The sequence below is a fragment of the Streptomyces sp. NPDC017936 genome, from assembly GCF_044328485.1.
Classification (GTDB): domain Bacteria; phylum Actinomycetota; class Actinomycetes; order Streptomycetales; family Streptomycetaceae; genus Streptomyces.
In genome coordinates, this window is sequence record NZ_JBIRHK010000008.1 from 315,310 (window position 1) to 371,049 (window position 55,740).

The 55,740-nt window shown below is 74.6% G+C and carries 50 protein-coding genes (2 of these 50 cut by a window edge); 25 read left to right on the forward strand and 25 right to left on the reverse strand.

Annotation, left to right across the window (positions count from 1 at the left end; genetic code table 11):
* Positions 1-3,296: the 5' portion of an AAA family ATPase gene (locus tag ACH4F6_RS19265; protein ID WP_397961406.1), read on the reverse strand. 391 nt of this gene lie to the left of the window's left edge; 3,296 of the gene's 3,687 nt are visible here — the first part of the coding sequence; the start codon lies at positions 3,294-3,296; the stop codon falls past the left edge of the window.
* A gap of 37 nt (positions 3,297-3,333) precedes the next feature.
* On the opposite strand from ACH4F6_RS19265, the gene ACH4F6_RS19270 reads away from it, so the two are divergent.
* Positions 3,334-3,744 carry a YchJ family protein gene (locus ACH4F6_RS19270; RefSeq protein ID WP_397961407.1) on the forward strand — a complete coding sequence of 137 codons (411 nt, stop codon included), beginning with the start codon at positions 3,334-3,336 and terminating at the stop codon, positions 3,742-3,744.
* A gap of 18 nt (positions 3,745-3,762) precedes the next feature.
* Here the strand turns inward: ACH4F6_RS19270 and ACH4F6_RS19275 are convergent, their stop codons facing one another.
* Positions 3,763-4,464: a FadR/GntR family transcriptional regulator gene (locus ACH4F6_RS19275; RefSeq protein ID WP_397961408.1), complete on the reverse strand. Its 702-nt coding sequence runs from the start codon at positions 4,462-4,464 to the stop codon at positions 3,763-3,765.
* Positions 4,465-4,594: 130 nt separating this feature from the next.
* Between ACH4F6_RS19275 and ACH4F6_RS19280 the strand changes: the two genes are divergently transcribed.
* The 3 genes from ACH4F6_RS19280 to ACH4F6_RS19290 all read left to right on the forward strand — a co-directional run bounded on the left by ACH4F6_RS19280 (position 4,595) and on the right by ACH4F6_RS19290 (position 8,060).
* Positions 4,595-5,113, forward strand: a complete 519-nt coding sequence (locus ACH4F6_RS19280; protein ID WP_397961409.1) for a gluconokinase — start codon at positions 4,595-4,597, stop codon at positions 5,111-5,113.
* Positions 5,114-5,173: 60 nt separating this feature from the next.
* The gene (locus ACH4F6_RS19285) at positions 5,174-6,571 is read left to right on the forward strand and encodes a GntP family permease (RefSeq protein WP_397961410.1); all 1,398 of its coding nucleotides are present in this window, start codon (positions 5,174-5,176) and stop codon (positions 6,569-6,571) included.
* A gap of 235 nt (positions 6,572-6,806) precedes the next feature.
* Entirely contained in the window at positions 6,807-8,060 is a 1,254-nt protein-coding gene (locus tag ACH4F6_RS19290) for a hypothetical protein (RefSeq protein WP_397961411.1), read from the forward strand.
* A 32-nt stretch (positions 8,061-8,092) separates the two neighbouring features.
* On the opposite strand, the gene ACH4F6_RS19295 is transcribed toward ACH4F6_RS19290, so the two are convergent.
* The 3 genes from ACH4F6_RS19295 to ACH4F6_RS19305 all read right to left on the reverse strand — a co-directional run bounded on the left by ACH4F6_RS19295 (position 8,093) and on the right by ACH4F6_RS19305 (position 10,513).
* Positions 8,093-8,713 carry a cytochrome b/b6 domain-containing protein gene (locus tag ACH4F6_RS19295; RefSeq protein ID WP_397961412.1) on the reverse strand — a complete coding sequence of 207 codons (621 nt, stop codon included), beginning with the start codon at positions 8,711-8,713 and terminating at the stop codon, positions 8,093-8,095.
* A complete protein-coding gene (locus tag ACH4F6_RS19300; RefSeq protein WP_397961413.1) occupies positions 8,697-9,422 on the reverse strand; it encodes a molybdopterin-dependent oxidoreductase in 726 nt (241 codons plus the stop codon). Before ACH4F6_RS19300 ends, ACH4F6_RS19295 begins: the two co-directional genes overlap by 17 nt.
* 119 nt (positions 9,423-9,541) lie before the next feature.
* Positions 9,542-10,513: a hypothetical protein gene (locus ACH4F6_RS19305; protein WP_397961414.1), complete on the reverse strand. Its 972-nt coding sequence runs from the start codon at positions 10,511-10,513 to the stop codon at positions 9,542-9,544.
* A gap of 424 nt (positions 10,514-10,937) precedes the next feature.
* Between ACH4F6_RS19305 and ACH4F6_RS19310 the strand changes: the two genes are divergently transcribed.
* The 4 genes from ACH4F6_RS19310 to ACH4F6_RS19325 are packed head-to-tail and all read left to right on the forward strand — an operon-like array spanning position 10,938 to position 13,173.
* The gene (locus ACH4F6_RS19310) at positions 10,938-11,831 is read left to right on the forward strand and encodes a DMT family transporter (RefSeq protein ID WP_397961415.1); all 894 of its coding nucleotides are present in this window, start codon (positions 10,938-10,940) and stop codon (positions 11,829-11,831) included.
* Positions 11,832-11,880: 49 nt separating this feature from the next.
* Complete coding sequence (locus ACH4F6_RS19315; protein WP_397961416.1) at positions 11,881-12,459, forward strand: NUDIX hydrolase; 579 nt, start codon at positions 11,881-11,883, stop codon at positions 12,457-12,459.
* 10 nt (positions 12,460-12,469) lie between these two features.
* Positions 12,470-12,862: a YidH family protein gene (locus ACH4F6_RS19320; protein WP_397961417.1), complete on the forward strand. Its 393-nt coding sequence runs from the start codon at positions 12,470-12,472 to the stop codon at positions 12,860-12,862.
* Complete coding sequence (locus ACH4F6_RS19325) at positions 12,859-13,173, forward strand: DUF202 domain-containing protein (protein WP_397961418.1); 315 nt, start codon at positions 12,859-12,861, stop codon at positions 13,171-13,173. The genes ACH4F6_RS19320 and ACH4F6_RS19325 overlap by 4 nt, the downstream gene beginning before the upstream one ends.
* Before the next feature lie 8 nt (positions 13,174-13,181).
* Here the strand turns inward: ACH4F6_RS19325 and ACH4F6_RS19330 are convergent, their stop codons facing one another.
* Positions 13,182-14,138, reverse strand: coding sequence for an NADP-dependent oxidoreductase (locus tag ACH4F6_RS19330; protein WP_397961419.1), 957 nt, complete (start codon positions 14,136-14,138; stop codon positions 13,182-13,184).
* A 279-nt stretch (positions 14,139-14,417) separates the two neighbouring features.
* Here ACH4F6_RS19330 and ACH4F6_RS19335 point away from each other — a divergent pair, with 279 nt between their 5' ends.
* Together ACH4F6_RS19335 and ACH4F6_RS19340 are read left to right on the forward strand one after the other, a co-directional pair.
* Positions 14,418-15,440, forward strand: coding sequence for a phosphotransferase family protein (locus tag ACH4F6_RS19335; RefSeq protein WP_397961420.1), 1,023 nt, complete (start codon positions 14,418-14,420; stop codon positions 15,438-15,440).
* A 4-nt stretch (positions 15,441-15,444) separates the two neighbouring features.
* A complete protein-coding gene (locus tag ACH4F6_RS19340; protein ID WP_397961421.1) occupies positions 15,445-16,659 on the forward strand; it encodes an acyl-CoA dehydrogenase family protein in 1,215 nt (404 codons plus the stop codon).
* A 104-nt stretch (positions 16,660-16,763) separates the two neighbouring features.
* Here ACH4F6_RS19340 and ACH4F6_RS19345 read toward each other — a convergent pair whose 3' ends face one another.
* The 4 genes from ACH4F6_RS19345 to ACH4F6_RS19360 form a co-directional block, all read right to left on the reverse strand.
* Positions 16,764-17,357, reverse strand: coding sequence for a TetR/AcrR family transcriptional regulator (locus ACH4F6_RS19345; RefSeq protein WP_397961422.1), 594 nt, complete (start codon positions 17,355-17,357; stop codon positions 16,764-16,766).
* Between the two features lie 40 nt (positions 17,358-17,397).
* Positions 17,398-19,065 (reverse strand): class I adenylate-forming enzyme family protein, encoded by a 1,668-nt coding sequence (locus ACH4F6_RS19350; RefSeq protein WP_397961423.1) that lies wholly within the window; start codon positions 19,063-19,065, stop codon positions 17,398-17,400.
* Positions 19,062-19,826: an SDR family oxidoreductase gene (locus ACH4F6_RS19355; RefSeq protein ID WP_397961533.1), complete on the reverse strand. Its 765-nt coding sequence runs from the start codon at positions 19,824-19,826 to the stop codon at positions 19,062-19,064. Before ACH4F6_RS19355 ends, ACH4F6_RS19350 begins: the two co-directional genes overlap by 4 nt.
* 942 nt (positions 19,827-20,768) lie before the next feature.
* Positions 20,769-23,582, reverse strand: coding sequence for a penicillin acylase family protein (locus ACH4F6_RS19360; RefSeq protein WP_397961424.1), 2,814 nt, complete (start codon positions 23,580-23,582; stop codon positions 20,769-20,771).
* A gap of 244 nt (positions 23,583-23,826) precedes the next feature.
* Between ACH4F6_RS19360 and ACH4F6_RS19365 the strand changes: the two genes are divergently transcribed.
* The 3 genes from ACH4F6_RS19365 to ACH4F6_RS19375 all read left to right on the forward strand — a co-directional run bounded on the left by ACH4F6_RS19365 (position 23,827) and on the right by ACH4F6_RS19375 (position 26,555).
* A complete protein-coding gene (locus ACH4F6_RS19365; protein WP_397961426.1) occupies positions 23,827-24,429 on the forward strand; it encodes a hypothetical protein in 603 nt (200 codons plus the stop codon).
* 96 nt (positions 24,430-24,525) lie between these two features.
* Entirely contained in the window at positions 24,526-25,254 is a 729-nt protein-coding gene (locus ACH4F6_RS19370; protein WP_397961427.1) for a 3-keto-5-aminohexanoate cleavage protein, read from the forward strand.
* Between the two features lie 233 nt (positions 25,255-25,487).
* Positions 25,488-26,555, forward strand: coding sequence for an RNA ligase (ATP) (locus ACH4F6_RS19375; protein ID WP_397961428.1), 1,068 nt, complete (start codon positions 25,488-25,490; stop codon positions 26,553-26,555).
* Positions 26,556-26,668: 113 nt separating this feature from the next.
* Here the strand turns inward: ACH4F6_RS19375 and soxR are convergent, their stop codons facing one another.
* Positions 26,669-27,169, reverse strand: a complete 501-nt coding sequence (gene soxR / locus ACH4F6_RS19380; RefSeq protein ID WP_397961429.1) for a redox-sensitive transcriptional activator SoxR — start codon at positions 27,167-27,169, stop codon at positions 26,669-26,671.
* A gap of 115 nt (positions 27,170-27,284) precedes the next feature.
* On the opposite strand from soxR, the gene ACH4F6_RS19385 reads away from it, so the two are divergent.
* Entirely contained in the window at positions 27,285-27,746 is a 462-nt protein-coding gene (locus ACH4F6_RS19385) for a MaoC family dehydratase (RefSeq protein ID WP_397961430.1), read from the forward strand.
* Positions 27,747-27,768: 22 nt separating this feature from the next.
* Here ACH4F6_RS19385 and ACH4F6_RS19390 read toward each other — a convergent pair whose 3' ends face one another.
* The 3 genes from ACH4F6_RS19390 to ACH4F6_RS19400 all read right to left on the reverse strand — a co-directional run bounded on the left by ACH4F6_RS19390 (position 27,769) and on the right by ACH4F6_RS19400 (position 29,996).
* On the reverse strand, positions 27,769-28,395 hold the full coding sequence (locus ACH4F6_RS19390; protein ID WP_397961431.1) for a TetR/AcrR family transcriptional regulator: 627 nt from the start codon (positions 28,393-28,395) through the stop codon (positions 27,769-27,771).
* A gap of 101 nt (positions 28,396-28,496) precedes the next feature.
* Positions 28,497-28,784 carry a YiaA/YiaB family inner membrane protein gene (locus tag ACH4F6_RS19395; protein ID WP_397961432.1) on the reverse strand — a complete coding sequence of 96 codons (288 nt, stop codon included), beginning with the start codon at positions 28,782-28,784 and terminating at the stop codon, positions 28,497-28,499.
* 60 nt (positions 28,785-28,844) lie between these two features.
* Positions 28,845-29,996: an acyl-CoA dehydrogenase family protein gene (locus ACH4F6_RS19400; RefSeq protein WP_397961534.1), complete on the reverse strand. Its 1,152-nt coding sequence runs from the start codon at positions 29,994-29,996 to the stop codon at positions 28,845-28,847.
* Positions 29,997-30,074: 78 nt separating this feature from the next.
* On the opposite strand from ACH4F6_RS19400, the gene ACH4F6_RS19405 reads away from it, so the two are divergent.
* Genes ACH4F6_RS19405 through ACH4F6_RS19415 form a run of 3 tightly spaced genes read left to right on the forward strand, consistent with a single transcriptional unit; the run spans position 30,075 to position 32,499 of the window.
* Positions 30,075-30,716 carry a TetR/AcrR family transcriptional regulator gene (locus ACH4F6_RS19405; protein WP_397961433.1) on the forward strand — a complete coding sequence of 214 codons (642 nt, stop codon included), beginning with the start codon at positions 30,075-30,077 and terminating at the stop codon, positions 30,714-30,716.
* Positions 30,717-30,774: 58 nt separating this feature from the next.
* The gene (locus ACH4F6_RS19410; protein ID WP_397961434.1) at positions 30,775-31,485 is read left to right on the forward strand and encodes an ArsR/SmtB family transcription factor; all 711 of its coding nucleotides are present in this window, start codon (positions 30,775-30,777) and stop codon (positions 31,483-31,485) included.
* 60 nt (positions 31,486-31,545) lie between these two features.
* Positions 31,546-32,499 carry a DMT family transporter gene (locus tag ACH4F6_RS19415; RefSeq protein WP_397961435.1) on the forward strand — a complete coding sequence of 318 codons (954 nt, stop codon included), beginning with the start codon at positions 31,546-31,548 and terminating at the stop codon, positions 32,497-32,499.
* Positions 32,500-32,590: 91 nt separating this feature from the next.
* Here the strand turns inward: ACH4F6_RS19415 and ACH4F6_RS19420 are convergent, their stop codons facing one another.
* The 8 genes from ACH4F6_RS19420 to ACH4F6_RS19455 all read right to left on the reverse strand — a co-directional run bounded on the left by ACH4F6_RS19420 (position 32,591) and on the right by ACH4F6_RS19455 (position 42,405).
* Positions 32,591-33,670, reverse strand: coding sequence for a Zn-dependent alcohol dehydrogenase (locus ACH4F6_RS19420; RefSeq protein WP_397961436.1), 1,080 nt, complete (start codon positions 33,668-33,670; stop codon positions 32,591-32,593).
* A 10-nt stretch (positions 33,671-33,680) separates the two neighbouring features.
* The gene (locus tag ACH4F6_RS19425; protein WP_397961437.1) at positions 33,681-35,069 is read right to left on the reverse strand and encodes an aldehyde dehydrogenase family protein; all 1,389 of its coding nucleotides are present in this window, start codon (positions 35,067-35,069) and stop codon (positions 33,681-33,683) included.
* Positions 35,070-35,250: 181 nt separating this feature from the next.
* A complete protein-coding gene (locus ACH4F6_RS19430; RefSeq protein WP_397961439.1) occupies positions 35,251-36,588 on the reverse strand; it encodes an ABC transporter ATP-binding protein in 1,338 nt (445 codons plus the stop codon).
* Between the two features lie 280 nt (positions 36,589-36,868).
* On the reverse strand, positions 36,869-37,879 hold the full coding sequence (locus ACH4F6_RS19435; RefSeq protein ID WP_397961440.1) for a class F sortase: 1,011 nt from the start codon (positions 37,877-37,879) through the stop codon (positions 36,869-36,871).
* Positions 37,866-38,438, reverse strand: a complete 573-nt coding sequence (locus ACH4F6_RS19440) for a hypothetical protein (RefSeq protein ID WP_397961441.1) — start codon at positions 38,436-38,438, stop codon at positions 37,866-37,868. The genes ACH4F6_RS19435 and ACH4F6_RS19440 overlap by 14 nt, the downstream gene beginning before the upstream one ends.
* Positions 38,439-38,722: 284 nt before the next feature.
* On the reverse strand, positions 38,723-40,984 hold the full coding sequence (locus ACH4F6_RS19445; RefSeq protein ID WP_397961442.1) for a molybdopterin oxidoreductase family protein: 2,262 nt from the start codon (positions 40,982-40,984) through the stop codon (positions 38,723-38,725).
* A gap of 129 nt (positions 40,985-41,113) precedes the next feature.
* On the reverse strand, positions 41,114-41,728 hold the full coding sequence (locus tag ACH4F6_RS19450; RefSeq protein WP_397961443.1) for a TetR family transcriptional regulator: 615 nt from the start codon (positions 41,726-41,728) through the stop codon (positions 41,114-41,116).
* Positions 41,725-42,405, reverse strand: coding sequence for a hypothetical protein (locus ACH4F6_RS19455; RefSeq protein ID WP_397961444.1), 681 nt, complete (start codon positions 42,403-42,405; stop codon positions 41,725-41,727). The genes ACH4F6_RS19450 and ACH4F6_RS19455 overlap by 4 nt, the downstream gene beginning before the upstream one ends.
* A gap of 163 nt (positions 42,406-42,568) precedes the next feature.
* Between ACH4F6_RS19455 and hmgA the strand changes: the two genes are divergently transcribed.
* The 4 genes from hmgA to ACH4F6_RS19475 all read left to right on the forward strand — a co-directional run bounded on the left by hmgA (position 42,569) and on the right by ACH4F6_RS19475 (position 47,376).
* Complete coding sequence (gene hmgA, locus ACH4F6_RS19460) at positions 42,569-43,888, forward strand: homogentisate 1,2-dioxygenase (protein ID WP_397961445.1); 1,320 nt, start codon at positions 42,569-42,571, stop codon at positions 43,886-43,888.
* A gap of 27 nt (positions 43,889-43,915) precedes the next feature.
* Positions 43,916-44,665, forward strand: a complete 750-nt coding sequence (locus tag ACH4F6_RS19465) for a GntR family transcriptional regulator (protein WP_397961446.1) — start codon at positions 43,916-43,918, stop codon at positions 44,663-44,665.
* A gap of 26 nt (positions 44,666-44,691) precedes the next feature.
* Complete coding sequence (locus tag ACH4F6_RS19470; RefSeq protein ID WP_397961447.1) at positions 44,692-45,852, forward strand: type ISP restriction/modification enzyme; 1,161 nt, start codon at positions 44,692-44,694, stop codon at positions 45,850-45,852.
* Between the two features lie 327 nt (positions 45,853-46,179).
* A complete protein-coding gene (locus tag ACH4F6_RS19475) occupies positions 46,180-47,376 on the forward strand; it encodes a CaiB/BaiF CoA transferase family protein (protein WP_397961448.1) in 1,197 nt (398 codons plus the stop codon).
* A gap of 10 nt (positions 47,377-47,386) precedes the next feature.
* Here the strand turns inward: ACH4F6_RS19475 and ACH4F6_RS19480 are convergent, their stop codons facing one another.
* The 3 genes from ACH4F6_RS19480 to ACH4F6_RS19490 all read right to left on the reverse strand — a co-directional run bounded on the left by ACH4F6_RS19480 (position 47,387) and on the right by ACH4F6_RS19490 (position 49,149).
* Positions 47,387-47,662, reverse strand: a complete 276-nt coding sequence (locus tag ACH4F6_RS19480; RefSeq protein ID WP_397961450.1) for a hypothetical protein — start codon at positions 47,660-47,662, stop codon at positions 47,387-47,389.
* Positions 47,663-47,788: 126 nt separating this feature from the next.
* Positions 47,789-48,610 carry an anti-sigma factor domain-containing protein gene (locus tag ACH4F6_RS19485; protein WP_397961451.1) on the reverse strand — a complete coding sequence of 274 codons (822 nt, stop codon included), beginning with the start codon at positions 48,608-48,610 and terminating at the stop codon, positions 47,789-47,791.
* Positions 48,607-49,149, reverse strand: coding sequence for a sigma-70 family RNA polymerase sigma factor (locus ACH4F6_RS19490; RefSeq protein WP_397961452.1), 543 nt, complete (start codon positions 49,147-49,149; stop codon positions 48,607-48,609). The genes ACH4F6_RS19485 and ACH4F6_RS19490 overlap by 4 nt, the downstream gene beginning before the upstream one ends.
* A 205-nt stretch (positions 49,150-49,354) precedes the next feature.
* Here ACH4F6_RS19490 and ACH4F6_RS19495 point away from each other — a divergent pair, with 205 nt between their 5' ends.
* From ACH4F6_RS19495 to ACH4F6_RS19510, 4 genes are all read left to right on the forward strand, one after another.
* Positions 49,355-50,878 (forward strand): DUF4331 domain-containing protein, encoded by a 1,524-nt coding sequence (locus ACH4F6_RS19495; protein WP_397961453.1) that lies wholly within the window; start codon positions 49,355-49,357, stop codon positions 50,876-50,878.
* 245 nt (positions 50,879-51,123) lie between these two features.
* Positions 51,124-52,845 (forward strand): tetratricopeptide repeat protein, encoded by a 1,722-nt coding sequence (locus ACH4F6_RS19500; protein ID WP_397961454.1) that lies wholly within the window; start codon positions 51,124-51,126, stop codon positions 52,843-52,845.
* A complete protein-coding gene (locus ACH4F6_RS19505; RefSeq protein WP_397961456.1) occupies positions 52,842-54,476 on the forward strand; it encodes a nickel transporter in 1,635 nt (544 codons plus the stop codon). The genes ACH4F6_RS19500 and ACH4F6_RS19505 overlap by 4 nt, the downstream gene beginning before the upstream one ends.
* 52 nt (positions 54,477-54,528) lie before the next feature.
* Positions 54,529-55,740 carry the 5' portion of a serine/threonine-protein kinase gene (locus ACH4F6_RS19510; protein WP_397961457.1) on the forward strand. The gene runs 423 nt beyond the window's last position, so only the first 1,212 of its 1,635 coding nucleotides appear in the window; it begins with the start codon at positions 54,529-54,531; its stop codon lies off the right edge, out of view.

Below are 55,740 nucleotides of genomic sequence, written 5' to 3' on the forward strand. Positions count from 1 at the left end.
GCGACACGTGTCGCGTTCTCCAGCCGCCCCGCGTCCTTTGCCGCACGGAACAGTGTGTTCACCGCGTCCAGGACGAAGTCGACCGGCAGGGACTCGCTCTCACCGGCGAGCCTGCCGCTGATCACACCGATGAAGCGGACACTGCCCGCTCCGCGGTACGCGCCGCACAGGTCCAGACACGTCCTGTAGCGATGCAGCAGTTCCTCGTGCGGTTCCCGGGGACACAGGAGGAGGGCGATCAGCGCGTGCGCCGCGGAGACGCGGCGCCCGAGACGGTCGCACACGAAGACGCTCGTGAAGTCCTCGAGCTCCTCGAAAACAGGGAGGGCCGGTTCCAGCAGGAACTCGGTGTCCGGGTCGTGCAGCGGCCGTGAGCGCCGCAGTGCCTCGCTGCCGGCGGCGGGACGGATCCGGAGTCCGGCCGGACCGGGCAGGTGCCACGACAGGTTCCCGGCCGCGGGCGGGGCGTCGTGGTGGTTCAGGGTCACGGCGACGTCCCGCACCGGGTGGGAGAGGGGCACGGTCCCCACCGCCAGGGTGAAGGCGTCCCAGGAACTCTGCGTGAACTGGGACTTCCAGAGCATCGCGTGGGTGCGCCAGGACTCCGCCGGGTCGGCTCCCTCGGCTGCCAGAGTCGCGAAACGGACGATGTCGTCGCGGGCCAGGGCGAGCAGCAGCAGGTTCGCGCTGTGGCAGGCATGGCGGTAGGTGACCGTGACCGGTCCCGTGGTGTACGCCGTGTCGCCGTCGGCGGGAAGGCCGTGCAGCGCCCGGCGGAAGAGGACGGCGACCGGTGCGGTGGCGGGCAGCAGGTCGCGGAGGTTCTCGATGATCTGGGCCCGGTCGGTCAGGGGGGCGAAGGACAGCAGGGCGAACAGCAGGCCTTCGTACGTCCCCCGGTCCGGGCAGTGCCGCAGCGTGCGGGCGATCTTGCGAGCGACCAGGTGCTCGCCGAAGGTGGCGTGCAGGAACTCGTACCAGCGCCGGTCGGCTCCGTTCCCGTAGGTGGCTCGGGCCTCGTGGATGAAGAAGAACCTGCCGAACACCAGACGGGCCACGGCGGTGGACGCCGCCCGGTTGGGGGCCCGCAGGTGACGGAGGTCGTGGTCGGCCTCCTCGGCGCTGACGCCCTGGCGCCCCCGGTTGAACATGGCGCAGGCGATCACCGAGAGGAGGTCGAGTTCCTCCTCGACCTTCTCCTCCAACTCCTCGGGGCGCAGTCTGGGCGCCAGCTTCCTGATCTGACGGCGAACGAACAGTCCGAGGAGCCGTTCGTACAGGGTGACCCGGCTCATGGGCTGTGCGTCGTCGGGCCCCGTGTCGTGTTCCACCGTGTAGTAGAGCGCGAGCATGAGCAGCAGGAGGGGCTGGGGAGCCAGTTCGGGGTGGAGGGTGCCGAGGTCGGGACGGAGCGGGCGGTTCACGCGTCGGTTGGTCGCGTTCCACGCGTCCGTCCAGTGGGTGATGCGGACGTCGTCGAACGGCTCCAGCCGGATCATCACGGTTCCGTCGGGGATCCGGGCCTGGTCGGCGACCACGGTCCGGCTGGTGACGACGACGACCACCGGGCGGCCGTTGTCGGCGGACGTCTGTTGGAAGGCCGCGATGTCCTCCAGATAGGACCAGTGGCTGGCGGCTCCCGCCTGCAGCAGTTCGTCGAAGCCGTCGAAGATCAGGACGGGCAGTGCGTCGGCGCTCGACTCGGTGACGGCCCACCAGGTGAGGTCCTTCTGGGTGGCCTGCTGCAGGGCCTGGGCGATCTGGTCGGCGATCTCCGCGTCGGCCGTCACGTTGCGCAGCTCGACACGGATGGGGAGGTAGTCGGTCGGCGGCAGGCGGGCGGCCAGCAGGCGGGTGAGCAGTGACTTGCCCGTGCCGGGGTCGCCGAGGACCAGGAGCGGGCGGTCGACGGTGGGGAAGCCGGTGAGGTGGCCGGCCAGGAATCCCTGGATCTCCTCGCGCAGGGGGCGTGTGTTCCACCAGGAGTCGATGTGGGGGGTGCTGTCGGCGCTGTGGACGGCGGTCCGGAAGGCAGGGTTGACGTATCCATGGGCGAGCTGCGGGATGCGGGGCCCCGGCGAGGCGTCGCCGGCCTCCCCCACCGGTGAGATGGGCCGGGCCAGTTCCCGACGGTAGACACCCGACAGACGGCCGGGCCACTCGCTCGGCGTGGTGTCGCGCGCGAGGGCACCCAACAGCGTCTCCACTCCGCCGAGTCCGCTCTTGCGGCCGTCCAGGCGGCGGTAGAGCGTCTCGAGGCGGTCGCGGGCCGGGCCCGGCGGGCAGGTGCGCAGCGCCTCCGCCGCGCGGGGGCCGTCCTGCAGGCTTGCCCAGACGTACGCTTCGGGGCACTCGGCGGCCAGTTCGAGCAGCCGCTCCTGGTAGACGATGGCGGACTCCCGCCGCACGTGCCGTGGCGGCGTCGTGCCCGTCACCTGCTCGGCGAACTCGGCGTAGTGCTCCTCGGCCCGCGTCCGGTGGTCCGTGTAGGGGGCGTCCGCCACGGGCAGGGGGGCGGCGGCGAAGGTTCCGTCGCCGAGGCTGTCCTGGAAGAACGCGGCCAGCTCGACCTCCCACCGCGCCGTGGCGTTCAGTTCCAGGCTCAGCTCCAGGACGGGGCCCCTGACGCCGCCTTCCACGATGACGACCGTATGGGCGGCGTGCAGGAGCCGTACCCGGTGACGGTGACAGGACCGCCGCACCCTGGCGCCGAGGCCGGACAACAACCGGCCGGTGATGTCGGTGAACTGGTCGCGGAAGGCGACGAGATCCCCCTCCGCCCGCAGCACCCCTCCGACCATCACCTGAACCTCGTTGCGCACGTCCCGGTTCCCGTCGGCGAGCACACGGACGGCGCCGAGAAGACTGCTCGGCTCCCATTCGTCGTCCCCCGTCCACGCGTACGCGTCGAAGCGGCCGCGGTCCTGCGCCTGCCGGCACGCGGCGCACCCGGGAGGTTCCGCGGCGGGCTCTCGGGGCTCGTCGGCGCGCGCCGGTGGCGCGGCGTGGGCGAGCTCGCTCTCCAGTTCCTCGTGGCGCCTCCGCCAGTAGGCGAGCGGTCCGCCGCAAGCGGACACGATGGTCCGCACCACGTCCCAGTCGGGGGCCTTCGCCCGACGCCCGTTCAGGAGTTCGGAAAGGGACGAGGCGCTCATGCGGAGGCGGTCGCACAGTTCTCGTCGGCTGACGCCGCTTCTGTCGACCTCAGCCTTCAGCGGTCGCCAGAAGGCGGCCACCGGGTCGCCGGACACGTGGTGCTCCCCCTCGTCGTGCTGCTCGTCCCTGCGACGGAGCATAGGGGCGCGGGCAGCGGCAGGGGTCGCCGTCTGCACAATGGTCACCATGTCCCGACGCACCGCCCAGCCCGCACGGCCCGCCTCCTGTCCCTGCGGACTGCCCGCGGCCTACGACGCGTGCTGCGGCCGGTACCACTCCGGCGCCCTCGCCGCGCCCACCGCCGAGGCGCTGATGCGGTCGCGGTACAGCGCCTTCGTGAAGGGCGACGCGTCGTATCTGCTGCGGACCTGGCACCCGCGGACCCGGCCCGGGCGGCTGGACCTCGATCCCGGGACGCGGTGGACCGGGCTGGAGATCCTCGGCACGGTCGACGGGTCCGCTTTCCACACCACCGGGGTCGTGGAGTTCCGGGCCTCCTACCGGGGCGGTGCGCTGCGGGAGCGGAGCCGGTTCGAGCGGGTGGACGGGGCCTGGGTGTACGTCGACGGGGAGTTCCCGGAGCAGTAGCGGGTCACCGGGGCCGGGTCACGGCGCCAGGATGTCGAGTTCCTGGAGCGCGCCCACCGTGATCTGCCGGGTCAGCTCCTCCGCGCGGTCCGCGTCGCCCTCGCGGACCGCCTCCGCGACCCGGACGTGCAGGGTGACGGCCGCCGGGTCGGGGTCCTCGAACATGACCTCGTGGTGGGTGCGGCCGGTGAGGACCTCCGCGACGACGTCGCCGAGGCGGGCGAACATCTCGTTGCCGGAGGCCGTGAGGATCACGCGGTGGAAGGCGACGTCGTGCACCAGGTAACCCGCCAGCTGGTGGCCGCGTGAGTGGGCCACCATGCCCAGCGCGCGCTCCGTCAGCTCCGCGCACTGCTCCGCCGTGGCGTGCCGTGCCGCCAGGCGCGCCGCGGCCGGCTCGATCGCCGAGCGCAGGACGGTGAGCGAACGCAGCTGGTGGGGGCGGTCGGCGCCGGCCAGGCGCCAGCGGATGACCTGCGGGTCGTAGACGTTCCACTCGGTCTTCGCGCGCACCGTCACGCCCACCCGGCGGCGGGACTCGACGAGGTGCATGGACTCCAGCACGCGGACCGCCTCGCGCATGACGGAACGGGAGACGTCGAAGCGCTGGGCCAGTTCGTCGGTGCGCAGGACACTGCCCGGCGGATACTCGCCGGCGGTGATCGCGGGGCCGAGGGCGTCCAGTACACGGCCGTGCAGACCTCGGCCCGGTGTGGTCATGCACTCAGCGTACGGGGTGTCTCACGGGATCAAAAAGTCAGACTTATATGTCACAGACTCTTGAATTAGTCGTACCTAATAGGTTTCAGTGTCGTCGACATCAGGTGTCGACGAAGACAGCGAGGCAGAGATGCGTACCCCCCACGTCGTCGTGGTGATGGGCGTCGCCGGCACGGGCAAGACCACCATCGGTCCGCTGCTCGCCGCCCGGCTGGGCGTCCCCTACGCCGAGGGCGACGACTTCCACCCGCAGGCCAACATCGACAAGATGTCGGCCGGCGTCCCGCTCGACGACGACGACAGGTGGCCGTGGCTGGACGCCATCGGCGCCTGGGCCGACGGGCGGGCCGGGCTGGGCGGGGTGGTCAGCTGCTCCGCGCTGAAGCGGTCGTACCGGGACCGGCTGCGGGCCGCCGCGCCGGACGTGGTCTTCGTGCACCTGGCGGGCGACCGCGCGCTCATCGAGGACCGGATGTCGCACCGGCAGGGGCACTTCATGCCGACGGCGCTGCTCGACTCCCAGTTCGCCACGCTCCAGCCGCTCGGGGCGGACGAGGCCGGAGTCGTCGTGGACGTCTCGGGCGGCCCCGAGGACATCACCCGGCGGGCGGTGTCCGCCCTGGCGGCGCTTCCCGGGCCGGCCGCCTGAGCGCCCGACCTCTGATCTCACCCTTCCCTCCCCCTCCCCCGTACCTGTAAAGGGACCCCCGTGACCAGACTCAGCGTCGAGATGCTGGCAGCGGACACCGTCGAGCCCATCACCTCGGCCGGCCACGCCCAGCTGGGCATCGCCGTGCTGGCGGGCATCGCCGTCATCGTCCTGCTCATCACCAAGTTCAAGCTCCACGCCTTCCTGGCGCTGACCATCGGCTCGCTCGCGCTGGGCGCGTTCGCCGGGGCGCCGCTGGACAAGGCCATCACCAGCTTCACCACCGGCCTCGGCTCCACGGTCGCCGGTGTGGGCGTGCTGATCGCGCTCGGCGCGATCCTCGGCAAGCTGCTCGCCGACTCCGGCGGCGCCGACCAGATCGTCGACACCATCCTCGCCAAGGCGGGCGGCCGTTCGATGCCGTGGGCGATGGTGCTGATCGCCTCCGTGATCGGTCTGCCGCTATTCTTCGAGGTCGGCGTCGTGCTGCTGATCCCGGTCGTGCTGATGGTCGCCAAGCGCGGCAACTACTCGCTCATGCGCATCGGCATCCCGGCGCTCGCCGGCCTGTCCGTGATGCACGGGCTCGTCCCGCCGCACCCGGGTCCCCTCGTCGCGATCGACGCCGTCCAGGCCAACCTCGGCGTCACGCTGGCGCTGGGCGTCCTGGTGGCCATACCGACGGTGGTCATCGCCGGTCCGGTGTTCTCACGGTTCGCCGCCCGCTGGGTGGACGTGCCCGCCCCGGAGCGGATGATCCCCCAGCGGCCCTCGGAGGAGCTGGAGCGGCGTCCCGGCTTCGGCGCGACGCTGGCGACCATCCTGCTGCCGGTCGTGCTGATGCTGGCCAAGGCGCTGGTCGACATCGTCGTGGACGACTCCGAGAACACCGTGCAGCGCGTCTTCGACGTCGTCGGCTCCCCGCTGATCGCCCTGCTCGCCGCGGTGATCGTCGGCTTCTTCACGCTGGGCAGGCCCGCCGGGTTCTCCAAGGAGCGGCTCTCGCAGCTGGTCGAGAAGGGTCTCGCGCCCATCGCGGGCATCCTGCTGATCGTCGGCGCCGGCGGCGGCTTCAAGCAGACGCTGATCGACTCCGGCGTCGGCCGGATGGTCCTGGAGATCTCCGAGGACTGGTCGATCCCGGCGCTGCTGCTGGCCTGGCTGATCGCGGTGGTGATCCGGCTGGCGACCGGTTCCGCGACGGTGGCGACGGTGTCGGCGGCCGGTCTGGTCGCGCCCCTCGCGGCCGACATGTCGACGACCCACGCGTCCCTGCTGGTGCTGGCCATCGGCGCCGGCTCGGTCTTCTTCAGCCATGTCAACGACGCCGGATTCTGGCTGGTGAAGGAGTACTTCGGCCTGAGCGTCGGCCAGACCGTCAAGACCTGGTCCGTCATGGAGACGATCATCTCGGTCGTCGCCGGCGGCCTGGTCCTGCTCCTCTCGCTGGTCGTCTAGGAGCACGGCGACGGTTCCTCCCCGGCTCAGCGCCCGGGGCCGTACGGCGCCGGTCACCGCTCCGGCCGGCCCGGACGGGCGGCCGTCGAGGCCCAGCGGCGTTCCTGCGAGGTGCCGCTGGGCCTCGACGGCTCCCGAGCACCGGTGCGGACCCCTCACCGACGGCCGTGCCCGGCGGGCTTCCGGGAGCCGGTGGGGCGGCCTCATCATGAGGAGGTCGACGACGGGGGGCGTCATGGGCTTGTCGCTGGGCACGCGTGTCTCCGCCCTGCTGGTCGCGGGCGCCGTGGCGATCGCGGTGGCGGCCGTGTCCGAGGGCGACGGGCGGGCCGGGGTCCCGCCGCGCGCCGGTGGGGACACCGGCGCGCCGGGCGGGGACCGCGGGGGTCCGGCCGAGGCGGAGGGGCGCGCACCGGGAAGCCCCACGCCGGCCGCGAGCGCGCCGGGGTCCGCGGAGCCGGACGAGGCCGTGACCTCGGGGCCGACCGGGCCGAGCGGGCCGACCGGCCCGACCGGTGACGGCGGTCCCGCGCCGGGTGCGAGCACCCCCGGTCCGGTGGCGGCCCTCGCCTGGCTGCCGCCCGGCCCCGCCTCCCCGGACGCCGACCACCGGACCGATCCCGCGGGCGTGTACGACCTGCTGCGGGCGCCCGGCCGGTGCGCGGGCGCCCTCCGCGCGGTCCCCGGCGCTCCGGCCGGGGACGACTGGAGGGTGCTGCGGGGGCTGGCGCACGCCTGTCTGGCCGTGCAGGGGCGGGGCGGCAGCTGGAAGACGGCCGAACGGGACCACGCGGCGCTCACCGGCACCCTGAACACCTGCAAGGGCTCCGCCGCCCAGCGCGTCCTGGCCGGACTGATCGCGTTCCACCGGGCCCGCCCCTCCGCCACCGCCCGGCTGACGAGCACCCCGGCGACCACGACACCCGCCTGTTCCTACGGCATCGCCTCGGTCGACGCGGGCGCCGACGGGGAGGCGCGGCCGGGTGAGACCGTCCGCGTCGCGCTGCGCGGCCTCCCCTACGACCCCGCCGAGCTGCCGCGGCACGGGACGGTGCTCGTCGGCGGCCAGCGGGTGGCGGTGACACCGGTCGCCGCGGGAGCGGGGGCCGGGCAGGGACCGGGGTCCGGTTCGGGGCAGGGGTCGGGGTCGAGGGCGGGGCAGGGTTCGGGCGCCGGACCGGGGGCGGAACCGGATGCCGGACCGGGGGCCGGGGCAGGGACCGGATCGGGGGCAGGGGCGCGGGGCGACGGGCTGGTGCTGACGGCCGTGGTCCCCGTCCTCGACGGCGGACACCCACGGGTCGTCGACGTCGTCGTGCGCTACGGGACGACCGAGGTGACGAAGAAGGCGGCGTTCCGCGTGGTGGGTCCCGAGGGGGGCGGCCCTGCCGGCTCCCCGGGACCGGGCTCCCCGGGGCCGCCCGGCTCCCCGCACTCCCCCGGCGCCCCGCCGGCGGGCGGCGTCCCGGGGCCTCCCCCTTCCCCCTGAGCCCCGCCGTGCCGCCCGTCACCCGTCACCCGTCATCCGCGCCAGAGCGGATGCTCCCGTCGCGCCCACTCCCGGCTCACCGACCCCGTCCGCATCCCGCGCCGCGCCTCCGGGTCGCCGAGGGCCATGCCGATGTGACCGGCGAGAACGACGCCGACGGTCAGGGCCAGCCAGTCGTGGACGAAGGTCGCACTGGTGCGCCACACGACCGGCGTGAGGCGGGTGAACCACATCAGCAGCCCCGTGCCGAGCATCACCAGCGTGGCGCCGGCGATCCAGGCCGCGTAGAGCTTCTGGCCCGCGTTGAACTTCCCGGCCGGGCGGGACTCCCGCCGCCGGTCACGGCGCAGGGCGGCGCGCAGCCAGCGGCGGTCGTGCGGGCCGAAGCGGTCGAGCCGGCCGAGGTCGGCGCGGAAGGCGCGGGAGGCGAGGCCCGCCAGGACGGGCGCGGGCAGGGCGAGGCCGGCCCACTCGTGGACGCGGACCACCAGCTCGCGCCGGCCCACGAGCTGGGCGAGCTGGGGGACGTAGAGGAAGGCCGCCGTCACCACGCAGACGCCCATGAGCAGGGCCGTCGTGCGGTGCACCAGGCGTTCGGCCCGGCTGAAGCGGCGGACCGCGGCGGCCGGCGGGGCCTCAGCTCGTAGGCTCATCGTCCCGTCCGTTCGAGCGGCCCACCCAGGCGTCCACGTCGTAGCCGCGTTCCTCCCAGTAGCCGGGGCGCACCCGCTCGGTGACGGTGATGCCGGAGAGCCACTTGGCGGACTTGTAGAAGTACATGGGGGCCGCGTAGAGGCGGACGGGACCGCCGTGGTCGTGGCCCAGGTCCTCGTCCCGCATGCGCAGCGCGACCAGGACGTCCGCCCGGCGGGCCTGGGCGAGGGTGAGGCTCTCGGTGTAGGTGCCGTCGAAGCAGGTGAAGCGGACCGCGCCGGCCTGCGGGCGGACACCGGCCGCGTCGAGCAGCACGGACAGGCGCACGCCCTCGAACGGGGTGGCGGGCACCCGCCAGCCGGTGACGCACTGCACGTCCCTGACCAGGCGGGTCCGGGGCAGGGCCCGGAGGTCGGCGAGGGTGTAGGTGGCGGGACGGTCGACGAGCCCGTCGACGGTGAGGCGGTAGGTCCTGGCGTTCTTGCGGGGGACGGAGGAGGCCACCGAGTAGTAGCGGAAGCCGCCGCCGTTGGGGAGCAGTCCGGTGAGGCCGGTGGGGTCCTTGTCGGCGGCGCGGCCGAGGAGGTCCTCCAGGCCGCGCTGGAGGGTGGGCGCGGCGACGACGCCGAGGGCGCCCAGGCCGAGGGTGCCGAGGAAGACGCGGCGGCCGACGGGGGTGCCGCGCTCCTCGGGCTGTTCGGAGGTCACGGCTCCATTCGAGCACCCGGAGGCCGGCGGGGCCAGGGATCCGGGGCGGCCGTCAGGATTCCGTCACACCGTGTCCCGCGTCTCCCGGGGGCCCGTCCTCGTCGCCTTGTCCGGGATGCTCAGCGGGAGCGCCCCGGTTCGAGGCCGAGCGCGCCGTCGCGGGCCGCGCGGAACGCGGCGTACGGGTCGCGGTCCGGGTACGACCAGGGCGCCGGGGTGGCGTGCTCGCCGATGCGCTGGAACAGGGCGGCCGCCTCGGCGGGCCGGCCCTCGCAGACCTTGGCGTGGGCCAGGTGGTTCAGGTCGACCAGACGGCGCGGGTGGTCGTCGTGCTCCCACTCCAGCCACCAGTCGAAAGCGGCCTTCATCACGTCCCCGGCCCGGTGGTCGCGCCAGTGCGCGGCGGTGGTCGGGTCGGCGGGGGCCAGTCCGCGGACGGCGAGGGCCCGGTAGCGCTCGGCGTGCGCGACGATCGGGAGGATGACGAGCGGGGAGTCCGCGGGGGCCTGCTCCGCGGCCCAGGCGGCGAACTCGTAGACCTCGTGCAGCGGGTCCGGGCCGGCGGCGGCGCGGCGCTCGGCGAGCAGGGCGACCATCAGGTGGTGGGCGTGGTGGTGGTCGCGGTGCCGGGCGCGGATCTCCTCGAAGATCCGGACGGCGTCGGCGGAGCCGTCCCGCTCCAGCATCAGCAGGCCGAGCCAGGGGGTGGGGTCGGCGGGCGCGAGCGCGGCGGCGTGCCGGCAGGCGGCGCGGGCGCGGGCCGGGTCCTCCTTGTCGCGCAGGGCGCGCCGGACGTGGGCCAGGGCGAGGAGGACGGTCGCGTCGACGGATCCGGGTGCGGCGAGCAGCCACTCGCGGGCCCAGGCGGCGGCGTACGGTTCCAGGGCCAGCACGGCGACGCGGTGGCCGCGGCGGTCCCAGTCGTCGCCGGTGCGGGCGAGCAGGGAGCGGGCGGCCTGCCAGCGGCCCTGTGCCAGCGCGGCGCGGGCGGCGGCGAGCTCGGTGTCGTCCAGGGCCGCGCCGGGGTCCGCGTCGGGCGGGCGGGGGACGCGCTCGCGGTCTCGGCCGAGGGGGAGCGGGGATGGGGGCACCGCGGGACTTCCTCATCCTCCTCGGTACGGGTGTGACATCGGCCCGCGATCGGCCGATCACCCACAGCAAATCCCCAGCCGGGTCGACCGTCAAGGGCCGGGGTCACATGACAGGTGTCAACTTCCCCTGTCCACCGAGGACTTGGCCGTACAGCCCCCTGGTGGGGCCGGGTGTGCGGCACACCGGTGTGGCGTACGCCATGGCGCGGCCCGGGCGGGTCGCGGAGCATGGCCGTACGGTCGCCGCCGTGCGCCCGGCCCGCGCGCCGGTCCGCCGGGCGCCGCGACCGCGTCAGGCGCCCGGTTCCGGGTACTCCTCCGGAGGCCGGATCCCGGGCACTCCCAGGGCTTCGAGGGCGTTGGGGCGCTATCGTCGGCCATTGACGCCTCTCCGTGGCCCGACCCGATGATCGAGGTACGCAGCGTGTCGGTTCTGGTTCTGGTTCTCGCCGTGAGTGCCGCCTGTTGCCTGGGTTTCGGTTTCGTCCTCCAGCAGGACGCGGCGCAGAAGGCGCCCCTGAGCGACTTCCTCTCGCCCCGGCTGCTGCTCGACCTGATGCGGGTGCCGCGCTGGCTGGGGGGCATCGGGCTGATGGCGGCGGGCATGGCGCTGGGCGCGATCGCGTTGGGGAAGGGCGAGATCTCGCTGGTGGAACCGCTGCTGGCGACGAACCTCCTGTTCGCGCTCGCCCTCTCCCGCCACCGGAGCAAGCAGGCCCTGGGCCGTCAGGGCTGGGCGGGCCTGCTCCTGCTCGCGGGCGGGGTGACCGCGTTCATCGTGGCGGGCGAGCCGCGCGGGGGCGACGCGATCACCGATCCGCTGCGGCACTGGCTGATCATCGGCGTGATGGCCGGACTGGCCCTGCTGCTCACGGCGTACGCCAAGCGCACCCGGCTGTACGCGGCCCCGGTCCTGCTCTCCCTCGCGGCCGGCCTCCTCTACGGCATCCAGGACGCGCTGACCCGGGTCAGCGGGGAGCGGTTCTCCCGGGGCGGCATCGCCGAGGTGCTGACCGGGTGGCAGCCGTACGCCGTGCTGGCGCTCGGGGTGACCGGCCTGGTGCTGGTGCAGAGCGCGTTCGAGACGGCGCCGCTGCGGATGTCGCTGCCCGCGCTGACCGCGGCCCAGCCGCTCGCCGGGATCATCTGCGGGGTCGGCTTCCTCGGCGACCGGCTGCGCACCGACACCGGCGCGCTGGCCTGGGAGGCGGCGGGTCTCGCGGCGATCGTCGTGGGCATCGTGCTGCTCGGGCTGCACCCGGCGATGCCGCAGGGCACGGCGGCGCGCGAGCGGGCACGGGACCTCCAGACCCAGTGAGGTCCGGGCGCGGTGACGCGCGCCGTGCGGGTGCTGCTTGGATGGACGCATGAGCGCTGCTGACGAGATCCTCGACATCGTCGACGAGCACGACCGGGTCGTCGGACGGTCCCCCCGGGGCGAGGCCTACGCCGCCGGCCTGCGCCACCGCTGCGTCTTCGTCCAGGCGAGGGACGCGGACGGACGGATCTTCGTCCACCGGCGCACCCCGACGAAGCTGGTCTTCCCCTCCCTGCACGACATGTTCGTCGGCGGGGTGGTCGGCGCGGGCGAGGCCTACGACGACGCCGCCCTGCGCGAGGCCGAGGAGGAGCTCGGCGTGAGCGGGCTGCCCCGCCCGGAGTTCCGCTTCAAGTTCCTCTACGACGACGGCGCCGGCCGGAGCTGGTGGTCGGCCGTGTACGAGGTGCGCTGCGAGCTGCCCGTGCGCCCTCAGGCGGAGGAGGTCGCCTGGTACGGCTTCCTGTCCGAGGAGGAGGTCGAACGGCGTCTGACCGACTGGGCGTGGGTGCCGGACGGGCTGGCGGCCCACGAGCGGCTCAGGGCCCACCGGGAGCGGGCGCGGGACCGGGCGCCGGCCGGCCCGGCGGGCGGCGCCGGCGACGTCCCCCCGGCGGGGGCGGGGTAGGGTCTCGCGCGTGATCGAGTTCGTGCGGAACGTCCGGCTGTGGTTCGTGCCGGAGGCGGTGCGGCAGGAGGGACGGACGCCCGACTACCGGTTCTCGCTGGCCAACGAGCGCACGTTCCTGGCCTGGCTGCGGACCGCGCTCGCGCTGATCGGCGGGGGGTTCGCGGTGGACCAGTTCCTGCCGGACCTGCGCTGGGGCTGGCGGGTCGGACTCGCGCTCGCGCTGCTGGCGGCGGGCGTGCTGTGCTCCCTGCGCGCCGTGAACCACTGGGTGCGGTGCGAGCGGGCGATGCGGCGGGGCGAGGACCTGCCGGCGTCCCGGTTCCCCGCGCTGCTCGGTCTGACCGTCGCGGTGGTGGCCGTCGCGATGGTCGTCGTGGTGCTGCTCGGGTGGGACGGGTGAGCGGCGAACGCGACCCCGGGCTGCAGCCCGAGCGGACCCGGCTCGCCTGGCGGCGTACGACGCTGTCGGGCACCGTCGCCGCCGTGCTCGCCGTGAGGACCGCGCTGCACGGCGGAGCGTCGCCCGCCGGGGTCCTCGTGTGCGCGCTGTGCTGCGCCCTGTGGCTGGGCTTCCTCCTCCTGGCCCACCACCGCATCCGCGCCCTCGCCGCGACGCCCGTCCCCCCGCCCCTCACCCCCCGCCGCGCCGCCGCGGCGGCGCTGTGCACGGTGGCGACGGCGGTGTGCGCGGCGGCGCTGGTCGTCGTCTAGGGCCGTCGTCACCAGCCCACGGGCTCCGTCTCCGCCTCCCAGTCCACCGTCACCACGATCTTCCCCCGGGTGCGTCCCCCCTGGTTGGACCGGTGGGCGTCCGCGGCGCGCTCGAGCGGGTAGGTCTCCGAGACGTGGACGGACACCACGTCCTGTTCCGCGAGTTCGGCCAGCCGGGCGAGGTCCTCGGCGTCGGGGCGGACGAAGTGGTAGCGGCCGCCGTAGTCGACGGCGGCCGGGTCGGCGATGGAGACCAGGCGGCCCTCGGGGGCGAGCAGGTTGGCGGAGGTCTTCAGGGTGTCGCCGCCGATCGTGTCGAAGACCGCGTCCACGCCCTCGGGGGCGAGGCCCCGGACCCGTTCGGCCAGGCCGTCGCCGTAGGTGACGGGCTCGCCGCCGAGGGAGCGCACGAAGTCGTGGTTGGCCTCGCCGGCCGTGCCGATCACCCGGGCGCCCAGGTGGCGGGCGAGCTGCACGGCGATCGAGCCGACGCCGCCCGCGGCCGCGTGGACCAGCACGGTCTCGCCGCGCTTGACCTGGAGCGCCTTGACCAGCACCTGGTAGGCGGTGAGGCCCACCAGGGGCAGGCCCGCGGCCTCCTCCCAGGTGAGGTTGCGCGGTTTGCGGGCGAGGGTGCGCACGGGCGCGGCGACGTACTCGGCGAAGGTGCCGCGGGAGAGGAAGTCCTCGCGGACGTAGCCGATGACCTCGTCGCCGACCGAGAACTCCGTGACGGACGCGCCGGGCCGGACCACGACGCCGCAGACGTCCCAGCCGGGGACCACGGGGAAGACGGTGTCGAGGATCCCGTCGAGATGGCCCTCGCGGCACTTCCAGTCGACGGGGTTGACGGCCGCCGCCCGGACCTTGACCAGCACGGTGTCGGGGCCGACCTTGGGGTCCCGCACCTCGCCGTACTCGAGGACCTCGGGACCGCCGTACCGGCTGTAACTGATGCCCTTCATGCCACCGACCCTCCGGGGTAGTCGTACGCCTCGCAAGCCCGGGCGCCCCGGCGTGTGCCGTTCGCGTGGCGGCCCGGCCGGCCGCGGTCCCGGTACCCCCGTGAGCGGACTCCACCCGTCCGGGGCGTCCGGAGGACGGCCTTCGGCGGCGTCCCGGCTTCTGCGGGGGCGCCGGTCGGCCTAGGGTGGCCCCGATCACGTTGGGCGCCGCCACTGGACGACATACCGACCGGTCGGCATCATGGGGAGGTCCCGTTCACCCGTCCGTAGGAGCGACGCATGAGCCCCGACCACCCGCCCGGACTCGACCTCGACCGGCTGCGCACCCTGCTCGACCGCGAGCGCCCCGGTCTGGTCCACGGCCCGCTCACCGGCCGGCTGATCGAGGGCGGACGGTCGAACCTCACCTACGCGGTCTCCGACGGCGAGGGACGGTGGGTCGTGCGGCGGCCCCCGCTCGGCCACGTCCTGGCCACCGCGCACGACATGCGGCGCGAGCACCGGGTGATCAGCGCCCTGCACCCCACCCGCGTGCCGGTGCCGGACCCGGTGCTGCTGTGCGAGGACGAGGACGTGCTCGGCGCGCCCTTCTACGTCATGGAGTTCGTCGAGGGCACGCCCTACCGGACCGCCGACCAGCTCGCCCCGCTCGGCCCGGAGCGCACCCGGGGCGCCGTGCTGTCCCTGGTGGACACGCTCGTGGAGCTGCACGCGGTGGACCCCGCCGAGGTGGGCCTCGCCGACTTCGGCCGCCCCGAGGGCTTCCTCGACCGGCAGCTGCGGCGCTGGGGCAAGCAGCTGGACGCCTCCCGCAACCGCGACCTGGCCGGCATCGACGAGCTGCACGCGACGCTCGGCCGGCGGCTGCCCTCCTCGCCCGCCCCGGCCGTCGTGCACGGCGACTACCGGCTCGACAACGTGCTGATCGGCGAGGACGACCGGATCAAGGCGATCCTCGACTGGGAGATGTCGACGCTCGGCGATCCGCTCACCGACCTGGGCCTGCTGGTGATGTACAGCCTGCCGCTCGGCACGCCCGACTCCCCCGTCTCCACCACCGCCGAGGCTCCGGGGCACCCGGATCCGGCCGAACTGATCGAGCGGTACGCCGCCCGCTCGGGGCGCGACGTCTCGGCCGTCTCCTGGTACACGGCGTTCGCGTGGTTCAAGCTCGCCGTGATCCTGGAGGGCATCCACTACCGCTACACCCTGGGCCAGACGGTCGGCCGCGGCTTCGACCGCATCGGTGACCTGGTGCCCGTCTTCATCGACCACGGACTGACCACCCTCCAGGAAGGCTGACGCCATGGACTTCGCGTTCGACGCGCGCACCGAGGAACTGCGCGCCAAGCTGCTCGCCTTCATGGACGAGTACGTGTACCCGGCCGAGGCGGTCGCCGAGGAGCAGCGCGCCCGCCTCGCCTCGCCGTGGGACACCCCCGCCGTGGTGGAGGAACTGAAGGCCGAGGCGCGCCGGCAGGGGCTGTGGAACCTCTTCCTCCCCGACTCCGAGTACGGCGCCGGACTGACCAACCTCCAGTACGCGCCGCTGGCCGAGATCACCGGCCGCAGCCCGCAGCTCGCGCCCACCGCGCTGAACTGCGCGGCGCCGGACACCGGCAACATGGAGGTGCTCGCCCAGTTCGGCGACGAGCGGCAGCGCAAGCAGTGGCTGGAGCCGCTGCTGGCCGGGGAGATCCGCTCGGCGTTCGCGATGACCGAGCCGGAGGTGGCCTCCTCCGACGCCACCAACATCACCACGCACATCGTGCGGGACGGCGACGAGTACGTCGTCACCGGCCGCAAGTGGTACATCTCCGGGGCGATGAACCCGGACTGCGCGATCTTCATCGTGATGGGCAAGACGGACCCGGACGGCACCGACGTCCGCCGTCAGCAGTCCATGGTGCTCGTGCCCCGCGACACCCCGGGCGTGACCGTCCGGCGGGCGATGCGGGTCTTCGGCTACGAGGACCACTACCACGGCGGCCACGCCGAGGTGGTCTTCGACCACGCGCGGGTGCCGGTGACCAACCTGATCGGCGAGGAGGGCGGCGGTTTCGCCATCGCGCAGGCCCGGCTGGGCCCCGGCCGCATCCACCACTGCATGCGGCTGATCGGCATGGCCGAGCGCGCCATCGAGCTGATGTGCCGGCGGGCCGTGTCCCGTACGGCGTTCGGCAAGGCGCTGGGGCAGCAGGGCGTGGTCCACAACTGGATCGCGGACGCGCGGGTGACCGTCGAGCAGCTGCGGCTGCTGGTGCTGAAGACGGCCTGGATGATGGACACGGTCGGCAACCGGGGCGCCCACACGGAGATCCAGGCGATCAAGATCGCGACGCCGCGTGCGGTCGTCGACATCATCGACCGGGCGATCCAGCTGTACGGCGCGGGGGGCGTCAGCCAGGACTTCCCCCTGGCGGAGCTGTACGCCGGGGCGCGGACGCTGATGATCGCGGACGGGCCGGACGAGGTGCACCAGCGGTCGCTGGCGCGGCGGGAGCTGAAGAAGTACCTGTGACCCGGTGGGGCGGCGAGGGGTTCGCGCCCCCGCCGCCCCTGCCCGTCCGGCGCCGGAGGACGAGGCCCGTTCAGGGGCGGCGGGGCGAGGAACGCCTCCGCCGGTTACGGCCGCAGTGCCCGCAGGAGCAGGTCGGCCAGGTGGTCGGCGACCTCCTGGGGGCTCATCGGCCCGTCCGGGCGGTACCAGGTCGACAGGTGGTGGACGGACCCGAAGTGGTAGTCCACCACCAGGTCCGCCGGGGTGGCCGTGGAGAACACCCCGGCCGCCTGCCCCTCCTCGACGAGCGCCCGGAAGCGCTCGTGGTAGCGCCGGCGCTCGGCGCGCACCTGCTTGTTCTTCTCGGGGCTCAGGTGGTGCATCGAGCGGAAGAAGATCGACGCGTCGTCGAGGTTCTCGATCGTGGTGACGACGACGTCGGCCGCCGCGCCCCGCAGGCGCTTCTCGACCGGCTCGTCGGCGTCCGCGAAGGCGTCGAGCCGCTCCTGCTGGACGCGCAGCACCCGCGCGTACACCTCGTGCAGGAGGTCGTCCTTGGAGCCGAAGTAGTGGTACAGGGCCCCCTTGGTGACACCGGCCGCCTCGACGATCTCCTGCACGGAGGTGCGGTCGTAGCCCCGCTCGGCGAAGAGCCGGGTGGCGGCGGCCAGCAGCCGCTGCGGCACGGGGGTACCGTCGCCGTCCGTCGTCCTGGGCACTGCCGCCACCTGCCTTTCTCGATGCCTTACCGGCGTTGCCTCACTGGCCGCCGTGCGCGGGGGAACGCAGTTCCCGACGGAGGATCTTCCCACTCGCCGTCTTGGGCAAGTCGGGCAGGATCTCCACCAGCCGCGGGTACTTGTAGGCAGCCAGTCTCTCCTTGCAGTACACCGCGAGTTCATCCGGGTCCGCCTCGGCGCCCGGGCGCAGGCTGATGTACGCCTTGACGGTCTCCCCGCGGTAGCCGTCGGGCACCCCGACGACGGCCGCCTCGCGCACCGCCGGGTGCGTGTAGAGCACGTCCTCGACCTCGCGCGGCCACACCTTGAAGCCGGACGCGTTGATCATGTCCTTCTTGCGGTCGACGACGTACAGCCAGCCCCGCTCGTCCATGAAGCCGATGTCGCCGGTGTGCAGTTCGCCGTCCGGGAAGGTCTCGGCGGTGGCGTCGGGGCGCCCCCAGTAGCCGGGCACCACCTGCGGTCCCCTGACGAGGATCTCGCCCTGCTCCCCGAAGGGCACCTCGGCGCCCTGCTCGTCGACGATCCGCACGACCGTGTCGGGCCCGGGCACGCCGACCGCGAGCGTCCCGGAGACCGGGTCGACCGGCGCCTCGAGGTGCGGCGGGACGGAGGCGCAGGGGGCGGTGCACTCGGTGAGGCCGTAGCCGTTGCGGATGTACGGGCCGAAGCCCGCCCGGAACCTCTCCACCAGGGCCGGCGGCAGCGGGGCGCCGCCGGAGGAGATGACGGCGAAGGAGGAGAAGTGGTCGCGGGTGACGTCCGGGTGGGCGGCCAGGGCCATGAAGGCCGTGGACGGTCCGACCGTGTAGTGCGGGCGGTGCTCGGCGAACGCCTCCAGGACGACGCCCGCCTCGAAGCGGTACGTCAGGGCGAGGGTGCCCACGCTGTTCAGGCAGGCCGCGAGCTGGCAGACCATGCCGGTGATGTGGAACAGGGGCGCGAGCGCGTAGTAGACGGGCGCCTCGGGCAGGTGCAGGCCGGTGCGCTGCCGTTCGGCGTTGAACATGATGTTGGCGTGCGTGTTGGTGGCGCCCTTGGGGTGGCCGCTGGTGCCCGAGGTGTAGCTGATCAGCGCGATGTCGGAGGCGGCCGGGACGCGGTCCTCGGGCGCCCGGTGGCCGGCGCGGGCGACGGCGGTGAGGTCGTCGGCGTCGGGCGCCTGCGGGAGCCGTTCGAAGCCGAGCACGCGGGTGTCGCCCCGGGTCTGGAAGTCCAGCTCGCAGCCGGTGAGCACGATCCGCACCGGCGAGTCGGCGGCCGTGTCGCGCAGATACGCCTCCCAGGCCCGGTCGGCGCAGACCAGCGCGGTGACCTCGGCGTCGCGCAGGACGTGGGCCACCTCCCCCGACTTGTACATCGGGTTGACCGGGACGACGGTCGCGCCCGCCTTCCAGGCGCCGAGGACGGCGAGGACGAAGTGCGGGGAGTTCTGCAGGAGGACGGCGACGCGGTCGCCGCGCTCCAGACCACGGGCGGCCAGGTGACCTGCGACGGAGTCGCTGAGTTCGTCCACCTCGCGGTAGCCGAGCCGTCCGTCGAAGTAGGCGAGGAGGGTGCGCTCGGGCGCCTCGGCGACGGCCCGGCGCAGGGCGTGGACCAGGGAGTCGGCCGGGTCGACCGGGGCGCGCTGGGTCTCGTCGAGGAGGGCCAGCCAGGGCTTGGCGGCGTAGCGGGAGGCGGTCACCGAGCGGCCTCCCACTTCTGCTGGAGGTGGTTCATGTGGGTCAGCCAGCGGTCGGGATCGGTGGCCCGTGCCTGGTGGTACCCGGCGACCTCGGGGTGCGGGAGGATCAGGAAGCGGTCCTCCTCGATGCCCCGGAACAGGGCGTCCGCCACGTCCTGCGGCTCGATCGCGGTCGGCTTGAGCACGAGGTCGCCCGCGCTGCCGGTGGCGGCCAGCATGTCGGTGCGGACGCCCTGGGGACAGATCGCGTGGACCTTGATCCCGCGGTGGCGGTAGGTCAGCGACAGCCACTCGGCGAAGGCGTACGCGCCGTGCTTGGTGACGCTGTAGGGGGCGGCGCCGATCATCGTGAGGAGTCCGGCGGCGGAGACGGTGGAGACGAAACGGCCGCTGCCGCGCTCCAGCCAGTCCGGGAGCAGGGCGCGGGCCGCACGGACGTGGGCCATGACGTTGACGTCCCAGGCGAGTTCCCACACGGCCTCCTCGGCCGCCTCCGAGCCGCCCGAGCCGACGCCGGCGTTGGCGCAGTAGACGTCGACGGTCCCCCCGAGCGCGTCCCGGGCGTCGGCGACGATCGCGGAGGCGTCGCCGGGGACCGCGGTCCCGCCGATCTCGTCGGCGACGGCCTTCGCCCGTTCGGCGTCCAGGTCGTTGACGACGACCCGGGCCCCCTCGGCGGCGAACCGGCGGGCCAGCGCGGCGCCGATGCCGCCTCCCGCTCCGGTGACGACGACTCCAGCACCCTGCACGGCTTCCACCAGCGGTCTCCTTCGACACGACTGCGGCACGACATGACGAGCGTCGCCCCTGCTGCGACGTCAGACTAACCGGTCGGTATGTGACAGGGAAGGGCGAGCGCGGGACACCTTGCCCCACGAGCGCCCGCGCATCGGGGTCGAGCGCCTGGCAGCTCCCCGGGCACGACCGGGACGCCCGCGACCCCGTCCGCACCGGGGCCGCGCCGCCGGTGACGGCCCGGCGGGTCCGGAGCGGTTTCGCCCGGCGCCCCGGCCACCCGGTCACCCGGCCACCCGGCCGACAGGCCGACAGGCCGACAGGCCGACAGGCCGACAGGCCGACAGGCTCACCGGCTCGGCCCGGGTCCGCGCGGCGATCGGCGCGGACGCGGACGTGGACGAGGTGGTGGCGGGCCGGCGGGGGAAGCCGGCCGCCTTTCCGCACCTGCGGCGTCGGTTCCCGCTGCACGGGCGAGGCGTGACGTCCGGTCAGCCCGCCGTGTTCGCCGGACGCCGTACCCGCCGGCGTCCCGGACGGCGGGCGCCGCCCGGGGCGCGGCCGGACGGTTCGGCGCGGGGCGCCATGTGGCAGGCGACGGAGTGCGGGCGGCGCCGGGTGCCGCGTGGCAGGCGACGGGCTACGACGGGGCGCGGGCGGCGCCGGACGTCACGTGGCGGGCGACGGGGCGCAGGCGGCGGTGGGTACGCGCGCGTATCCGCTCGCCGAGGCTTCGGTCCGGCCCCCGCCGGCGTCCGGGGCGGGAGCGGCGACACGGCGGCGGTGGTCCGCCGAGGCGGGGCGCCGTCCGGGGCGGGCGCCGTCCGGGGCGGGCGCCGTCCAGGGCAGGCGCCGTCCAGGGCAGGCGCCGTCCGGGGCGTACGGCGACGTCGTGCGCCCGGAACCGGCGCGGGCGGTGGTCGCGGCGGGCCGCGTCCGCCGAGGAGGCGGCCCGCCGCGGCGCGGGCTCACCGGTGGGAGGTGAACTCCACCACCTGCTGGTAGGTGGGCCGGTTCTGCCAGCTGATGCCGGGGTGCTTGATGCCGCCGAGGGTGCGCTGGACGATCGAGTCGGCGCACCACTGGTTGCCCGCGGCGCACAGGTCGTCGCCGGGGTAGACCTGGGCCGCGGTCCGGCCGGCCGCCTGCTTCAGCGTGGTGAGCAGGACGTCCCGGCAGGCGCTGAGGCTGCCGCCGCCGCAGTACGTCCGCGCGAGCGGGCCCCGCACCGGCTCCCCCAGCACCGCCCGGATGTCCTTGTCGACATAGCTCCACCAGCCGTACTGGAAGGCGCTCCCGGCGTGCGACCCGGTCGGGCCGTGGGCGGCCGACGGGGTCTCGTCGACGGGCAGGCCGGCGGTGAACGCGGTGTACAGCCCGGTGCCGAGGCCCGGTTCGAACTCGGCCTTCACCAGCAGCGGCCACCAGGCGTCCAGGACGCGGATCGCGTCGGCGTCGGCGTACGTCTTCGAACCGGCCGTGGTCTCCGTGCGCCTGCCGCCGGCGGTCAGCCAGGCCTGGAGCCTGCTCACGGCCGACGCGGCGGTGGTGTCGGTGACCGGCGAGCTGTTGATCACCTTCAGCAGGTCGGGCAGGACGTCCTCGGCGCGCAGGTCGGCGAGGGCGGCGTCCGCCATGGCCTTCACCAGGGCGGCACGGGTGACGCCGCCGGCCTGGACCAGCTTCTTCACCCGGGTCTCGAGGAGGTTGCCGCGGTGCACGGACCCGTCGCCCCAGGACGCGGTCGCGTAGTCCTGGGCCTGCTTGTTGTTCCAGGAGACGTAGTAGTCCTGGTCGATGGAGTGGGGGTGTGCCGAGGCGGGGGTGTACTCGGCCGTGTTGGTCGCCGGGTTCCAGTTCCGCCACTCGTACGCGGACCGCGCCCACACCGGGAACTCGGCGTCGACGCCGTTCGCGCGCACCGGGTTGTCGCCGCTGTTGTAGTACGCGGTGTGCTCGGAGTCGGCGTAGAACCAGTTGAAGGTGTAGTTGATGTGCTGCACCGCGCTCTGGAAGGTCTGCGGCCCCTTGACGTGGTCCGGGTCGTTCAGCATCTGGAAGCCGATGATGGAGTCGGCCTCGTGCAGGAAGGACGAGCGCAGGGTGGTGTAGGCGACCTTCTTGCCGCCGACCGTGGCGCGGTGGGTGACCGGTCCGTACGCGGTGCGCCAGACGCGCATCGTGTAGGAGCCGGCCGCGCTGCCGTCGGCGGTGGTCGGCTTCCAGGCGTTCTTCTGCTCGACCTTCTCCATCGCCGTGCAGGTGCCGCGGTACAGGTAGTGGTGGTCGTCCTGGCAGAGCTCGACGGCGTAGGTGTCGATGATGTCCTGGCCGGAGGTCGTGGCGCTCCACGCGTAGTCCTGGCCGCGGCCGAGTTCGACGTACATGCTCAGGCCGGCGAAGGAGGCGCCGCGGGCGCTGATGCCCGGGCCCTGGAGCTCCTGGAGCAGCAGGAGCTGCGGGGCGAAGTAGCCGGTCTGCGGGCCGAAGACGGCGATCGGGTGGCCGCTCGCGGTGTGGTCGCCGCTGACCACGAGGGCGTTGGACATGCCCCGCCTGGCCGAGCCGAGGGCGGTGGCGGCGGCCGTGGCGGAGGCGGTCGCCGCGGAGGAGGCGGCGGCGCTGCCGGTGCGGTCGTACACCAGCGGCTCCTCGACCACCGAGCCGGCGTCGGGCAGGGCGGAGCCCTGCGGGTTCCCGGGCCGGACGGCGTAGGGGAAGCTCTTGCCGTCGTGGAGGGTCATGACGGCCTCGGGGTCGTTGCGCTCGCGGAACGACTCCCAGACCTCGGTGCCCTGTTCGACGCCGTACCTCTCCTGTGCGGCGAGCAGGGAGATCGCGTTGCCGACCTCGCCGCCGCCGCCGGAGCCGAAGAGGGCGCCGACGACCGAGGCCAGCGCCACCAGGTCGGTGATCTTGAAGTGGGCGATGGTGCCGGCGTTGGTGATGGAGTCCTTGTGGCCGGTCAGGACGTATTCACCGGGGAAGTAGCGGCCGCTGTCGGAGGCGTCGATGTAGGCGTTGATGCCGTCGAGGTAGGCGTCGGCGTCGGCGAGGGCCTGCTGACCGCGGGCGCCGTTGGCGGCCACGGCGTTGTCGATCTGGGCCTGGAGGTCGGCCTCGGTGTACGGGGCGTTGCGCCAGAACTGCTGCTCCAGGCCCTGGTTGGACGCGGCGCCGCCCGCGAAGGAGGTGAGCCGGCCCCGGCCCACGTGCCGGAAGACGTCCATGAGCCACAGCCGGTCCTCGGCGGCGGCGTAGCCGGCTCCGAACTCGGTGCCGTACCGGGTGGTGCCGGTGATGTGCGGGACGCCCGTCTTCTTGTCGCGGACGATCGTGACGTCGCCGCGGCCGGCGGGCTTGACGGTGGAGGCGACCTGATCGGCGGGCACCCCGAACGACGCGTCGTTGAAGAACGTGTTGATCGTGGCGTTGGTGAGGGTGGAGTAGCCCTTGGCGAGGCTGGCGTAGGGGCCGAGCTGGTCCTCGGCGTGCGCGGGCTGGGTGCCGAAGGCCTGGTTGAGCAGGATCTGCGCCAGAGTGGCGTTGCCGTTCTGGCCGGGCGGCAGGATGTCGGAACACTGGTTGCCGCAGTGGTCGTTCGCCGCCGTGACCTGGGCGGCCTCCGCGGACCGGGGCGTCCCCGCGGCCGCCGCCGCCGGGGAAAGGGGAGTCAAAAGACCGGCCATGAGGACGCATACGGACGCGGTCTTCAGGAACCCGGGGAATCCGCCGGGAGTTCTCATTCCGCCGAGGGCGGTGTGGGGGATGCGCCGTGGCATCGGCAGCTCCTGGTGACGGGGGTGGCCGGAAGGTTACCGCCGGTACCCCCGGGTTTGAAGATGAACATGCGTCACTTTTTGGGAGTCGCCTCATCCGGCTTGTGGGACGGCATCGGGCATCGGACGGAGCCGAAGGGAGCCGAATCGCGTGTCGATACGTCTATTCGGCGACGTCGTGCGAAGTCCGCGCGATGACGCCGAAGTGACCGAAGTACAGGTGCAGATGTGACGGAGGTGCAAGGCGATGGCCGGTTTCCGGAGTCTGGCGAGACAGGTGCGCGACCCGCGGTGCGATCTGGCGCTGCGGCGGTACTCACTGCGCAAGTGCCTCGAGCGGTTCGCCCCCTACGGGCACAGGGCGACCTGGGACCATCTCTGCTCGCGGGCCGGGTTCGGCCCCGAGGACCGCTCCCCCGATCCTGCGCGGCTCGTGGCCGCGCTGGTCGAACTGGAGGAGGCGCGGGCGGTGTGGCTGGCCTACGAGGCCGGGTTCGCCGAGCGCCGCAGGAAGGAGAAGCACGACGGGCTGCGCCGGCCGGGCAGCGTGGACGACTGGCACCGGCTGACCTGGGGCGGCTTCGGTGTGGCGTGGTGCGACGACCCGCGGGTCCACCCCCGTGAGCCGCTGGCCGAGGTACTGCGCCGGCTGATCGCCGCCCTGGAGCGCGAGCCGGGCTCCGACTGCCCGGTGTGCGGCGGCGAGCGGCTGGTGTGGAAGGACGACCTGGACCACGAGCCGTCGGCGGGTCCGGTCTGCGCGGACTGCGGGATACTCGTGCCGCGGCCCGTGCTCACGCCCGAGGCGCTGGCGTACGCCAGGCGCGGACGGCTGCTGGTGTCGGCCTGAGAGCACGACGGGGGTGCGCCGGGGATGCCGCACCCCTGTTTCGCCGGACCGGTCCGGTGCGGGGCCGTTGTCGGTGGCGGGTGTCACCATCGGGGCATGGTGCAGGTCTGTCTGAACGGGACGCGGGGCGCCGCCGACGGCGCGGCGGTGCCGCTGTCGCCGGACGCGCTGGCCCGCGCGGCCGAGGAAGCCGTCGCCGCGGGAGCCACGGACGTCCATGTCCATCCCCGGACGCCGTGCGGCCGGGACACGCTGTCGCCGGGGACGGTCGCGGCGACCCTGGAGGCGATACGGGCGCGGGTGGCGGTGCCGGTCGGCGTGACCACGGGTGCCTGGGCCGAGCCCGATCCGGCCGCCCGGGTGGCGCGGGTGCGCGCGTGGGAGGTCCTGCCCGACCACGCCTCGGTCAACTGGCACGAGCCGGGCGCGGAGGAGCTGGCCGCCGCCCTGCTCGAGCGCGGGGTGGGGGTGGAGGCGGGCGTCTGGTCGGGCACCGACGGGGCCGCCCGGTTCGCGGCGTCCCCCTGCGCTCCGCGGGTGCTGCGGGTGCTGGCGGAGGTGACGGACCCGGACCCGGACGACGCGCGGGCGTCGGCGCGCGCCCTGCTGTCCCGCCTCGGCTCCGCCCACGGCCGCCCCGTGCTGCTGCACGGCGAGGACGGCGGCGCGTGGCCCGTGCTGCGGCTGGCGGGACGGCTGGGGCTGGCGACCCGCATCGGCCTGGAGGACACGCTCGTCCTCCCCGACGGGCGACGGGCGGTGTCCAACGCCCAGTTGGTGGAGGAGGCGCTGTACCAGTACGGGCGCGCCCGGCGCTCGTCGTAGGGCGGGCCGAGGAGTTCGGCGCGGACCGCGGCGGGGCCGGTCTCGCCGGGGGCTCGCAGCCCGGCGGGGCGGAGCCGGTCGTGGGATGCGGTGCCGTCGGGACTCCGTGCGCGGCGGGTGCGCCACCGGCCGAAGGACGCGACGTTATCAGCCGCTAATCGGGTCGTTCCAGCCCTTTCCCGTAGGGAGAGTTGAGGTGATGAAACCCCACTGAGCCACCGAAGGAGCCCCGCGTGTCGACGCTGCGCGTCACGGCAGAAGTGCTGACCGTCCATGAACACCCCGACGCCGACGCCCTCGAACTGGCCCAGGTCGGCCTGTACCGGGCCGTCGTCGCCAAGGGCGTCTACCGCACCGGCGAGGCCGCGGTCTACATCCCCGAGCAGGCGGTGCTCCCGGCCGGGCTGATCGAGGAGCTGGGGCTGACCGGGCGGCTGGCGGGCGGCAACGCGGACCGGGTCAAGGCGGTGCGGCTGCGCGGCGAGCTGTCGCAGGGGATCGTGTGCCGGCCGAGGGCGCTGGCGGACGTCGACCTGGTACGGGCGGCGGCGCAGGGGACCGACTTCGCGGAGCGGCTCGGCATCACCAAGTGGGTGCCGCCGGTCCCGCCGACGATGAGCGGGGAGGTGGAGGCGGCACCCGAGTTGCTGCCGTGGGTCGACATCGAGAACATCCAGCGCTACCCGGGCATCTTCACGGCGGGTGAGCCGGTGGTGCTGACCGAGAAGCTGCACGGCTCGGCGTGCCTGCTGACGTATGTCGCGGACGAGGGGCGGGTGCACGTCTCCTCCAAGGGCTTCGGCGCGAAGTCGCTGGCGCTGAAGGAGGATCCGCGCAACCTCTACTGGCGCGCCGTGCGGGGGCACGGCGTCGCGGAGGCGGCCGCGCGCGTCGCCGAGCGCCTCGGCGCCCGGCGGGTCGGCGTCTTCGGCGAGGTGTACGGGGCGGGGGTGCAGGACCTGACGTACGGCGCCGACGGACGCCGGGAGACCCTCGGGTACGCGGTGTTCGACGTGTCCGCGGAGATCGGGGGCACGGTCCGCTGGCTGGACCCGGCGGAGATCCTGCACGGTGAACTGCCGCTGGTCCCCCGCCTGTTCGAGGGACCGTACGACAGCGCGCGGGTCCTGGAACTGGCCGGCGGCCGCGAGACCGTGTCCGGGCGCGGACTGCATCTGCGCGAAGGCGTGGTGATACGGCCCGCCGAGGAGCGGTACAGCACGGTGACCGGGGGCCGCGCGATCGCGAAGGCCGTGAGCCCGGCGTACCTGACCCGGAAGGGCGGGACGGAGTACGAGTGACCGACACCCCGGCGGCGCCGGGCGGGCGGGTCCGGCGCCGGCGGGGTGCCGTCGGCGCCCGCCCGTGCGGCTCCGGCGGCACGCTCGCCCGGGGCGGGGGACGGCGCGCGGCTTCAGGAGCAGGAGGTCGCGGGGGACGTTCCGGTCGGACGGGGCTTCCCGCGTTCCACCAGCAGGCGCGAGCCCGCCTGGCGCCGGCCGAAGGCGTCGTCCGGGTTGGACAGGACGCAGGTGTCCAGGGAGAGGCAGCCGCAGCCGATGCAGTCGGTGAGGTGGTCCCGGAGGCGGTTGAGCTGCTTGATGCGCTCGTCCAGTTCGGCCCGCCAGGCCTCGGAGAGACGGGCCCAGTCCTCGTGGGTGGGGGTGCGCTCCTCGGGGAGCTCGGCGAGGGCCTCGCGGATCGTGGCGAGGGGGATGCCGACCCGCTGGGCGGCGCGGACGAAGGCGACCCGGCGGAGCGTGTCACGGGAGTAGCGGCGCTGGTTGCCCGAGGTGCGGCGGCTGGTGATCAGGCCCTTGGACTCGTAGAAGTGCAGGGCGGAGACGGCGGCGCCGCTGCGGGCGGCGAGCTGACCGACCGTGAGTTCGTGGATCTTCTCTGGGATCTGGGGCATCCCTCGCAGCCTACCCACCCGCCGCGCTCCCCCGGCTCCGTTGACAGGACCCCGAGGCCCTACCATGCTAAGCAGTCGCTTAGAGGTATTCCGTGACGCGAGAGAGGCCGCAGACATGGCAGAGCCGAGGATCTTCACGTCCGCCGACGACCTGAGGGCGGCGGTGGGCGAGCAGCTGGGGTACACGGACTGGCTGGAGGTCGACCAGAAGCGGATCGACCTCTTCGCGGAGGCCACCGGTGACCACCAGTGGATCCACGTCGACCCCGGGAAGGCCGCCGCGGGGCCGTTCGGCACCACCATCGCGCACGGGTACCTGACCCTGTCGCTGCTGCCCCTCTTCGGGCCGCAGCTGATCTCGGTCGAGGGCGTGAAGATGGGCGTCAACTACGGGACGAACAAGGTGCGCTTCCCCTCGCCCGTCCCGGTCGGCTCGCGCCTGCGCGCGACCGCGACGATCACCGGCGTCGACGACGTGCCCGGCGGCATCCAGGTCACCGTCGCCTTCTCCGTGGAGCGCGAGGGCGGGGACAAGCCGGTGTGCGTCGCGGAGTCCGTGTCCCGCTACTACCTGTGAGCCGCGCGCGGGGGCGGCACGGCTACTTCGCCGCCCCCACCATCCGCAGCACGAGGTCGGCGTAGAGCACGCCGACCTCGTCGGGGGTCCGGGGACCGTCGACGTTGAACCAGCGGGCCACGTCGATGCAGAGGGACAGCACGGCGAGCGTGGTGCCGTGGACGTCCAGGACGTCGAACTCGCCCGCGGCCACGCCCTCCTCGATGATCCCGCGCACCTCGGCGTCCACCTGCCGGCGCAGCGCGAGGATCTCGGCGCGGGCGTCCGGGCCGAGGGCCTCCAGCTCGTACTGCACGACGCGCGCGGTGGTGCGCCGCCCGGCGTGCCAGCGCACGAACGAGCTCACCGCGTCCGCGAGCCGCTCCGCCGCGCCGCCCTCGCCGCGGGCCGCGGTGCGCAGGATGTCCAGCGCGCGGTCGTGGCCGATGCGGCTGATGCGGTGGAGCAGCTCTTCCTTGGTCTTGTAGTGGATGTAGAGGGCGGCCGGGCTCATGCCCGCGCGGCCCGCGATGTCGCGGGTCGTCGTCGCGTGGTAGCCGCGCTCGGCGAAGGCCTCCACGGCGGCGACGAGCAGCCGCCGGGCCGCGTCAGGGGTGACCTCTTCCCACGGCTCGACCTCGCCGCCGGCCGTCTCCTCCGCCGTACTCATCGCCACTTCGCCCCTCTCGGTACAGGAGCTCCACCATACCGCCGAAGGTGAGCGCCCGCTTAGAGTGCCCGCTCAGCGGTTCCCGGCCGCTCGCGGGCGGTTCAGATCTTCTCGAAGGGGTCGTGCTCGGCGAGGAGCTTCTCCAGGCGGGCCTGGTCGACGCGGCTGACGATCTGCCCGGCCTCCTGCCGGTCGCGGACCACCTTCGCCAGGGTGAAGGCGGAGGTCACCAGGTACAGGACCGCGACGGCGAGGAAGGCACGCACCCAGGCGTCGGTGTCCAGCTGGTAGATGCCGACGGACGTGGCCGCCATGGCGAGGGCGAAGGAGGCGACGGCCTGGCCGTAGAACGCGGCCGTGCTCTGCTGTCTGACCGGTGTGTCACTCATGGGCGCAAGTCTCGGCGGACGTGGCCGGCGCCACATCCGCCCGCGTACTCAGTCGGCTACTCAGAAGGCCGAGACCCCGGTCAGGGCCCGTCCGATCACCAGCTTCTGGATCTGGCTGGTGCCCTCGTAGAGGGTCATCACCCGGGCGTCCCGCAGGAGTTTGCCCGCCGGGTACTCGTCGATGTAGCCGTAGCCGCCGAAGACCTGGAGGGCGTTGTTCGCGGCGCGGACGGCCGCCTCCGAGGCGAAGAGCTTGGCCTTGGACGACTCCACGGCGAACGGCAGTCCACGGTCGATCAGGTCCGCGACCCGCCAGGTCAGCAGCCGGGCCGCGTCCACGTCGACCGCGATGTCGCTGAGCAGTTCCTGGACGAGCTGGTGGTGGGCGACGGTCTTCCCGAACTGCTCGCGCTCGCCCGCGTAGGTCACGGCCGCGTCCAGTGCGGCCTGGGCTATGCCGACGCAGCCCGCCGCGACCGACATGCGCCCCTTGGCCAGCGCGGACATGGCGACGGAGAAGCCCTTGCCCTCCTCCCCGAGCAGCGCCGACGCGGGCACCCGCACGCCCTGGAGGACCAGCTCGGCGGTGGCCTGGCCGCGCAGCCCGAGCTTGCCGTGCAGGGTGCGGCGGGTCAGGCCGGGGGTGTCGGCCGGCACCAGGAAGGCGGAGACGCCCCGGTGGCCGGGGGCGTCCGTGGAGCGGGCGAACAGCAGGACGACGTCGGCCCAGGTGCCGTTGGTGATGAACATCTTGGTGCCGTCGATGACGAAGTCGTCGCCGTCGCGGACCGCGCGGGTGGAGAGGCTGCCCGCGTCGGAGCCGGTGCCGGGCTCCGTGAGGCCGAAGCAGCCGACGTACGCGCCGGAGGTGAGCCCCGGCAGCCAGCGCCGCTTCTGCTCCTCGTCGCCCCAGGCCGCGATCGTCTTGGCGACCAGGCCGAGCGAGACGGAGACGATGCCGCGCACGGACGAGTCGCCGCGGCCCAGCTCCTCCGTGACCAGGCAGTAGGCGAGGTGGTCGCCGCCCGAGCCGCCGTACTCCTCGTCGATCGTCAGCCCCAGGAAGCCGGTCTCGCCGAGCTTCTTCACGATGCCCCGGTCGACCTCCTCGGCCCGGTCCCAGGCGGCGGCGTGCGGGGCGATCTCACGGTCCACGAAGTCACGGGCGAGCCGGCGCACGGCCTCCTGCTCCTCGCTGAGCCCCAGGTTCACCACGAGATCACCTCACTTGAAAACCGTACATTTAAATTAGCACTGCTAGTTTCTTGTCGCAGCCCTACTATGTGCGCCATGGCCCGACCGCGCAAGCCCCTGCTGAGCACCGACCGCATCGTCGAGACGGCCCGCGCGCTCGTCGACGCGGAGGGCCTCGCGGCGGTCTCCACGCGCCGGCTCGCCGCGGAGCTGGGGGTGAGCGGGCCCTCGCTCTACAACCACTTCCGGACCAAGGACGAGATCCTGGAGGCCGTCGCCGACTCGGTGAGCGCCCAGGTCGACCTGTCGATGTTCGAGGGCGGCCGGGACTGGCGGACCGCCCTGCGGGACTGGGCCGTCTCCTACCGGTCCGCCCTGCGCGACCACCCGAACATCGTCCCGGTCCTCGCCCGCGGCCCCGGCCGCCGCCCGGCCGCCCTGCGGCTCGCGGACGCGGTGTACGGCGCGATGGTCGACGCCGGCTGGCCGCCCGCGCAGGCCACCTCGATCGGCGCGCTGATGCGGTACTTCATCATGGGCTCCGCGCTCGGCTCGTTCGCCGGCGGCTTCGTGGGCGACGCGAGCGCGTACGACCCCGCCGACTACCCCCACCTCGGCCAGGCCCACCTGCTGGCCGAGCAGCAGGAGAAGGTCGACGAACGGGCCTTCGAGGCCGGTCTCATCGCGCTGCTGGACGGGCTGGCCCAGCAGTACGAGCAGGTGCGGCGGACGGCGTAGCCGCACGGCGGGGACCCTTCGGCCGTCGCCGAACCGTCCGTGTCCCATGCTGGACGCCATGACCACCAGGGACCCCCGGGCGCCGCTGCTGGCCCGGCTGGCCGGGCTGATCGCCGACGAGACGCGTGCCGCGTGCCTGCTCGCGCTGCTCGACGGCCGGGCCTGGACGGCGGGCGAGCTGGCCCGGCACGCGGGCGTGGCCGCGTCGACGCTGAGCGAGCACCTCGGCAAGCTCGTCGCGGGCGGCCTGCTCGCCGAGGAACGGCAGGGCCGCCACCGGTACGTACGGCTGGCCGACGCACGGGTCGCCCAGCTCCTGGAGGACCTGGCCGCCCAGGTCGCCCCGGACGAGGTCGCCCGGCCCCGGAACCTGCGCGCGTCGAGCGCCGGGGCGGCGATGGCCCGCGGCCGCACCTGCTACGACCACTTCGCGGGGCGGCTCGGGATCGCGGTCACCGACGCGTTCACCGCGCGCGGGCTGCTGCGCCAGGACACCGGGTTCGCGCTGACCGACGCCGGACTGCGGTGGTTCGAGGGGGCCGGCATCCCCCTCGACCGCGGGGGCCGCCGCCCGCTGGCCCGGGCCTGCCTCGACTGGACCGAGCGCCGGCCCCACCTCGCCGGGACCGCGGGCGCGGCCCTGTGCCGGCACGCCCTCGACGCGGGCTGGTGCGTGCGCGTCGGCTCCGCACGCGCGGTGAGGGTGACCGCGGCCGGGGAGCGGGCGCTGTCCGGGCTGCTGGGCATCGAGCCGGCGGCGCTGCGCTGAGCCGGGCGCCCAAAATCCGCGAGCCCTCGCACCGCTTCCTTCCCTAGCCTCTGGAGCGTGATGAACTTCCCCCGTCGTACGGAACTGCTCGCCGCCGGCGCCGCCACGGTCACCGTCGTGCTGTGGGCGTCGGCCTTCGTCTCGATCCGCAGCGCCGGATCCGCGTACTCCCCGGGCGCGCTGGCCCTCGGCCGGCTGCTGGCCGGGGCGCTGGCGCTGGGGGGGATCTGTCTCGTACGGCGGGAGGGGTGGCCGCCGAGGGCGGCGTGGCGCGGGATCGCGGTCTCCGGGCTGCTGTGGTTCGGCTTCTACATGGTGGTCCTGAACTGGGGCGAGCAGCAGGTGGACGCCGGCACGGCGGCGCTGGTCGTGAACGTCGGCCCCCTCCTCATCGCCCTGCTGGGCTCCCGGCTGCTCGGTGAGGCGATGCCGCCGCGGCTGCTGGCGGGCATGGCGGTGTCGTTCGCGGGCGCGGTGACCGTGGGGCTGTCGATGTCGGGCGAGGGCGGTTCCTCGGTGCTCGGCGTGGTGCTGTGCCTGCTCGCCGCGGGCGCGTACGCGGCCGGGGTCGTCGCGCAGAAGCCGGCGCTCGGCTCGGCGAGCGCGCTCCAGGTGACGACGTTCGGGTGCCTGGTGGGGGCGGTGGTGTGTCTGCCGTTCGCCGGGCAGCTGGTCTCGGAGGCGGCGAAGGCGCCGGTGCCGGCCACGCTCAACATGGTGTACCTGGGCCTCTTCCCGACCGCGCTGGCCTTCACGACGTGGGCGTACGCCCTGGCCCGGACGACCGCCGGCCGGATGGGGGCGACCACGTACGCGGTGCCCGCCCTGGTCGTCCTGATGTCCTGGCTGGCGCTCGGCGAGGTGCCGGGGGCGCTCACGCTGGCGGGCGGTGCGCTGTGCCTGGCGGGCGTCGCGGTGTCCCGGGCCCGGGACCGGGACCGGGCCCGGGCCCGGGACGCGGCGCCGGAGGGTCTTCCGGAGCCTCGGCCCGAGCGGGCGTCCCGGTCGGTCTGACCGGACCCGGTCCGCGAGGACGTCGCCGGACGCGACCGCCCTCCGGGCCCGGCCCGGAGGGCGGGAGACCCGGAGGCCCGCGGAGGAACGGTCAGAAGACGACCAGGGCCCGGCCGCCCTTGCCCGCCAGCATGTTCTCGAAGGCCGCCGGGATGCCCTCAAGGGCGATCCGTTCCGTCACGAGCGCGGAGAGGTCCAGGCGGCCGGCCCGGACGTGCCCGGCGAGCACCGGCAGGTCCCGCGCCGGGTCGGCGTTGCCGTACACGCAGCCGGAGAGGGTGCGGCCCCAGTGGAAGAGCTCCAGGGCGTTGAAGGTGACCTGCTGGTCCTTGCCGCCGATGCCGACGACCGTGGTGCGGCCGCCGCGGCGGGTCGACTCCCAGGCCGTGCGGATGGTGACCGCGCGGCCCACGCACTCGACGGCCACGTCCACGCCCTGCCGGCCGGTGAGGGCGCGGATCTCGCGGGCGGTGCCGTCGGAGGCGACCAGGTACTCGGTGGCGCCCGCCGCGCGGGCCAGCTCCTCCTTCTCCGGGGACACGTCGACGGCGACGATCGTGGACGCGCCGGCGATCCGGGCCGCCTGGAGGGTCGCGAGGCCGACCCCGCCGGCGCCGAACACGGCCACCGTCTCGCCGGCCCGGACCTGGGCGCTGTGGTGGACGGCGCCGTAGCCGGTGAGGACGGCGCAGCCGAGGAGGGCCGCGTCCGTGAGGGGGACGCCGTCCGGCAGGGGCAGGACGCAGGAGGCGGGGACGACGGTCTCCTCGGCGAACGCGGCGACGTTCAGGCCGGGGTGCAGGTCGGTGCCGTCGGCGGTGCGGGCGTACACCTCGGCGGATCCGTTGAGGGCGTTGGCGCACAGCCAGACCTCGCCCAGCGCGCAGGTGTGGCACCGGCCGCAGGACGGCGCCCAGTTGAGGACGACGCCGGCGCCCGGCGCGAGACCGGCGACCCCCTCCCCGACGGCCACGACCGTGCCGGCGCCCTCGTGGCCGAGGACGGCGGGGACCGGGACGCGCATGGTGCCGTTGGTCAGGGACAGGTCGGAGTGGCAGACCCCGGCGGCGGCGAGGCGGACGCGGACCTGGCCGGGTCCGGGGTCGGGGAGGTCGATGTCGGCGATCTCCAGCGGAGCGCCCACGGCGGGCAGGACGGCGGCACGGACCACGACGGCCTCCTCAGAACTGCAGGGACTTGGTCTGGAGGTACTCGGCGAGCCCGTGCGCGCCGAGTTCGCGGCCGACGCCCGACTGCTTGTAGCCGCCGAACGGGGCCAGCGGGTTGAAGCGTCCGCCGTTGATGTCGACCTGCCCGGTGTCCATCCGGCGGGCGAAGGCCACCGCCTCCGCCTCGTCGCCGGCCCAGACGGCGCCGGCCAGGCCGTAGACCGTGCCGTTGGCGATGCGCAGGGCGTCCTCCTCGTCCTCGTAGCGCAGGATCGACAGGACGGGGCCGAAGATCTCCTCCTGGGCGATGGTCATCTGGGGGGTCACGTCGGCGAACACCGTCGGGCTGACGAACCAGCCCCGTTCGCGCGGGGCGTCGGGGCCGCCCGCGACCAGCCGGGCGCCCTCGGCGACGCCCTTCTCGATGTAGCCCCGCACCCGTTCCTGCTGCCTGGCGCTGACGACGGGTCCGATGCGGTCGCCGTACTTGGCGGCGGCGGCCGCGGCCAGCTCGACGGCCTCCTCGTACCGGTCGCGGTGGACCAGCATCCGGGTCCAGGCGCTGCACGTCTGGCCGGAGTTGGACATCACGTTGGCGACGCCGACGTTGACGGCGCGGGCGAGGTCGGCGCTCGGGAGGATGACGTTGGCGGACTTGCCGCCCAGCTCCAGGGCGACCTTCTTGACGGCGGCGCCGGCCGTCGCGGCGATCTGCCGGCCGACGGCCGTGGAGCCGGTGAAGGAGACGAGGTCGACGCCGGGGTGTGCGGCGAGGGCCTGGCCGGCGACCGGGCCGAGACCGGTGACGAGGTTGAAGACGCCGGCCGGTACGCCCGCCTCGTGGACCGCCTCGGCGAAGAGCTGCGCGGTCAGCGGGGTGTCCTCGGCGGGCTTCAGCACCACCGTGCAGCCCGCGGCCAGGGCCGGGGCGGCCTTGGCGACGATCTGGTGCAGCGGGTAGTTCCAGGGCGTGATGGCGCCGACCACGCCGGCCGGCTCGTGGAGGACGGTCGAGTTGCCGACCTTCTCCTCGAAGGAGTGGGTGGCGGCCAGTTCGGCGTAGGAGCCGGCGACCGCGATCGGGACGGCCGCGTGGACGGCCTGGGAGAAGGGCAGCGGGGAGCCGAGTTCGGCGGTGACGGTCTCGGCGATCTCGTCCTTGCGGGCCACCAGCACGTCCCGGAGCGCGGTCAGGCGTGCGGCCCGCTCCTCCGGCGGGGTCGCGGCCCAGGCCGGGAGGGCGGCGCGGGCGGCCCGTACGGCGGCGTCCACGTCCTCGGGCCCGCCCGCCGGGACGCGGCCGATGACCTGCTCGTCCGCCGGGTTGACGACCTCGATCACGTCCTGGCCCGCGGCGGGGCGCCAGGCGCCGTCGAGGTAGATGCCGTCGTGTGCCTTCATCACGTTCCCTCCGGGCGGTCCTCGTCGTCCGCGCCCTAAACTAGCGCCGATAGTTTTCGGGCACCAGGGGTGTCCTCCGTGCGACGCCTCACCATGGCACCGCGAAGCCGGGGCTGTCGCTCCTCCGGGTCCGCGGGTACGGCGGTGTCGCCCGCCGGGGCCGCCCGGGTTCCGGACCGGGTCACTCGTCGAGGTCCGGCAGTCGGGACGGCGCCGGGCAGATCCGTTCGCCGTGCTGGTCGAAGACGAACAGGTGGGCGAGGTCCACGAGGAGGGGGACCTGCGCGCCGCGCCGCAGGTCGAGGTCGGGCGTGGTGCGCACGACGAGGTCGCCGGGCACCCGCCCCTCCGGGGACGCGACCGCGGGGCCCGGCCCGGCCGGGTCGTCCAGCACCACCACCGGACCGGCCCGCAGACCGCCCGCCCTCCCCCGCAGCCGGTCGAGGACGCCGGTCTCCCGGCGGCGGCGCCGCGACGGCCCGGCCACCGGGCGCGCCGCCTCCAGCTCCGGTACGACGGCGGGGCGCGAACCGGTGTCGAAGTGGACGAGCGCCTCGTGGCCCTGGAACTCCACGTGCTCCACCAGCCCGGTGATGAGGGTCTCGCCGGGACGCGCGTCGGCGGCCCGGCCGACCCGGACCGCCTCCGAGCGCAGCCCGACGATCACCTCGCGGCCCTGCTGCACGCGCAGCAGCTTGTGGTCCGGGGAGAGGGGCTCGGGCAGCCGCAGGGCCTGTTTGCCCAGGCCGATCGTCATCGCCCCGTCGAGCGGGGCCCGGACCAGGCCGCGCAGGAGGTTGATGCGCGGGGTGCCGATGAAGGCGGCGACGAAGACGTTGCGGGGCAGCGCGTAGACCGAGCGCGGGCTGTCGAGCTGCTGGAGGACACCGCCGCGCAGCACGGCGATCCGGTCGCCGAGCGACATGGCCTCGGCCTGGTCGTGGGTGACGTACACCGTGGTGACGCCCAGCTCCCGGGTGAGGCGGGCGATCTCGGCGCGCAGGCGGTTGCGGAGCTTGGCGTCCAGGTTGGACAGCGGCTCGTCCATCAGGAAGGCGGAGGGGTGGCGGGCGATGGCCCGGCCCATGGCGACGCGCTGGCGCTCCCCGCCGGAGAGCTGGCCGGGGAAGCGGTCGAGGAGGTCCTCGATGCCGAGCATCCGCGCGGTGGCGTCGACGCGCGGGCGCGGGTCGGCCCCGGGGGCCTCGATGCGCAGCGGGAAGCCGATGTTGTCGCGGCCGGTCATGGTCGGGTAGAGGGCGAAGTTCTGGAACACCATCGCGATGTCCCGCCCGGAGGGCGGCAGGTCGTTGGCGTACGCGCCGTCGAGCCGCAGCTCCCCCTCCGTGATGTGCTCCAGGCCGGCGATCATCCTGAGCACGGTCGACTTGCCGCAGCCGGACGGACCCAGCAGCACGAGGAACTCGCCGGGCGCGATGTCCATCGACAGCCGGTCCACGACGCGGACGCCTCTGTCGTAGACCTTGCTCACGTCGTGCAGGGAGATGGCGCGTGTCATGAGAGGTGTCCCCGGGGGCTCACTAGGGCGCTGGTGCTCCGCGGTCGGCCGTCCCGTGCGGTCGTACGGAACGGATGAGTCACGGAAGTTAACGGACGGTGCGCGGCCGGGGAAGAGGAACGGCCGGATCGAGTACCACGCATCGGGAGCCAGGGGGCGGAGCGACTGCTTCCGGGCCCGGCGGGGGCGGAGAACGGCCCCGGCGGCCACGCCGCCGGGCGCGCACCCGCGACGGGCCCGGCGCCGGCGGCCCCCGCGCCGTCCTCCCCCCGGGGCCGGCTCAGCGAGCGGGGCGGGGTGCGCGGAGTTCGGCGAGGTGGGCGAAGACGACCAGGTTGCCCGTGTAGCCCTTCCTGCGGTCGTAGGCCCCGCCGCAGGTGATCAGCCGTAGCTCGGGGCGGCCCCGTGCTCCGTACACCTCGCGGTCGGGGAAGTGCTCCTTCTCGTAGGTCTTGATGGCGTCGACGGTGTACACGGCGACCCGTCCGTCGGCGCGGCGGACCTCCACGCGGCGGCCGCGCCCGAGTTCCGACAAGGGCGCGAAGACGGCGGGGCCGGTGTCGGTGTCGAGGTGGCCGACGGCCACCGCGGTGCCCTGTTCGCCCGGCGACGGCCCGGCCGCGTACCAGCCCACCAGCCGGGGATCGTCCTCCGGCGGGGCCGGCAGCCGGCGTTCGCCGTCGAGCCGGAGGTCCATGACCGGGGCGTCGATGCTCAGGTAGGGGATGACGAGACGGGTCGCGCGGGAACGCGGCAGGGGGCGGAAGCTCTCGGACCCGGGCCGGGCCGGGCCGGTCCGGGGGTGCCGCGAGGACGCGGGCCGGGACGGCCGGAGCGGTGTCCGCGGGGGCGAGACGCGCGGCGCCGTGGAGGACGCGGATGCCGTGCGGGACCGCGAAGTGCCGGGCGGCGCGGTACGGGAGGACCGGGTCGCGGACGGCCGGGCCGCGGTCTGCGCGCCGCGCGGCGGGCGCGCCTCCCGGGCGGCTTCCGGCCGCCCCGTTCCGCCGGCCACCACCTCCGCCCCCGCGCCGACGGCCAGGCCCGTGCCCGAGCCCTCGCCGGACGCTCCGGCCGGCCCCCCTTCCTTCCGCCCGGCCCCCTCCGGCACCGCGGAACCGCTCACTCCGACGGAGCCCGCCGGACCGGCCGTGGCCGGTCCGGCGGGCTCCTCGTCCTGGGCGCACCAGACGCCGGCCGCCACCAGCGTGACGGCCAGCACGGCCGTCCGCGTCAGGCGGTAGGCGCGCGTCCGGTACCAGGGCCTGCGGATCCGCCTACGCGGCGCCATGCGAACGGCGGCGCAGCCGGAACCATGCCACTCCGCCGACCGCGGCCAGGCCCACCGCCGCGGCGCCGGCGACCGGGGTGAACGCGGCCTCGCGGGCGAGGCCGCCGGCACCCGCGGGCGGGCCGCCGTTGGGGCCGCCCGGCGGCAGGTCCGGGCAGTCGACCTGGAAGACCTTCTGCTTGCCCGCGCCCTGACCGCCGACGACCGTCCAGGTCAGCCGGTACTGCCCGGTGGGCAGCATCAGGTTCTCGGTGACGCCGGCCCCGTTGGCGAGGGTGATGACGCCGGTCTGCGTGCTGTCGGTGCCGGCTTGGGCGGACTGCGGCGCGATGGCCCAGGTGACGCCCTGGGCGACGTCGAAGTTGAAGGCGTCCAGGTAGAACCTGCAGACCTTCGGCTGGTTGAGCTGGGCGGCGACGGCGGTGCCCACGCTGTGGACCTTGATGTCTCCGTTGTCCCCGGGAGCCGCGGCGGCGGACGGCGCGCCGAGGAGCACGGCTCCCCCTGCGGCGAGGGCCGTCAGCGCGGCGGCCCTGCGGGGGCGGGAAGAGGTCGGCATCAGAAACCTCCAAGTCAGATGATTTTCATACGAATCGGTTCTCATCTGACTGAATGTCACGTTCCGGCTCCCGGGTCACGGAAGCGGCGCGCGCCGCGCCCCGGATATCGCCCCTCCGGCCCAACGGGGACCTGGTCCGCCGGCCGTCACCGGCCGCGTCCGGCCCGGCGGACGCGGCCCCGGGACGCCCCGGACGGCCGGGGCGAAGAGGCCGGTGCCGAAGCGGACGACGGCGGACGTCGGCGTCGCGGCGACGAGCGCGGGACTCCCGGTCACCGCTCCGCTCAGGTCACCGGCGTGAGCCCTTCGGCCTGCGGGACGAGCGCGGCGACCTCGACCGGCACGCCGTTGAGGACCGCGTTGCCCGACAGCGGGTCGAGCAGGCTGCCGTCGAGGAGCTGGTTGACGTTCACGCCGGGATCGGCGGCGGCGTGGCGCATCCGGGTGCCGGGCCGGTCGTGTCCCCAGCCGTGCGGCAGGCTGACGACGCCCCTGCGCACGCCGTCGGTGACCTCGGCGGGCGCGGTCACCTCGCCCCCGGCGCCCTTGACGCGCACCGGCGAACCGTCCCGCACGCCCAGCCGCTCGGCGTCCTCGGGGTGGATGTGCAGGGTGCAGCGGTTGCTGCCGCCGGTGAGGGCGGGCACGTTGTGCATCCAGCTGTTGTTGGACCGCAGGTGGCGGCGCCCGACGAGGACGAGTCCGGCGGGCCGCTCCCGGAGCGCCGTCCGCAGCCGGGGCAGATCGTCGGCGATCGGCCCCGGGAGCAGCTCGATGCGCCCGCTGCGGGTCTTCAGCGGCTGCGGCAGACGGGGGCGCAGCGGTCCGAGGTCGATGCCGTGCGGGTGGTCCAGCAGCCGGGCGAGGCTCAGCCCGTCGGGCCGCGCGCCGAAGCCGTCGCCGTAGGGGCCGAGGCGCAGCATCATGTCCAGCCGGCGCTCGGGGCCGTCGTTCCCCGTGAGTTCGGCGGCGAGGTCGCGCGGGTCGCGGCCGTGCACGGGCGAGCCCTCGTCCCGGACCGCCTTGCCGAGGGTCTGCCCGATGACCAGGTCGTCGACGGCGGACGGGTCGGCGCCGTGCATCCCGGTCACGGCCAGGACGAGCCGCGCGAGGATCTCGCTCTCGGTCATCCGGCCCGGCTCGAGCGGCACGGCGGCCCGGGTGTAGCGGACCTGGTTGCGGACGGCGAGGGTGTTGAAGGCGAAGTCGTGGTGGGGGCTCTGGGACGGCGGGGGCGGCGGCAGGACGACGTCGGCGTGGCGCGAGGTCTCGTTCAGGTACGGGTCGACGCTGACCATGAAGTCGAGGGAGGCGAGCGCCTTGTCGAGCCGGTCGCCGTCGGGCGCGGAGAGCACGGGGTTGGCGGCCACGGCGATCAGGGCCCGGATCGGCTCGCCGTCCTGGGTCGCGGTGTCGATCTCCTCGGCGAGCGCGGCCAGCGGCAACTCGCCCTTGGCCTCGGGGTGCCGGCTGACGCGGGAGTGCCAGCGGCCGAGCTGGAAGCCGTGGCCGGGGCCGGCCGGGCGCGGGGTGCGGTCGGTGGCGGCCTGCGGGAAGAGGGCGCCGCCGGGCCGGTCCAGGTTGCCGGTGAGGATGTTGAGGACGTCGACGAGCCAGCTGCCGAGGGTGCCGAACGGGACCGTGCAGCTGCCGATGCGGCCGTAGACGGCGGCGGTCGGCGCGGCGGCGAGTTCGCGGGCGAGGGCGCGGACGGTGCCGGCGTCGACGTCGCAGACCGGGGCCACCGCGTCCGGCGTGAAGTCCCGCACGGCCTCCTGGAGTTCTCCCGCTCCCTCGACGTGCGCGGCGAGCTCGCCCAGCTCCACCAGACCCTCCTCGAACAGCACGTGGGTCATCGCCGCGAGCAGCAGGGCGTCCGTGCCGGGCCGGATCGCGAGGTGGCGGTCGGCGAGCTTCGCGGTGCGGGTGCGGCGGGGGTCGACGACCGTGAGGCGGCCGCCGCGGGCCTTGAGGACCTTGAGCTTGCCGGGGAAGTCGGGCGCGGTGCACAGACTCCCGTTGGACTCCAGGGGGTTGGCGCCGATGAGGAGGAGGTGGTCGGTGTGGTCGAGGTCGGGCACGGGGATGGCGTTGGCGTCGCCGAAGAGCAGTCCGCTGGAGACGTGCTTGGGCATCTGGTCGACCGTGGAGGCGGTGAACAGGCTGCGGGTGCCGAGCCCGGCCAGCAGCACCGGCGGGTAGAGCGCGCCGGCCACGGTGTGCACGTTGGGGTTGCCGAGGACGACCCCGACGGCGTTCGCCCCGTGCCGCTCGACGACCGGCCGGACGGCGGCGGCCACCGCGTCGAAGGCCTCCTCCCAGGTGGCCTCGCGCAGTTCGCCGTCCCGGCGCACGAGGGGGCCGCGCAGCCGGTCCGGGTCGCCGTCGACGGCTCCGAAGGAGGCGCCCTTGGGGCAGATGAACCCCTTGCTGAACACGTCGTCCCGGTCACCGCGGGCGCCGGTCACCCTGGTTCCGTCGACGGTGAGGGTGAGCCCGCAGGTGGCCTCGCACAGGGGGCAGATACGCAGGGCGGTGCGGGGCACGGGTCCTCCCGGAAGGCGGCGGCTGTGACGCTCTCTCTGGACGCCGAGCATACCGACCGGTACGCATGTCGGGGAGCCCCCTGCCGCGGGGGAACGCGGGGGCCCGCCGGCCGGGGAGGGACGGGCCCCTCAGTCCAGGGAGCGGGCGAGGTAGGCGCGCAGCAGCTGCCGCGCCTCCTCGATCACCTTCTCGTCCCCCGCCGGGTCCATCCGGAAGGCCAGGTGGACGAGGGTGTCGGCGGTCTCCACGGCGATCAGGAAGGTACGGCGCAGCACCTCGTCGGGCTCGCGGCCGAGGTAGCCGGAGAGCAGGTCGGTGAGGCGGTCGGCGACGCGGTGGTTGGGCTCGCCGCGGGCGCCGACCGGGATCTGGTTGCCGAAGTCGACGAGGGAGAAGCCGGGCGCGGTGCGCTTCATGGCCAGGTACTCGTCGAGCACGGCGTCCATGGCGGCCCGCCAGTCCCCCCGCCGGGCGCCCTTCAGCCGCTCGGTGACCCGCTCCGCGTAGCGCTCGAGGTTGCGCTGGGCCAGCGCGTCGGCCATCTGCTTCTTGTTGCCGAAGAAGCGGTAGACGGAGCCGATCGGGACGCCGGCGCGCTCGGCGACGGCGCGGGTGCTCAGGGCGTCGTAGCCGACCTCGTCCAGGAGGTCGGCGCAGGCGTCGAGGATCCGGGTCAGTCGTTCGGCACTGCGCCGCTGCACGGGCGCACGACGGAGCGATGTCGCGTGGGGCACGGGCTTCATGATGCCTTTCCGCCGCGGTCGGGTGAACCTCGCCCCTGGGTACGGAGAAAGGTGCCCGGTGCACTCAACGCGGACGGCGCGGCGGGGGTGTTCTTCGCCTCCGGGGCGCCGGGGGTCCCCTCCGCCGCCGGGCCCGACGGCGCACCGCCCGGCGGGGACGCCTCCGCCTCCGACGCGGTGACGTCCGCCGTGCTCTCGACCGGCTTGCCGTCGACGGCCCACACCGTGCCGTCGTCGGCGCACAGGCGCGCGGTGACCTGGTGGGTGCCGTGCGGGAGGAAGCCGGCGGGGATGTCGTAGGAGGGGTCGCGCAGCTCGGCGACGGCGCGGTCGTCCACGAAGAGCAGGACGGTGCCGCGGCCGGCGACCGCGCGCGCCGTCGTCCCGGCCGGCGAGAAGCGGAAGTTGCGCACCTTGAGGCGGACGGCCCAGCCGCCGCGGGTGTCCGGCTGCACCTCGAGGCCCACCTCCGGGGCGCCCTCGCGGCGCACCTCCCGGTAGTGCCGGCCGTCCTCGTCGGTGTCCTTCAGCACCTTGCCCACGGGTTCGGGGGAGATCTCGGCCGTCGCGCCCGCCCCGCCCCGCTCCTGGGCGTCACGGGAGGCGCAGCCCGCGGATCCGGTCACCAGCAGGACACAGACCGCGAGCGCGGAGAGGGTGCCACGCGTCCACGACATGCGGGGGAGCGTAGAACACCGGTGCGACACCCGAATCCCCCTGGAGTCGGGTTCCGGCCACTCGTGATCGTCCTTCGTGAGGAGGAACCCCCGTCCCCCTTGCGCACGGGAAAACGCAATCCTACGGTGATGCAGAGGAATGGACGGTCGAGAGGGAGCACGCATGAGCGACGGGGACGCACGCAAGACGGCCGAGGGGCTGACCTACCTCTCGGGCTTCGGCAACGAGCACGCCTCCGAGGCCGTGCCGGGCGCCCTGCCCGAGGGCCGCAACTCCCCGCAGCGCGCGCCGCTCGGCCTGTACGCGGAGCAGCTCAGCGGGACGGCGTTCACCGAGCCGCGGGCGCACAACCGCCGCTCGTGGCTGTACCGGATCCGCCCGTCGGCCGCCCACCCGGCGTTCACCCGCACGGACAACGGCGCGCTGCGCACGGCCCCCTTCACCGAGACGGTCCCCGACCCCAACCGCCTGCGCTGGAACCCCCTGCCGGAGCCCGCGCCGGGGACGGACTTCCTGGCGGGCCTGTGGACCCTCGGCGGCAACGGCGACGCCGCCCAGCGCACCGGCGTCGCCGTGCACCTGTACCACGCCACCGCCTCCATGGACCGCGTCTTCAGCGACGCGGACGGCGAGCTGCTGATCGTCCCGGAGCGCGGCGGCCTGCTGCTGCGCACGGAGTTCGGCCTGCTGCACGCCGAGCCGGGCCATGTGGCGCTGGTCCCGCGCGGGGTGCGCTTCCGCGTCGAGCTGCTCGACGGGTCCGCCCGCGGTTACGTGTGCGAGAACTACGGCGCCCCCTTCCGCCTCCCCGACCTCGGTCCGATCGGCGCCAACGGGCTGGCCAACCCCCGTGACTTCCGGGCTCCGGTCGCCGCGTACGAGGACGTCGAGGGGCCGGTGGAGGTGGTGAACAAGTTCTGCGGCAACCTCTGGACGGCCCACTACGACCACTCCCCGCTGGACGTCGTCGCCTGGCACGGCAACCACGTGCCGTACGTCTACGACCTGCACCGCTTCAACGTGATCGGGACGATCTCCTACGACCACCCCGACCCGTCGATCTTCACCGTCCTGACCTCGCCGTCGGACACTCCGGGACTCGCCGGCGTGGACTTCGTGGTCTTCGCGCCGCGCTGGCTGGTGGGCGAGGACACCTTCCGGCCGCCGTACTTCCACCGGAACGTGATGAGCGAGTACATGGGCCTGGTCGAGGGGGCGTACGACGCGAAGGCGGAGGGCTTCGTGCCGGGCGGCGGCTCGCTGCACAACATGATGTCGGCGCACGGCCCGGACCGGGAGACGTTCGACCGGGCGAGCGCCGCCGAGCTGGTGCCGCACAAGGTGGACGACGGGCTGGCGTTCATGTTCGAGACGCGCTGGCCGATCGTCCTCACCCCGCACGCGGCGGGCGCGCAGCACCTGCAGCAGCGCTACGACGACGTGTGGTCGGGGCTGCAGCGGCACTTCCGCCCGTTGCACTGACCGTCACGCGGAAGGTACGGATAGCCCGTGACCTCCTTCGCCCCGGACTCGATCGTCCTCAACCGCAAGCTGCCGCTCTGGTACCAGGTGTCGCAGTCGCTGCGCGCCTCGATACTCGGCCGCTCGCCGAGGGACCCGCTGCGCCTGCCCACGGAGGAGCAGTTGGCGGGGCACTACGGGGTGAGCGTGCTGACCATGCGGCAGGCGCTGAAGGAGCTGGAGGACGAGGGCCTGATCACCCGGCACCGCCGGCGCGGCACGTTCATCGAGCCGACCGCCCGGCGGGGCGCCCCCGTGCGCCTGCTGGGGTCGGTCGACGCGATCGTGGCCCAGCAGTCCGGCATGGCGACGGAGCTGCTCGGCCAGGGCACCGCGGCGACCCCCGCGGAGCTCGCCGAGCACTTCCCGGACCTGGCGGAGGTGGCGACGTACCACCGGCTGCGCGGCGACGAGAAGACCGGCGAGCCGACCAACCACGCCCGTAACTACGTCCGGCCCGAACTGGCCGCCCTGATCGACCCGGACGACCTGGTGCGCTGGCCGATGACGAAGGTCCTGCGGGACGTCGTGGGCGCGGAGATCAGCCGCATCACGGACACGGTCGAGGCCCGGCTGGCGGACCCGGAGACGTCCCGGCTGCTCCGGATCCCGCTGCTGAGCCCGATCCTGCACTACACGGGCGTGACGTACGACGCGGACGGGCGCGTGCTGGACGTGGCGGTCATCCACTACCGGGGCGACCGCTTCTCCTTCACGGTGACGCTGGACGCCACCTGACCCGCCGGCCGCGAGGCCGTCGTACGATGCCCGGCGTGACGCACGACGACGCTCCGCGCCTCGCGGACCTCATGCCGTGGTCCGTCGCACCCGTGCGGCTCGGCCGCGCCTGGCCGGCGGCCCCGGACGCGGCATCCCTGAAGGCCCGTTGGGACGCCCTGGTGAAGGCCGAGGGCCCCGACCGGGAGGCCCTGTTCGAGCCGACCCGTGCGCGCACCCTGCACTCGGCGGTGGGACAGCTGCCGGGCCGCCCGACCGGCACGGAACGCCTGCTGCGGGCCTGCGGCCCCTGCCCGGAGCCGGTCCGCGTGCTGCACTCCCCCTTCGACGAACGGTGGTTGATCCCCGACCACCGTCTGATCGACGCCGCCCGGCCCGAGTTGTGGCGGGTGGCGGACGACCACCAGGTCTTCGTCGTGGAGTCGGCCGGCGAGCCGGCCGGTCCCGTGCTGCTCGCCACCTCCCTGCTGCCCCTGGTCCGGCCGGGCCGCGTCCGCCCGCTGTACCGCCGCCCGGGCGGCACCGAGCCCAACGTGGCCCCGGGCCTGCTGGAGCACCTGACCGCCCGCCTCGGCCACCCGGTGACCGCGCCCGACCTGCTGGCCTGGATCCTGACGGCCGCGCGCCCCGACCTCACGGTCCCGCTCACCGGGGACCCGCGGTGCTGGGCGCGGGGCGTCGAGCGCGGCCGCCGCGTCCTGTGGCTGCTGCGCCGCGACGGTGACCGTCCCCGGCTCCCCGGCGGCCGCCGCCCCTACGTCCGCGCCCCGCTGCCGCCCCGCCCCCTCACCCTGCGCTACGACCGCGACGAGGAGAGCCTGCACCTCGACGAGGGCCGCATCTCCCCCGTCCCGCCCGAGGCGTGGGACTTCGAGGCGGCGGGGGCGAGGGTCCTGGAGAGCTGGTTCAGGGCGAGGACGGCCGAGGGCGAACCCGGCACGCTCACCGCCGTCCGCCCGGCGGCCTGGCCGCAGGCCTGGACGTCGGAACTCCTGGAGCTGATCACGGTCCTGGCCCTGCTCGCCGAAGTGCGCCCGCGGCGGGGGGAGCCGGTCACGCCGGCCCCGGTCACCGCGGCCGCCCTGCACCGGGCGGGCGTGCTCCCGGTGCCCGCGGCCGCGCGCCGCCCGGCCTCGGTGCTCGGCGGACACGAGGAGGGGCCCGAGGGGCAACTGGCGCTGATCTGATCCCCCTCCGGCGTCCGGTCGCGGATCACGTCGGGGCGCCGCGCCCCGGGCCCGCGGGCCGAAGGAGTCCGGCAACCGGGCCGGCGCGCGTGCGCACGGGACCTCCGTGTCCGGGGACGCTCCGGTGCCCGGGACGCCGCCCGGCCGGTGGCCACCCCGCCGCCGGGTCCCCGGCGCGGTGCGCGGCGCCGATCGCCGTGCGCCCGCCGTCCGCCGGTACGCGCACGGTACGCATCGGCCGGCCGCCGACGAGGGCCGGCGACCGGGACGGACCTCCGGCCGGCCGGACTGCTGACAAAGCGGCCGCCACGGGCCATGATCCACCTCATGGACCAGCTCCCGCCGCCCCTGGAGGGCATCACCGTCGTCGCCGTCGAGCAGGCCGTGGCGGCCCCGTTCGCCACCCGGCAGCTGGCCGACCTGGGCGCCCGGGTGATCAAGGTCGAGCGGGTCGACGGCGGCGACTTCGCCCGCGGCTACGACACCGCGGCCCGCGGCCTCGCCTCGCACTTCGTGTGGTGCAACCGCGGCAAGGAGTCCGTCGCGCTGGACCTGAAGGACCCGCGCGGCCGGGACGTCGTCCGCCGGCTGATCGCGGAGGCGGACGTGTTCGTGCAGAACCTCGCGCAGGGCGCGGCGGCCCGGCTCGGCCTGGACGCGGCCACCCTGTGCGCGGCGCACCCGCGGCTGGTCGCCGTCGACATCTCGGGGTACGGGGCGTCGGGGCCGTACGCGGACAAGCGGGCGTACGACATGCTCGTGCAGTGCGAGGCGGGGCTGGTGTCGGTGACGGGGACGCCCGACCGGCCGGTGAAGGCGGGCATCCCGGCGGCCGACATCGCGGCGGCGATGTACGCCTTCTCCGGGGTGCTGGCGGCGCTGGTGCGGCGCGGGACGACCGGGCGGGGCGGGCCGGTGGAGGTGTCGATGCTGGACGCGCTGGCGGAGTGGATGGGCCATCCGCTGCACCACACGATGCACGGCGGGACCGCCCCGGCCCGCACGGGCCTCGCGCACGCCGTGATCGCGCCCTACGACGCCTACGCCACCGCCGACGGCGGACGGGTGCTGCTGTCGGTGCAGAACGACCGGGAGTGGCGCCGCCTGGCCGAACGGGTGCTCGACCGGCCGGACCTGGGGGTGGACCCCGCGTACGCGACGAACGCGGCGCGGGTCGAGCGCCGGGAACGCACGGACGCGCTGGTGGCGAAGGCGCTGGGGGCGCTGGGCACCGAGGAGGCGCTGGCGCGGCTGGAGGACGCGGGCATCGCGTGCGCCAGGCTGCGGGACCTGTCCGAACTGGCGGAACACCCGCAGCTGGCGGCCCGTGAGCGGTGGCGGGAGGTGGACTCGCCGGTCGGGCCGTTGCGGGCGTTGCTGCCTCCGATCACACTGCCGGGCGGGGCGGAGGCGCGGATGGGGGCCGTGCCCGCGCTCGGGGAGCACACCGGGGCGGTGCTGCGTGCCGTGGGGATGACGGACGACGAGATCGCAGCGCTGCGCCGGGACGGTGTGGTCTCCTGAGCGCGGGGCTTCAGTGCCTGTTGCCGCCGAACAGCGAACGGCGCAGTCGGCGCAGCGGCGCGAAGAGCGAGACGCGGCTCACTCGGGCGCCCCTGGCGCTACGGCGGTGCGCGGGCTCGCGCGCCGTCAGTTCCCGCATCAGCGAGGTCGCCTCGGCCGTCTCGCGCTGCGGGACGGCGGGACCCCCCAGCACCGCGAGGTGACGGTCGAGGCGCGAACTGGTCGCGCTGCTCCCGCAGGTGATCGCAGGGACCCTCGCCCTGCTGCGCACTGTTATCTGTTCCATGTCACTCCCCACCCGTACGAGTCCACCCGGCCCGGGCAGGGTAACCCTATCGCCCCGCCGGGGCACGCGTGTATCGCGGTCGCAGGATTCACCTTCCCCACAAGGAGGTTGACGATGCCTCGGCGGTCACTCTCCGAATCCGACTGTTTTCAGGGTGAGTTGGACAATCGGCTGGGTAGTGGGCTGCGGCGACCCCCCACCGGGCTCGACGGTCACCGCGAGTGACGTCGACGACTGATCGAGTCCGGTGGCGACCAAGGGCGTGTCGCCGTCGAAGAGGCCCAGGGAGCGTGGTTGCGCGCCGGGGCGCATGGCCCACAGCTGGTGCACCTGGCCGCCGGGCGGATCGCCGTACCCGCTCAGGGTGACGACCGCCTCCCGCGTCGAAGCGGAGGCGACCACTCCGATACTGCGGCCCCGGGCGTCCGTGCCGGTGCTCGCCCTGGCGTCCGGAGCCGCCAGGACGTGGGCGATCTCACGTGCCTGCGCCCGCTCGGCGTCCAACTGGTCCCGGGTCCGCTCGGCCTGGACGGCGAAGAGCGAGGCGACGACGAGCGCGGCGGCGGCCGTGGCGGTGGCGAACGGCACGAACAGGGGGCGGCGCGCACGGGGCGCACGGGTGCGCGCGGGCGGCGGCTGCCTGCCCCAGACGTGCGGCGGCAGTTGCGGCTCGTGCCTGCGCGCCGGCGCCGCCGCGGGTTCCTGCGGAGTGGTCCGTACCGCGGCCAGCACCCGCTCGCGCATCGCGGCCGGCGGCGGGGCCGCCGTCGACCAGGCGAGCCGGACGGCGTCCTCGGACAGCGCCCGCACCTCGGCGGAGCAGCGGTCGCAGCTCCTCAGGTGCCTCTCGAAGCGCCGGCGCTCGTCGGGGTCGAGGGCGTCGAGCGCGTAGGGGGCGGCCAGCGAGTGCGGGTCCTCCCGGCGGAACAGCGATCCGAGGACGCTCACGCGGCACCTCCCAGGCAGTTGCGCAGCCGCGTGAGTCCGTCACGCATCCGGGTCTTGACCGTGCCCAGCGGCAGGGAGAGCCGCTCGGCCACCTCACGGTAGGTGTAGCCGTCGTAGTAGGCGAGGGTGACGGACTGGCGCTGCAGGGCCGTCAGGCGGTCCAGGCAGCGGCGCACCCACTCGCGCTCCAGGCCGGCCTCGACCTCCTCGGACACCTGGTCGAAGGCGGGGTGGTGGGCGCGCCGGGCCTCGCGCTGCTCGCGTTCGCCGGCCGCGCGGGCGCTGCGCACCCGGTCGACGGCGCGGCGGTGGGCGAGGGTGAGGATCCACGACAGGGCGCTGCCGCGGCCGGGGTCGAAGCGGGCGGCGGAGCGCCACAGTTCGAGCAGCACCTCCTGGGAGACCTCCTCCGACTGCGCCGGATCCCGCACCACCCGCCGGACCAGTCCGAACACGGGTCCGGACACCAGCGCGTAGAGCTGTTCGAATGCCTTCTGGTCCCCCGCCCCCACGAGGAGCAGAAGCTCGTCCGCCTCCATCCGGTCCCCCTCCCTGCGGCCGCACCCGGGCCGTCCCGTCATACCAGGCATTCGCAACGCACACACCTCCGGTGGAGGTACGGATCGGAAGACCGGAAACGCGGGTGAGCAGGGAAGAAAAAGTTTTTGGGTTCCGACCAATCCGATCCGCCCCGCCGCTCCGTATCACTGTCCGTCAGGCAAGTCGGCACAGAGGACGGACGGCATGACAGCTATCTCCAGGAGCGGATCCGGACGCAGGGGCGTCGCGACCCTCATATGCGGCGCGCTGGCCGCCGGTGGGCTCACGGCCGCCGGCGTCGCCACGCTGGTACCGGGGGAGGCCGCCGCCTCCAGCCACCGGGAGGCCCCGCTCGTCTCGGGGACCCCGCAGTACGACAACACCGACGTGTACGCGTTCGTGAGCCCCGACCACCCGGACACGACGACGATCGTCGCGAACTGGATCCCGTTCGAGGAGCCCGCGGGCGGCCCGAACTTCTTCCCGTTCGCCGAGGACGCGCAGTACGACCTGCACGTCGACAACGACGGCGACGCGAAGGAGGACCTGACCTTCCGCTACACGTTCACAACGCACACGAAGAACAAGAAGACCTTCCTGTACAACACCGGCGTGGTCGAGAGCCTGGACGACGCGGACCTCAACGTCACGCAGACGTACGACCTCGAACTGCTCAAGCTGAGGAAGGGGAAGGTCCAGCACAGGACGAAGCTCGCCGACGACGTGCCGGTGGCGCCGTCGAACGTGGGCAAGGCGTCGATGCCCCACTACGCCAAGCTGCGCGACCAGGCGGTCTACAAGCTCTCCAACGGCGCGAAGACCTTCGCCGGCCAGGCCGACGACCCGTTCTTCCTGGACCTGCGCGTCTTCGACCTGCTGTACGGCGGGGACCTCTCCGAGGTCGGCAACGACACGCTCAAGGGCTACAACGTCAACTCGATCGCGCTGCAGGTCCCGAGCGACATGATCGTCGAGTCGGAGCACCAGCCGGTCGTCGGCATCTGGTCGACCACGCAGCGCGAGAACGCGCAGGGCCACTACACGCAGGTCTCGCGCCTCGGCAGCCCGCTGGTGAACGAGGTCGTCAACCCGATCAAGGACAAGGACAGGTTCAACGCGTCCGTGCCGAAGGACGACGGCCAGTTCCTGAAGAACGTCACCCACCCCGAGCTGCCGAAGCTCATCGAGGCGATCTACAAGATCAAGGCGCCGGCCGAGCCGCGCAACGACCTCGTCGACGTGTTCCTGAAGGGCGTCAAGGGCCTCAACCAGCCGCCGTACGTGACCCCGTCGGAGGAGCTGCGCCTCAACACCTCGATCAAGCCGGCCGCGTCCCCGAAGCGGCTGGGTGTGCTCGACGGCGACACCGCGGGCTTCCCGAACGGCCGTCGCCTCACCGACGACGTGATCGACGCCTCGCTGCAGGTCGTCGAGGGTGAGCTGCTCGGCGCCAAGAACGACCTGGGCGACGCGGTCGACAAGAACGACAAGGACTTCGAGAAGGCCTTCCCCTACGTCGCCCTGCCGACCGAGGGCTCGCGCGGCGCGACCGCCAAGACCGGGGCCGACGTGCGCAACCAGCTCGGCGACGCCCTCACCGGCGGCTCCGCGGAGAACACCGGTCTGATCGCCGCGTCCGCGGGCGCCGGCGCGGCCGGGATCCTGCTCGTCGGCGGCGGCCTGATGTGGTGGCGCCGGATGCAGCGGCCGTCCGTCCGGCGCCACTAGGCGCCGGACGGACGCATCGACGGGGCCTTCCCGCCGGACCGGGCGGGCCTCCGGTGACGGGGCCGCGCGCGGCCCCGGTCGGATCCGGACGGCAGGCCCTCGGGCGGGCCGGGGAGAATCCTGCGCTCCCCGGCCCGCCCCACCGACCGGTGCGGCCCGCGTACTCATCCCCCACGGCGCGGGCCGCGCCACCCCCCACCCGCACACCCGCGGGCCGATCCACCCCAGGCGACCGAGGAGAGGGCATGTCCCCGCGTACGAACGACGGCGAACCGGAGCACGAGCGGCCGGGTCCCGGGCCGGGGTCCGGGCGGCCGGCGTCCCGGCAGGAACGCGAACGGCCCGTGGCCGAACGGCCGGTGGCCGAGGGCGGCAGCGGCGCCGGAGACCGCGTGGAAGCGGAAGCGCCGAAAGGCCGTCCCGAGGACGCGCCGGCCGTGGACGGCGACTGCGGACACGCGCCGGCCGTGGGCAGGGGCTCCGAGGACGTACCGCCCTCGGAGAGCAGTTCCGAGGGCGCGCCGGCCGTGGAGAGCGGCTGCGGGCACGCGCCGGCCGGGGCGACGCCGGCCGTCCCGGAGGAAGCCCGCGCCGACGAGCGGGTCGCCGCCGTCCGCCGGGTCGGCGCCGCCGGCCGTCGTCGGCGGGCCGGCCGGCTCGGCGCCTGCGCCGCGATGCTGGCCGTCGCCCTCACCGCCGGCGCGATCGCCGTCGGGGCCGCGCGCGAGGGCCGGAGCACGCCCGTGGTGACCGCCGCGGCCGTGTCCCCCGGACTGCTCGCGAGCGGCGACCTCGACCAGGGCATCACGACGCTCCAGGCGCATCTGCGCGCCCAGCCCAGGGACTTCGGCGGCTGGGCCACCCTCGGACTCGCCTACGTCGAGCAGGCCCGCGTCAAGGGCGACCCCTCCCGCTACCCCCAGGCCGAGCGGGCCCTGAAGCGTTCCCTCGGCCTGCGCTCCGACAACGACCAGGCGCTGGCCGGCCTCGCCGCCCTCGCCGCCGCCCGGCACGACTTCCCGGCCGCCCTGGCCCACGCCGACCGGGCGCTGGAGCAGAACCCCTACAGCGAACGCGCCCTGTGCTCCCGCATCGACGCGCTCGTCGAGCTCGGCCGGTACGAGGAGGCGCTGACCGCGGCGAAGACCGCCGACGAACGGCGCCCGGGCGTCCCGGTGTTCACCCGGTACGCGTACGTCCACGAACTGCGCGGTGACGTCACCACCGCCCGCCGCGTCCTGGACCGGGCGCTCGCCGCGTCCACCACCCCCGGCGACATCGCCTACGTCGCCACGCAGATCGGCCAGCTCGCCTGGAACCAGGGCGACCACGAGGACGCGCTGACCCACTACGCCCGTGCCCTCACCGCCGACGAGAACTACCTCCCGGCGCTGGAGGGCCGCGCCCGCGCCCAGGCCGCGAGCGGACGACGGGCCGAGGCGATCGAGGGGCTGGAGACCGTCGTCGCCCGCTTCCCGCTCCCCGGCCCGCTGGTGGAGCTCGGCGAGCTGTACGAGGCCCGCGGCGGCGAGGGCGACGCGGCGAGGGCCGACGCGCAGTACACGCTCGTCGACGCCTGGACCGCCCTCGCCCGCGCCAACGGCGTCAACGCCGACCTCGACACCGCGCTCGCCGCCGCCGACCACGGTGACCGGGCGGCGGCGCTGCGCGCGGCCCGCGCCGAGTGGGCCCGCCGGCACACCGTGCACACCGCGGACGCCCTGGCCTGGGCCCTGCACGTCAACGGCGAGGACGCGGAGGCCCTCCCCTACGCCCGGCGGGCCACGGCCACCGGCTACCGCAACGCGTCCTTCCTCCACCACCGCGGGGTGATCGAACGCGCCACCGGTCACCCCGAGGAGGCGCGGACCCACCTGTCGGCGGCGCTGGAGCTGAACCCCGGCTTCTCCCCGCTGGGCGCCCGCGAGGCCCGTACCGCGCTGAAGACGCTGGAGGCGGCCCGGTGAACCCCCGCCGTGTGTTCGCCTCCTGCGCGACCGTCCTGACGGCCGGGTGCGCGCTCGCGCTGGTCCCTTCCGCCGGTGCCAGCGCGCACCCCTTGGGCAACTTCACCGTCAACCGCTACGACGGCCTCGTCGTCGCCCCCGGCCAGGTGCGCGTCGACCACGTCGAGGACCTCGCCGAGATCCCGGCGACCCAGGCGAAGCCGGACGTCGGGCGGCTCGGCCTCGCGCAGTGGGCCCGGCAGCGCTGCGCCACGGCCGCCGCGGACAGCGCGCTGACCGTCGACGGCCGCGCGGTCGCCCTCACGGCCGGCGCCGCCGAGGCGGTCGTACGGCCCGGCCAGGCCGGGCTGGACACCCTGCGCGTGGAGTGCCGGCTGACGGCGCCGCTGCCCGGGGACGAGACGGTCTCCCTGTCCTTCCGGAGCGCGGGCGGGGCCTCCTCCGGGCCCGGCTGGCGGGAGATCACCGCACGGGGCGACCGGATGACGCTCACCCGATCCGACGTCCCGGCCGAGTCGCTGTCGGACGAACTCACCGACTACCCCCAGGAGTTGCTCTCCTCCCCCGCCGGCACCGCGAGCGCGTCCCTGCGGGTGCGCCCCGGCGGCCCGGCCCTCGCGGACGACGAGCGCGACGCGCCGGCCGCGTCCGTCCTGCCCCGCGGCGCCGACCGCTGGACCCGGGCCCTGGACGGCCTGGTGGCCCGGCAGGACCTCACCGTGGGCTTCGCCGCGCTGGCCCTGGTCGTCGCGGTGGGCCTCGGCGCGATGCACGCGCTCGCCCCCGGCCACGGCAAGACCCTCATGGCCGCGACGGCCGCCGCGCGCGGCGGCCGGGCCCGCTTCAAGGACGTGCTGCCCCTGGCCGCGTCCGTCACGGTCACCCACACCCTGGGCGTGGTCGCCCTCGGCCTCCTGGTCACCGCCGGTTCGGCCGCGGCCCCGTCGGTGATCGCCTGGCTGGGCCTGGCCAGCGGCGCCCTCGTGCTGTGCGCGGGCGCCACCCTGCTCCGCCGCGCCTGGCACGACCGACGGCACGCGCACGGCCACGCGCACGGCCACCCCCGTGCCCACGAACGGACCGGGGCGCCGGCCCGTGCCCTCGCCCTCGTCGGCGCCCCCGCGGAGCACACCCACCACGGGCACGAGCACGAACGGGCGCAGGACCACGGCCACGACCACGACCACGGTCACGACCACGGTCACGACCACCGTCGCGCTCACGACCACCACGGTCACACCCACACCCACACCCACGGCGGCTCGACCCACACCCACTCCGTCGCCCCCACCCTCCGCGGCACGATCCTGCTCGGTTTCGCCGGGGGGCTCGTCCCCAGTCCCTCCGCCGTCGTCGTGCTGGTGGGCGCGGCGGCGCTCGGCCACGCCTGGTTCGGGCTGCTGCTCGTCGTCGCGTACGGCACCGGCCTCGCGCTGGCCCTCGCCGCCGCCGGGTTCGCCGTGGTCAGGCTGGGGGCGGGCGCGGCCCGGTTCCTGGACCGCGACCCGCGCCGGACCGCGCATCCGGTCGCGGCCCTGGTCCGCCGGAACGTGCCGCTGTGGTCCGCGCTCGTCGTGATGGCCCTGGGCGCCGGACTGGTGCTCAAGGGGGCCGCATCCGTCCTCGCCTGAGCTACGTTTGTGGAGGTATCCGCCCGGATGCGAATCGTGAATGGGGTGCGCGGTGTCCGAAGAACCGGGCCGTGAACGTCTGATCGCCGGCCGCTACCGTCTGGTGTCCCCGCTCGGCGAGGGCGGCATGGGCACGGTGTGGCGGGCCCGGGACGAGGTGCTGCACCGCGAGGTCGCCGTCAAGGAGGTGCGCGCGCCGGCCGGGCTCCCGGCGAGCGACGTCGAGCGGATGTACGCCCGGCTGGAGCGCGAGGCCTGGGCGGCGGCCCGGGTCGCGAACCGGAACGTCGTGACGGTGTACGACGTGGCCACGCAGGACGGACGGCCGTGGATCGTCATGGAGCTGGTGCGGGGCATCTCGCTCGCCGATCTGCTGGACGCCGAGGGCCCGTTGGCGCCGGCCCGGGCCGCGCACATCGGGGCCGAGGTGCTGGCCGCGCTGCGGGCCGCGCACGAGGCGGGGGTGCTGCACCGGGACGTGAAGCCGGCCAACGTGCTGCTGTCGAACGACGACCGGGTCGTGCTCACCGACTTCGGCATCGCCACCGTCGAGGGCACCTCCGCGCTGACCATGACCGGTGAGGTCATCGGTTCCCCCGAGTTCCTCGCGCCGGAGCGGGCGCTGGGGCGCACGCCGGGTCCCGAGTCGGACCTGTGGTCGCTGGGCGTGCTGCTGTACGCGTCGGTCGAGGGCTGCTCCCCGTTCCGTCAGGACACTCCGCTGAGCACCCTGCGCGCCATCGTCGACGAGGAGTTGCCGCCGCCGCGCCGGGCGGGCCCGCTCGCCCCGGTGATCGAGGGGCTGCTGCGCAAGGACCCGGGCGAGCGGCTGCCCGCCGACCGCGCCGAGCGGGACCTGCGGCTGGTGGCCGCCGGGGGTGCCCCCTCCGGGGGAGGCGCCCCGCACGCCGGCACCGTGCGGACGACGCCGTACTCGCCGACGGTCGCGGGCCTGCCGCCGACCGCGGGGACGGAGCCGCTCCCCGCACGGCACCGGACGCCCCCCGCGCCGGCCGGGCCCACGACGGCCGCCCGGACCGAGCCGGGCGGTGACCGGCGCGCCGCAGGCGTCCTGGTCGCGGGCGTGGTGGCCCTGGCGCTGGCGGTCGCCGGACTGACGTACGCGCTGCTGAACCGGGACGGCGGGGACGACGGCGCCGGCGGGGGCGTCGCCGACAGCCCGTCGCAGGGCGTGAGCCTCACCGCGTCGCCCCGGCCGAGCGCCACGGAGAGCGGTGAGAAGTCCTCGCCGGGACCGAGCCGC

Bases quoted from the DNA above. Each gene is read 5' to 3' on its own strand.
- ACH4F6_RS19450 (WP_397961443.1), bottom strand. From the start codon at position 41,728: ATGAAGCCCGTGCCCCACGCGACATCGCTCCGTCGTGCGCCCGTGCAG.
- ACH4F6_RS19390 (WP_397961431.1), bottom strand. From the start codon at position 28,395: ATGAGTACGGCGGAGGAGACGGCCGGCGGCGAGGTCGAGCCGTGGGAA.
- ACH4F6_RS19490 (WP_397961452.1), bottom strand. From the start codon at position 49,149: ATGGAGGCGGACGAGCTTCTGCTCCTCGTGGGGGCGGGGGACCAGAAG.
- ACH4F6_RS19295 (WP_397961412.1), bottom strand. From the start codon at position 8,713: ATGAGCCTACGAGCTGAGGCCCCGCCGGCCGCCGCGGTCCGCCGCTTC.
- ACH4F6_RS19455 (WP_397961444.1), bottom strand. From the start codon at position 42,405: ATGTCGTGGACGCGTGGCACCCTCTCCGCGCTCGCGGTCTGTGTCCTG.
- ACH4F6_RS19270 (WP_397961407.1), top strand. From the start codon at position 3,334: ATGGTCACCATGTCCCGACGCACCGCCCAGCCCGCACGGCCCGCCTCC.
- ACH4F6_RS19290 (WP_397961411.1), top strand. From the start codon at position 6,807: ATGGGCTTGTCGCTGGGCACGCGTGTCTCCGCCCTGCTGGTCGCGGGC.
- ACH4F6_RS19330 (WP_397961419.1), bottom strand. From the start codon at position 14,138: ATGAAGGGCATCAGTTACAGCCGGTACGGCGGTCCCGAGGTCCTCGAG.
- ACH4F6_RS19475 (WP_397961448.1), top strand. From the start codon at position 46,180: ATGGACCAGCTCCCGCCGCCCCTGGAGGGCATCACCGTCGTCGCCGTC.
- ACH4F6_RS19280 (WP_397961409.1), top strand. From the start codon at position 4,595: ATGCGTACCCCCCACGTCGTCGTGGTGATGGGCGTCGCCGGCACGGGC.
- ACH4F6_RS19335 (WP_397961420.1), top strand. From the start codon at position 14,418: ATGAGCCCCGACCACCCGCCCGGACTCGACCTCGACCGGCTGCGCACC.
- ACH4F6_RS19440 (WP_397961441.1), bottom strand. From the start codon at position 38,438: ATGCCGACCTCTTCCCGCCCCCGCAGGGCCGCCGCGCTGACGGCCCTC.
- ACH4F6_RS19405 (WP_397961433.1), top strand. From the start codon at position 30,075: ATGGCCCGACCGCGCAAGCCCCTGCTGAGCACCGACCGCATCGTCGAG.
- ACH4F6_RS19275 (WP_397961408.1), bottom strand. From the start codon at position 4,464: ATGACCACACCGGGCCGAGGTCTGCACGGCCGTGTACTGGACGCCCTC.
- ACH4F6_RS19360 (WP_397961424.1), bottom strand. From the start codon at position 23,582: ATGCCACGGCGCATCCCCCACACCGCCCTCGGCGGAATGAGAACTCCC.
- soxR (WP_397961429.1), bottom strand. From the start codon at position 27,169: ATGCCCCAGATCCCAGAGAAGATCCACGAACTCACGGTCGGTCAGCTC.
- ACH4F6_RS19385 (WP_397961430.1), top strand. From the start codon at position 27,285: ATGGCAGAGCCGAGGATCTTCACGTCCGCCGACGACCTGAGGGCGGCG.
- ACH4F6_RS19435 (WP_397961440.1), bottom strand. From the start codon at position 37,879: ATGGCGCCGCGTAGGCGGATCCGCAGGCCCTGGTACCGGACGCGCGCC.
- ACH4F6_RS19365 (WP_397961426.1), top strand. From the start codon at position 23,827: ATGGCCGGTTTCCGGAGTCTGGCGAGACAGGTGCGCGACCCGCGGTGC.
- ACH4F6_RS19340 (WP_397961421.1), top strand. From the start codon at position 15,445: ATGGACTTCGCGTTCGACGCGCGCACCGAGGAACTGCGCGCCAAGCTG.
- ACH4F6_RS19425 (WP_397961437.1), bottom strand. From the start codon at position 35,069: ATGAAGGCACACGACGGCATCTACCTCGACGGCGCCTGGCGCCCCGCC.
- ACH4F6_RS19370 (WP_397961427.1), top strand. From the start codon at position 24,526: ATGGTGCAGGTCTGTCTGAACGGGACGCGGGGCGCCGCCGACGGCGCG.
- ACH4F6_RS19495 (WP_397961453.1), top strand. From the start codon at position 49,355: ATGACAGCTATCTCCAGGAGCGGATCCGGACGCAGGGGCGTCGCGACC.
- ACH4F6_RS19500 (WP_397961454.1), top strand. From the start codon at position 51,124: ATGTCCCCGCGTACGAACGACGGCGAACCGGAGCACGAGCGGCCGGGT.
- ACH4F6_RS19315 (WP_397961416.1), top strand. From the start codon at position 11,881: ATGAGCGCTGCTGACGAGATCCTCGACATCGTCGACGAGCACGACCGG.
- ACH4F6_RS19470 (WP_397961447.1), top strand. From the start codon at position 44,692: ATGCCCGGCGTGACGCACGACGACGCTCCGCGCCTCGCGGACCTCATG.
- ACH4F6_RS19480 (WP_397961450.1), bottom strand. From the start codon at position 47,662: ATGGAACAGATAACAGTGCGCAGCAGGGCGAGGGTCCCTGCGATCACC.
- ACH4F6_RS19395 (WP_397961432.1), bottom strand. From the start codon at position 28,784: ATGAGTGACACACCGGTCAGACAGCAGAGCACGGCCGCGTTCTACGGC.
- ACH4F6_RS19430 (WP_397961439.1), bottom strand. From the start codon at position 36,588: ATGACACGCGCCATCTCCCTGCACGACGTGAGCAAGGTCTACGACAGA.
- ACH4F6_RS19410 (WP_397961434.1), top strand. From the start codon at position 30,775: ATGACCACCAGGGACCCCCGGGCGCCGCTGCTGGCCCGGCTGGCCGGG.
- ACH4F6_RS19415 (WP_397961435.1), top strand. From the start codon at position 31,546: ATGAACTTCCCCCGTCGTACGGAACTGCTCGCCGCCGGCGCCGCCACG.
- hmgA (WP_397961445.1), top strand. From the start codon at position 42,569: ATGAGCGACGGGGACGCACGCAAGACGGCCGAGGGGCTGACCTACCTC.